At 73.5% G+C, this 57,671-nt stretch carries 46 protein-coding genes, 1 tRNA gene and 1 riboswitch (2 of these 48 only partly in view); of the genes, 20 read left to right on the forward strand and 27 right to left on the reverse strand.

Going from position 1 to position 57,671, the window contains the following annotated elements; all coding sequences use genetic code 11:
• The 4 genes from eno to ACF1ED_RS22435 form a co-directional block, all read right to left on the reverse strand.
• Positions 1-1,190, reverse strand: partial view of a phosphopyruvate hydratase gene (eno, locus tag ACF1ED_RS22420; RefSeq protein ID WP_351103588.1) — the 5' portion only. 97 nt of this gene lie to the left of the window's left edge; only the first 1,190 of its 1,287 coding nucleotides appear in the window; it begins with the start codon at positions 1,188-1,190; its stop codon lies off the left edge, out of view.
• 288 nt (positions 1,191-1,478) lie between these two features.
• Positions 1,479-2,219 carry a transglycosylase family protein gene (locus ACF1ED_RS22425; protein ID WP_391763069.1) on the reverse strand — a complete coding sequence of 247 codons (741 nt, stop codon included), beginning with the start codon at positions 2,217-2,219 and terminating at the stop codon, positions 1,479-1,481.
• A 4-nt stretch (positions 2,220-2,223) separates the two neighbouring features.
• A riboswitch (cyclic di-AMP (ydaO/yuaA leader) is annotated at positions 2,224-2,400 on the reverse strand.
• Between the two features lie 264 nt (positions 2,401-2,664).
• Positions 2,665-3,735, reverse strand: a complete 1,071-nt coding sequence (locus tag ACF1ED_RS22430) for a transglycosylase family protein (protein WP_391763071.1) — start codon at positions 3,733-3,735, stop codon at positions 2,665-2,667.
• A 208-nt stretch (positions 3,736-3,943) separates the two neighbouring features.
• The gene (locus ACF1ED_RS22435) at positions 3,944-5,185 is read right to left on the reverse strand and encodes a cytochrome P450 (RefSeq protein ID WP_391763073.1); all 1,242 of its coding nucleotides are present in this window, start codon (positions 5,183-5,185) and stop codon (positions 3,944-3,946) included.
• Between the two features lie 476 nt (positions 5,186-5,661).
• On the opposite strand from ACF1ED_RS22435, the gene ACF1ED_RS22440 reads away from it, so the two are divergent.
• Positions 5,662-6,873: a globin domain-containing protein gene (locus tag ACF1ED_RS22440; RefSeq protein WP_391763075.1), complete on the forward strand. Its 1,212-nt coding sequence runs from the start codon at positions 5,662-5,664 to the stop codon at positions 6,871-6,873.
• Here the strand turns inward: ACF1ED_RS22440 and ACF1ED_RS22445 are convergent.
• The 3 genes from ACF1ED_RS22445 to ACF1ED_RS22455 form a co-directional block, all read right to left on the reverse strand.
• Entirely contained in the window at positions 6,870-7,829 is a 960-nt protein-coding gene (locus ACF1ED_RS22445; RefSeq protein WP_391763077.1) for a nucleoside triphosphate pyrophosphohydrolase, read from the reverse strand. The genes ACF1ED_RS22440 and ACF1ED_RS22445 overlap by 4 nt on opposite strands.
• Positions 7,830-7,855: 26 nt before the next feature.
• Complete coding sequence (locus tag ACF1ED_RS22450) at positions 7,856-8,548, reverse strand: SurA N-terminal domain-containing protein (RefSeq protein WP_391763079.1); 693 nt, start codon at positions 8,546-8,548, stop codon at positions 7,856-7,858.
• Positions 8,549-8,670: 122 nt separating this feature from the next.
• Positions 8,671-9,666 carry a glycosyltransferase family 2 protein gene (locus ACF1ED_RS22455; RefSeq protein WP_391763081.1) on the reverse strand — a complete coding sequence of 332 codons (996 nt, stop codon included), beginning with the start codon at positions 9,664-9,666 and terminating at the stop codon, positions 8,671-8,673.
• Between the two features lie 127 nt (positions 9,667-9,793).
• Between ACF1ED_RS22455 and ACF1ED_RS22460 the strand changes: the two genes are divergently transcribed.
• A complete protein-coding gene (locus tag ACF1ED_RS22460; protein ID WP_391763083.1) occupies positions 9,794-12,259 on the forward strand; it encodes a YfhO family protein in 2,466 nt (821 codons plus the stop codon).
• On the opposite strand, the gene ACF1ED_RS22465 is transcribed toward ACF1ED_RS22460, so the two are convergent.
• From ACF1ED_RS22465 to ACF1ED_RS22485, 5 genes are all read right to left on the reverse strand, one after another.
• Positions 12,249-12,629, reverse strand: a complete 381-nt coding sequence (locus tag ACF1ED_RS22465; RefSeq protein WP_391763085.1) for a hypothetical protein — start codon at positions 12,627-12,629, stop codon at positions 12,249-12,251. The genes ACF1ED_RS22460 and ACF1ED_RS22465 overlap by 11 nt on opposite strands.
• 145 nt (positions 12,630-12,774) lie before the next feature.
• Complete coding sequence (locus tag ACF1ED_RS22470) at positions 12,775-13,170, reverse strand: VOC family protein (protein WP_391763087.1); 396 nt, start codon at positions 13,168-13,170, stop codon at positions 12,775-12,777.
• 57 nt (positions 13,171-13,227) lie between these two features.
• Positions 13,228-14,811 carry a protein kinase gene (locus ACF1ED_RS22475; protein ID WP_391763089.1) on the reverse strand — a complete coding sequence of 528 codons (1,584 nt, stop codon included), beginning with the start codon at positions 14,809-14,811 and terminating at the stop codon, positions 13,228-13,230.
• Positions 14,808-15,476 (reverse strand): hypothetical protein, encoded by a 669-nt coding sequence (locus tag ACF1ED_RS22480; RefSeq protein WP_391763091.1) that lies wholly within the window; start codon positions 15,474-15,476, stop codon positions 14,808-14,810. Before ACF1ED_RS22480 ends, ACF1ED_RS22475 begins: the two co-directional genes overlap by 4 nt.
• Before the next feature lie 59 nt (positions 15,477-15,535).
• Positions 15,536-17,596, reverse strand: a complete 2,061-nt coding sequence (locus ACF1ED_RS22485) for an N-6 DNA methylase (protein ID WP_391763093.1) — start codon at positions 17,594-17,596, stop codon at positions 15,536-15,538.
• 187 nt (positions 17,597-17,783) lie between these two features.
• Between ACF1ED_RS22485 and ACF1ED_RS22490 the strand changes: the two genes are divergently transcribed.
• Complete coding sequence (locus ACF1ED_RS22490) at positions 17,784-18,506, forward strand: hypothetical protein (protein WP_391763095.1); 723 nt, start codon at positions 17,784-17,786, stop codon at positions 18,504-18,506.
• A gap of 47 nt (positions 18,507-18,553) precedes the next feature.
• On the opposite strand, the gene ACF1ED_RS22495 is transcribed toward ACF1ED_RS22490, so the two are convergent.
• The 3 genes from ACF1ED_RS22495 to ACF1ED_RS22505 form a co-directional block, all read right to left on the reverse strand.
• Positions 18,554-19,315, reverse strand: coding sequence for an N-acetyltransferase (locus tag ACF1ED_RS22495; RefSeq protein WP_391763097.1), 762 nt, complete (start codon positions 19,313-19,315; stop codon positions 18,554-18,556).
• A gap of 68 nt (positions 19,316-19,383) precedes the next feature.
• Positions 19,384-20,115, reverse strand: coding sequence for an HNH endonuclease family protein (locus ACF1ED_RS22500; RefSeq protein WP_391763099.1), 732 nt, complete (start codon positions 20,113-20,115; stop codon positions 19,384-19,386).
• Positions 20,116-20,179: 64 nt separating this feature from the next.
• Positions 20,180-21,013 carry a hypothetical protein gene (locus tag ACF1ED_RS22505; RefSeq protein WP_391763512.1) on the reverse strand — a complete coding sequence of 278 codons (834 nt, stop codon included), beginning with the start codon at positions 21,011-21,013 and terminating at the stop codon, positions 20,180-20,182.
• Positions 21,014-21,139: 126 nt separating this feature from the next.
• On the opposite strand from ACF1ED_RS22505, the gene ACF1ED_RS22510 reads away from it, so the two are divergent.
• Positions 21,140-21,706, forward strand: coding sequence for a TetR/AcrR family transcriptional regulator (locus ACF1ED_RS22510; protein WP_391763101.1), 567 nt, complete (start codon positions 21,140-21,142; stop codon positions 21,704-21,706).
• Between the two features lie 20 nt (positions 21,707-21,726).
• On the opposite strand, the gene mfd is transcribed toward ACF1ED_RS22510, so the two are convergent.
• From mfd to ACF1ED_RS22525, 3 genes are all read right to left on the reverse strand, one after another.
• A complete protein-coding gene (gene mfd, locus ACF1ED_RS22515) occupies positions 21,727-25,260 on the reverse strand; it encodes a transcription-repair coupling factor (protein WP_391763103.1) in 3,534 nt (1,177 codons plus the stop codon).
• Positions 25,261-25,510: 250 nt separating this feature from the next.
• Complete coding sequence (locus ACF1ED_RS22520) at positions 25,511-28,084, reverse strand: ABC transporter permease (RefSeq protein ID WP_391763105.1); 2,574 nt, start codon at positions 28,082-28,084, stop codon at positions 25,511-25,513.
• Entirely contained in the window at positions 28,081-28,899 is an 819-nt protein-coding gene (locus tag ACF1ED_RS22525) for an ABC transporter ATP-binding protein (protein ID WP_391763107.1), read from the reverse strand. The genes ACF1ED_RS22520 and ACF1ED_RS22525 overlap by 4 nt, the downstream gene beginning before the upstream one ends.
• Positions 28,900-29,092: 193 nt before the next feature.
• On the opposite strand from ACF1ED_RS22525, the gene ACF1ED_RS22530 reads away from it, so the two are divergent.
• Complete coding sequence (locus tag ACF1ED_RS22530) at positions 29,093-30,628, forward strand: MFS transporter (protein ID WP_391763109.1); 1,536 nt, start codon at positions 29,093-29,095, stop codon at positions 30,626-30,628.
• A gap of 40 nt (positions 30,629-30,668) precedes the next feature.
• Here the strand turns inward: ACF1ED_RS22530 and ACF1ED_RS22535 are convergent, their stop codons facing one another.
• The 5 genes from ACF1ED_RS22535 to ACF1ED_RS22555 form a co-directional block, all read right to left on the reverse strand.
• Positions 30,669-32,933, reverse strand: a complete 2,265-nt coding sequence (locus tag ACF1ED_RS22535; protein ID WP_391763111.1) for an FG-GAP-like repeat-containing protein — start codon at positions 32,931-32,933, stop codon at positions 30,669-30,671.
• Between the two features lie 49 nt (positions 32,934-32,982).
• Positions 32,983-33,360 (reverse strand): VOC family protein, encoded by a 378-nt coding sequence (locus ACF1ED_RS22540; RefSeq protein ID WP_391763113.1) that lies wholly within the window; start codon positions 33,358-33,360, stop codon positions 32,983-32,985.
• 9 nt (positions 33,361-33,369) lie between these two features.
• Positions 33,370-34,332 carry a cellulose-binding protein gene (locus ACF1ED_RS22545; RefSeq protein WP_391763115.1) on the reverse strand — a complete coding sequence of 321 codons (963 nt, stop codon included), beginning with the start codon at positions 34,330-34,332 and terminating at the stop codon, positions 33,370-33,372.
• Positions 34,333-34,487: 155 nt separating this feature from the next.
• Entirely contained in the window at positions 34,488-37,001 is a 2,514-nt protein-coding gene (locus tag ACF1ED_RS22550; RefSeq protein ID WP_391763117.1) for an SUKH-4 family immunity protein, read from the reverse strand.
• Between the two features lie 7 nt (positions 37,002-37,008).
• Positions 37,009-38,007: an SMI1/KNR4 family protein gene (locus ACF1ED_RS22555; protein ID WP_391763119.1), complete on the reverse strand. Its 999-nt coding sequence runs from the start codon at positions 38,005-38,007 to the stop codon at positions 37,009-37,011.
• Positions 38,008-38,314: 307 nt separating this feature from the next.
• On the opposite strand from ACF1ED_RS22555, the gene ACF1ED_RS22560 reads away from it, so the two are divergent.
• Positions 38,315-38,818 carry a YwqJ-related putative deaminase gene (locus ACF1ED_RS22560; protein ID WP_391763121.1) on the forward strand — a complete coding sequence of 168 codons (504 nt, stop codon included), beginning with the start codon at positions 38,315-38,317 and terminating at the stop codon, positions 38,816-38,818.
• An 8-nt stretch (positions 38,819-38,826) separates the two neighbouring features.
• Positions 38,827-39,309 (forward strand): SUKH-3 domain-containing protein, encoded by a 483-nt coding sequence (locus ACF1ED_RS22565; protein ID WP_391763123.1) that lies wholly within the window; start codon positions 38,827-38,829, stop codon positions 39,307-39,309.
• Positions 39,310-39,312: 3 nt separating this feature from the next.
• Here the strand turns inward: ACF1ED_RS22565 and ACF1ED_RS22570 are convergent, their stop codons facing one another.
• On the reverse strand, positions 39,313-40,620 hold the full coding sequence (locus ACF1ED_RS22570) for a sensor histidine kinase (RefSeq protein WP_391763125.1): 1,308 nt from the start codon (positions 40,618-40,620) through the stop codon (positions 39,313-39,315).
• A gap of 128 nt (positions 40,621-40,748) precedes the next feature.
• On the opposite strand from ACF1ED_RS22570, the gene ACF1ED_RS22575 reads away from it, so the two are divergent.
• From ACF1ED_RS22575 to ACF1ED_RS22610, 8 genes are all read left to right on the forward strand, one after another.
• On the forward strand, positions 40,749-41,606 hold the full coding sequence (locus ACF1ED_RS22575; protein ID WP_391763127.1) for a hypothetical protein: 858 nt from the start codon (positions 40,749-40,751) through the stop codon (positions 41,604-41,606).
• 29 nt (positions 41,607-41,635) lie between these two features.
• Positions 41,636-41,707: transfer RNA gene (locus tag ACF1ED_RS22580), tRNA-Gln, on the forward strand.
• A gap of 121 nt (positions 41,708-41,828) precedes the next feature.
• Entirely contained in the window at positions 41,829-43,316 is a 1,488-nt protein-coding gene (glmU, locus tag ACF1ED_RS22585) for a bifunctional UDP-N-acetylglucosamine diphosphorylase/glucosamine-1-phosphate N-acetyltransferase GlmU (RefSeq protein ID WP_391763129.1), read from the forward strand.
• Positions 43,317-43,446: 130 nt separating this feature from the next.
• The gene (locus ACF1ED_RS22590; RefSeq protein ID WP_043227344.1) at positions 43,447-44,421 is read left to right on the forward strand and encodes a ribose-phosphate diphosphokinase; all 975 of its coding nucleotides are present in this window, start codon (positions 43,447-43,449) and stop codon (positions 44,419-44,421) included.
• A gap of 248 nt (positions 44,422-44,669) precedes the next feature.
• Positions 44,670-45,260: a 50S ribosomal protein L25/general stress protein Ctc gene (locus tag ACF1ED_RS22595; protein ID WP_391763132.1), complete on the forward strand. Its 591-nt coding sequence runs from the start codon at positions 44,670-44,672 to the stop codon at positions 45,258-45,260.
• Positions 45,261-45,340: 80 nt separating this feature from the next.
• A complete protein-coding gene (gene pth, locus ACF1ED_RS22600; protein WP_391763134.1) occupies positions 45,341-45,943 on the forward strand; it encodes an aminoacyl-tRNA hydrolase in 603 nt (200 codons plus the stop codon).
• Positions 45,944-45,982: 39 nt separating this feature from the next.
• Positions 45,983-46,426 carry a hypothetical protein gene (locus ACF1ED_RS22605; protein ID WP_391763136.1) on the forward strand — a complete coding sequence of 148 codons (444 nt, stop codon included), beginning with the start codon at positions 45,983-45,985 and terminating at the stop codon, positions 46,424-46,426.
• Between the two features lie 142 nt (positions 46,427-46,568).
• Positions 46,569-47,462, forward strand: coding sequence for an LPXTG cell wall anchor domain-containing protein (locus tag ACF1ED_RS22610; protein ID WP_391763138.1), 894 nt, complete (start codon positions 46,569-46,571; stop codon positions 47,460-47,462).
• 72 nt (positions 47,463-47,534) lie between these two features.
• Here ACF1ED_RS22610 and ppc read toward each other — a convergent pair whose 3' ends face one another.
• Positions 47,535-50,264, reverse strand: a complete 2,730-nt coding sequence (ppc, locus tag ACF1ED_RS22615) for a phosphoenolpyruvate carboxylase (RefSeq protein ID WP_391763140.1) — start codon at positions 50,262-50,264, stop codon at positions 47,535-47,537.
• A gap of 235 nt (positions 50,265-50,499) precedes the next feature.
• Here ppc and ACF1ED_RS22620 point away from each other — a divergent pair, with 235 nt between their 5' ends.
• The 4 genes from ACF1ED_RS22620 to ACF1ED_RS22635 all read left to right on the forward strand — a co-directional run bounded on the left by ACF1ED_RS22620 (position 50,500) and on the right by ACF1ED_RS22635 (position 56,014).
• Positions 50,500-51,492, forward strand: a complete 993-nt coding sequence (locus tag ACF1ED_RS22620) for an acyl-CoA desaturase (RefSeq protein WP_391763142.1) — start codon at positions 50,500-50,502, stop codon at positions 51,490-51,492.
• The gene (locus ACF1ED_RS22625; protein WP_391763144.1) at positions 51,489-52,184 is read left to right on the forward strand and encodes a TetR family transcriptional regulator; all 696 of its coding nucleotides are present in this window, start codon (positions 51,489-51,491) and stop codon (positions 52,182-52,184) included. Before ACF1ED_RS22620 ends, ACF1ED_RS22625 begins: the two co-directional genes overlap by 4 nt.
• A 204-nt stretch (positions 52,185-52,388) precedes the next feature.
• A complete protein-coding gene (locus tag ACF1ED_RS22630; RefSeq protein ID WP_391763146.1) occupies positions 52,389-54,098 on the forward strand; it encodes an FG-GAP-like repeat-containing protein in 1,710 nt (569 codons plus the stop codon).
• A 209-nt stretch (positions 54,099-54,307) separates the two neighbouring features.
• Entirely contained in the window at positions 54,308-56,014 is a 1,707-nt protein-coding gene (locus ACF1ED_RS22635) for an FG-GAP repeat domain-containing protein (protein ID WP_391763148.1), read from the forward strand.
• A gap of 60 nt (positions 56,015-56,074) precedes the next feature.
• On the opposite strand, the gene ACF1ED_RS22640 is transcribed toward ACF1ED_RS22635, so the two are convergent.
• Entirely contained in the window at positions 56,075-56,911 is an 837-nt protein-coding gene (locus ACF1ED_RS22640) for a trans-aconitate 2-methyltransferase (RefSeq protein ID WP_391763150.1), read from the reverse strand.
• Between the two features lie 162 nt (positions 56,912-57,073).
• Here ACF1ED_RS22640 and ACF1ED_RS22645 point away from each other — a divergent pair, with 162 nt between their 5' ends.
• Entirely contained in the window at positions 57,074-57,571 is a 498-nt protein-coding gene (locus ACF1ED_RS22645; protein ID WP_362108445.1) for a MarR family transcriptional regulator, read from the forward strand.
• Here the strand turns inward: ACF1ED_RS22645 and ACF1ED_RS22650 are convergent.
• Positions 57,530-57,671 carry the 3' portion of a LuxR C-terminal-related transcriptional regulator gene (locus ACF1ED_RS22650; protein ID WP_391763152.1) on the reverse strand. 638 nt of this gene lie beyond the right edge of the window, so the window shows 142 of its 780 coding nt (coding positions 639-780); its start codon lies beyond the right edge, outside the window; its stop codon occupies positions 57,530-57,532. The genes ACF1ED_RS22645 and ACF1ED_RS22650 overlap by 42 nt on opposite strands.

The following is a 57,671-nucleotide window of genomic DNA, read 5'->3' on the forward strand; positions in this document are numbered from 1 at the left end:
CGCTCGGAGCGGGCCGGGGCGCCGGTCTTGATCTGGCCGCAGTTGGTGGCGACGGCGAGGTCGGCGATGGTGACGTCCTCGGTCTCGCCGGAGCGGTGGGACATCATGCACTTGAAGCCGCTGCGCTGGGCGAGCTCGACGGCGTCGAGGGTCTCGGTCAGCGAGCCGATCTGGTTGACCTTCACCAGGAGGGCGTTGGCGGACTTCTCCTCGATGCCGCGGGCGAGGCGCTCGGGGTTGGTGACGAAGAGGTCGTCGCCGACGAGCTGGACCTTGTCGCCCAGCTTCTCGGTGATGACGTTCCAGCCGGCCCAGTCGTCCTCGAACAGCGGGTCCTCGATGGAGACGAGCGGGTACGCGGAGACGAGCTCCTCGTAGTACTCCGTCATCTCGGCGGCGGAGCGCTCCTTGCCCTCGAAGAGGTACTTGCCGTCCTTGTAGAACTCGGAGGCGGCGACGTCCAGGGCGAGGGCGACGTCCTTGCCGGGCACGTAGCCGGCCTGCTTGATGGCCTCCAGGATGAGGTCGAGCGCCTCACGGTTGGAGCCGAGGTTCGGGGCGAAGCCGCCCTCGTCGCCGAGGCCGGTGGAGAGGCCCTTGGTCTTCAGGACGGACTTGAGGGTGTGGTAGACCTCGGTGCCCCAGCGCAGCGCCTCGGAGAAGGACTCCGCGCCGATCGGGGCGATCATGAACTCCTGGATGTCGACGTTGGAGTCGGCGTGCGACCCACCGTTGAGGATGTTCATCATCGGAACGGGCAGCAGGTGCGCGTTCGGGCCGCCCAGGTAGCGGAAGAGGGGGAGGTCGCTGGCCTCGGAGGCGGCGTGCGCGACGGCGAGGGAGACGCCGAGGATGGCGTTGGCGCCGAGCGACGACTTGTCCGGGGTGGCGTCCAGGTCGAACATGGCCTGGTCGATCAGGCGCTGCTCGGTGGCGTCGTAGCCGACGAGCTCCGGGCCGATCTGCTCGATGACGGCGAGGACGGCCTTCTCGACACCCTTGCCGAGGTAGCGGTTCTGGTCACCGTCGCGGAGCTCCAGGGCCTCGAACGCACCGGTGGAGGCACCGGACGGCACGGCAGCACGGCCGGTGCTGCCGTCGTCGAGGCCGACCTCGACCTCGACCGTGGGGTTGCCTCGGGAGTCCAGGATTTCCCGGGCTACGACGACGTCGATGGACGGCACGAGCATCTCCTTCTGGGATGTGACGCTAGGTGTGACGCATGGGTCGCAAGGTCTCGTTCGCCTTGCGACAAGAGCCTAACCGGCTCCGGCGCTCCGGCCAGCCGACCGCCCGTCCCCTGGGACGAAAAAGGGCCCAAGAGCATGCAGCAGGGGACGAAAGACCCGGTATCTACTGGACAGTAACGGCAGAACCCCGGTCCGGAGCCACGGGGGAAGGGGCTCGGGACCGGGGTGGTCACCGCGGGAGGGTCGCCGGGCACCGGTGAGCCGCCGGACTCACGGGTGCCGCGGGGCTCACTTCAGGTGGAGCTGCTGGCCCGGGTAGATCAGGTCGGCGTTCTCGACGACGTCCTTGTTGAGCTCGAACAGCTTCGCCCAGCCGCCCTCGACGCCCTGCGCCGTGGCGATCTTGCTGAGGGTGTCGCCGGCCGTGACCTTGTACTCGCCGTCGCCCTTCTTGACCGTCTTGCCGGTGGGGGTGGTGACGGTCTTCTTGGCGGCGGCCTTCGGGGCGGCCTGGGTGCTCCGCTGCGGGGCCTGGCGCTGCTCGCTGCGGTTGGCGGGCTGCTCGGCGGAGCGCTTCGGGGTGCTCTGCTGCGGGGCACTCTGCTGCGGAGCGCTCTGCTGCGGAGCGGCCGCCTCGGCGGAGCCGCCGTCGTAGGAGGCGCCGGAGAGGCCCACGCCGCAGCTCGGCCACGCGCCCTTGCCCTGGCCCGCGAGGACCTTCTCGGCGACGGCGATCTGCTGCGACTTGCTGGCCTGGTTGGCGGTGGGGGCGTAGGCGGTGCCGCCGTACGCGGCCCAGGTGGAGGCCGAGAACTGGAGGCCGCCGTAGTAACCGTTGCCGGTGTTGATCGACCAGTTGCCGCCGGACTCGCACTGGGCGACGCGGTCCCACTCGGAGGCGGTGGCGGCCGAGGCGGTGCCGGCGGCCATCAGCGGGGCGGCGACGGCCGCACCGGTGACGCCGACGAGGGCGACGACCCGAGTGGCCTTGGAGGGACGGCGGCGCTTGCCCGTGCCGGAGAACAGCATGGAGTTTCCTCTTCACCGACGCCTGTGAGGTGAGCTGTCGGGTTCGGGCTTGAAGAGTTCGCCCGGCCGCGTGTCCTTGCACGCGGCTTCACCCCTAGCCGGACGTCCGGCCGTCTGTCTCAACGGCCGGGACCGGCGCAAACCTTGGGTCCCCCACTCCTGCCTGCGGCGCTTTCGCGACGACAGTTCCCGACGGCCGACGGCAGGACTCGGCGTTTCGGTCGACGGGGCCCGCGGTGGCGAGCGGTGACGACCGTAGACACACAGGTGCTCGAAGTTCAAAGAGGCTCACGACGGACAAAACGCCCTTACTTGCACTCCATCAGGCCCCGTTTGCGCAGGTGGGGCCTGACGGAAGCAAAGTTTGCGGACGTGACACGCCAGTTGGGACGAAGAGACCCATGTCTCACTTTCCCAAAATCGGACATACGCCCCTGAAACGGCCTCACTTCTCCAGCGGAGGGGCCGTCAGCTCAAGGCTCTGACCAGGGAGGATGAGATCCGGGTCGGCCCCGACCGTCCGACGGTTGGCGTCATAGAGGGCGTCCCAGCCGCCGGCGAGGTCGTTCTCCCGCGCAATCTCCGACAGGCTGTCACCCGGCCGCACGGTGTAGGCGTCACTTGCGTCCGTGTTGACGGCGGTTGAGGAGACCTTGTCCGCTGCTGCGGCATGACGACCGGATTCCACGTGCGTGTCCGTTACGTCGGTTTCCTCCGGGGCGGCCTCGCCCCGGTGCTTGCCCGAGCCGGGCGTGGCCGACGACACGTCAGTCCCGTCCGCGGCCCCGTCCGTACCGGGGGCCACGGGGGTGGTGGGCGCCAGGGGGGTCTCCGAGGCGTCCGGGGGCGTGACGGGGGTACCGGGGGCGCCGGGCGTGCCCGTGGAGGCGTCCGGAGCGTCCGGCGCGGTGCTGCCGGGGGCGGTCGGGGCGGTGTCCGCCGGCGGCGGCGTGGCCGTGCCGGTGCCCGTGGGGGCCGGGGTCGTGGCGGAGCCGGTGGGCGCGGTGGGCGTGGCCGGCGCGGCGGGCTTCGCCGGGGTGGTGACGGCCTCCGCCTCCTCCGTGGCCCCCGCCGTCTCCTCGCGCGCCTCGGGCGTCCGCTCCGGCGCCGTGGAGGCGGCCGTGCCGCCGGTCCGGTTCGACTCGGGCGCCACTCCGCCCTCGTCCTCCTGCTGGACGGCGGGGCCCGGCTGGACGCCGGTGGCCCTGCCGTCGTTCTCCAGGCCCGCGATGGGGGCGCAGGTGGCCCAGTCGGTGCTGCCGGAGGCGAGCGCCTTGTCGGCGATCGCGATCTGCTGGGCGCGGCTGGCGAGGTCCGGGCTGGGGGCGTACGCGAGTCCGCCGTGCCGCTCCCACGCCTCCTGGGTCATCTGGAGGCCGCCGTACGCGCCGTTGCCGAAGTTGGCGCTCCACTGGCCGCCGGACTCGCAGGCGGCGACCCGGTCCCAGGTGGCCGCGTCGGCGGCGGAGGCGGAGCCGGTGGCGAGCAGCGGCAGCGCCAGGGCGGATCCGGTCACTCCGGCGGTGACGACGAGCGCGGGAGCCTGGCGGGGTCGACGGTGTCGTCCGTTTCCGGAAAGCATGTCGGGGCCTTTCGCGTGACGGCGGGGACTGCGGGGACGGCCGGGGTGGGGCCGAACGTTGGCGCGAACGTAGCCGCATTCGAACGTCCGTCACAAGTCGATGGCTTCGCGATCACGCGAAGATCACATTTCTGACGCGACGTCACCCGTCCCGCAGGGGTGCGGAAGGGGTGAACTCCACCGGAAGCGTGCGCAATCCCCTCATGATGAGACCGCCGCGCCACCGGAGTTCGTCCGGATCGGCGCCAAGTCGCAGGTCCGGCAGGCGGGTCAGCAGGGTGGCGAGGGCGGTCTGCCCCTCCAGGCGGGCGAGCGGCGCGCCCAGGCAGTAGTGGATGCCGTGCCCGTACCCGAGGTGCTGGTTGTCGCCGCGGGCGAGGTCGAGGGCGTCCGGGTCGCCGAAGCGGTCCGGGTCGCGGTCGGCCGCCGCGAGGACGACGAGGACCGGGTCGCCGGCCGGGATCGCCTGCCCGCCGACGGTCAGGCCGGTCGTCGCGTACCGCCAGGTCGCCAGCTCGACCGGACCGTCGTAGCGGAGCAGTTCCTCGACGCCGGTCTCCAGGAGGCCCCTCTCCCCGGCGGCGAGCGAAGCCTGCAGGAGGGCGCGCTGCTCCGGGTGGCGCAGCAGGGCGTAGGTGCCGTTGCCGATCAGGTTGATGGTCGTCTCGAAGCCGGCGAAGAGCAGCACGAAGCACATGGCGACGGCCTCGGCCTCGGTGAGGTGGTCGCCGTGGTCGGAGGCCCGGATGAGTCCGGAGATGAGGTCGTCCTCCGTCCCGTCCTCGCCCAGGTGCTCGCGCTTCCGGTGGATCAGCTCCGCCAGGTACCCGCGGATCTTCTTCACCGACCGCGCGACCCCGCCGCGCGGCCCGCCGCCGTGCCGGATCATCATCCCGGCCCAGTCGCGGAAGTCGTCCTGGTCCTCGGCGGGCACCCCGAGCATGTCGCAGATGGCGTAGATGGGCAGCGGGAAGGCGAACTCGTGGATGAGGTCGGCGCTCCCCCGTGCCGCGAAGTCGTCGATGAGCCGGTCGGCGAGCTCCTGCACACGGGGCGCGAAGGCGGCGACCCGGCGCGGGGTGAAGGCCTTCGAGACCAGCCGCCGCAGCCGGGTGTGGTCCGGCGGGTCGATGTTGAGGAGGTGGGTCATCAGCCCGGCGCTGCGCTCGCCGGGGATGCCGGTCTTGCCCGGCTCGGCGTGGTGGACCGGGTTCTTGGAGAGCCGCTGGTCGGCGAGGGCCTGCCGGGCGTCCGCGTACCGCGTGACGAGCCAGGCCTCGACGCCGCTGGGCAGCGTGGTCCGGCGCACGGGCGCGTGCTCCCGCAGCCAGGCGTACGCCGGGTAGGGATCGCTCGCGAACTCCCAGCTGAACAACTCGGGCACGGGCCCGCCACCGGACTCACCACCGGAACCGCCCTCGGACCCGCCGCCGGGCCCGCCAAGGCCGCCACCGGGTCCGCCCTCGGGCCCGCCATGGCCGCCACCGGGTCCGCCCTCGGGCCCGCCACCGTGGCCGCCACCGGAACCGCCCTCGGGCCCGTCGTCGGGTCCGCCGCCGTGGCCGTCGCCGGGTCCGGCCTTGGCCTCTCCGCCGGATCCGCCGCCTCGACTGCCGCCGGGCCCTCCCTCGGGCCCTCCGGCGGGTCCGGTCGCGTCGCCGGAGGCGGGGCAGGAGGCCGGGGCGGAGCCCGTGCCGGGCATGCCGGGCGTATCGGATGTGTCGGGTTCGGCGGGCATCGGGGCGGGTCCTTCACTCACTCCCCGACCGTACCGTCCGCCCTCCCGCGCCCCGCCGGCCGACCTGACGTGATCACCGCCCGGTGATCACGCCGTGACGGCCCGTGCCCTACATTTCCGGCGTGGACCTCCCCTTGCTCAGAAGCACGTTCGCGGTCGTCGAGAGACGGGCCGAACACGCCGTCACGTACTTCTACTCGCACCTCTTCTGGCGCAACCCCGGCGTGCGTGAGCTCTTCCCCGAGGACATGGTCCCGCAGCGCGACCGGCTGTTCGCCGCCCTCACCCACGTGGTGACCGGCCTCGACGACCCGGGGCTGCCCGCCTATCTGGGGCGGCTCGGCCGCGACCACCGCAAGTTCCTCGCCACCCCCGCCCTCTACGCGGCGGTCGGCGAGAGCCTGCTCGCCGCCTTCGCGCACACCGCCGGGTCGACGTGGACGGTCGAGGCGGAGAAGGCGTGGTCGGAGGCGTACGGCCTGGTCGCCGACCTGATGCTGCGGGGCGCGGACGAGTCCGCCGCCGCCGGGGACCCGGCCTGGTGGGACGCGGACGTCGTCGGCCACCGGCGGCACGGCGACGACCTGGCCGTGCTGACCCTCCGCCCCCGGCGGCCGTACCCCTATCTCCCCGGCCAGTACGCCGGCGTCAGCTCGCTCCGGGTCCCGCGGGTGTGGCGCACGTACTCGATCGGCAACGCCCCGCGCGAGGACGGCACGCTCGACCTGCACGTGAGCCGGATCCGCGGCGGGGCCGTCTCCACGGCCCTGGTGGACGGCGTCCGGCCGGGCGAGACGCTGCGGCTGAGCGCGGCGGGCGGGGCGGCGGTCTCGGGGACGGCCCCGGGCGGGCTCCGCACCTATATATGCGCCGGTACGGGCTGGGCGCCGGTCAAGGCGCTCCTGGAGGAGGCGGCCGCGTCCGACCCGCGGGCCGAGGGCCGGATCTTCGCGGTGGCCCGCTCGCGGGAGTACCTGTACGGGCGCGAGGAGCTGGACGCGCTGGCCGCGCGGCTCCCCGGCCTGAGCGTCACCTACATCACCTCGGCCCCCCGCCACCCGCGCGACCAGGCGACCGAACGCCTCCTCACCGCGCTGCGGACCTGCGGCCGCTGGCCGGACCACGACGTCCACCTGGCCGGGCCGCCCGGCTTCCTCGCCGAGGTCTCCGAGGTCCTGGCCGAGCTGGGCGCCGACCCGGCCCGCACCCGTCACGACGCCCTCCCCCCGGTGGGCCGCTTCACCGCCCGCCCCGCTTCCCGCGCCGAATGGCTCCTGGAGCCCCCCGCGATCCGCTGGCACGACCCGGCGGCCCGCGCCCCGCGCGACCTCTAGAGGCCCTCCGCCGCCCTGATCGCGTCCCGGTAGGCCCGGGCCGCCGCGCGCAGCGCCGCCTCCGGGTCCACGCCCTCGGCCTCCGCGCGGGCCGCGAGGGCCAGCAGTTCGTAGCCGACGCCCTCGCCCTTTGGCAGCGGGGCGTCGAGGCCGGCGGTGCGGACGCGGCTCGCCAGCTTGGCGGCGAGGGCGAGGCCGGGCTGGCCGACGGGCACGCCGTCCGTGAGGGACTCCCGGCGCTTCTCGGCGGCCTTGGTGCGCAGCCAGTGGGCCCGGACGTCCTCGGGGGTCTCGGCGGTCTCGTCGCCGAAGATGTGCGGGTGGCGCTGGATCAGCTTCTCGATGAGGGCGGCGGCCACGTCGTCGACGGAGAACGGCTCCTCGGCGTCCTCCTCGGCGATCCGCGCGTGGAAGACGACCTGGAGGAGGACGTCCCCCAGCTCCTCGCGCAGCTCGTGCCGGTCGCCGGCCTCGATCGCCTCGACGAGTTCGTACGACTCCTCGATGGCGTACTTCGCGAGGCCCTGGTGGGTCTGGAGCGAGGACCAGGGGCACCGGCGGCGGATGACGTCCATGACCTGGACGAGGTCGAGGAGCCGGGCGCCCGGGAGGTCGTACGAGCCGGGCAGCAGCTCCAGGTCGGGCATGGCGGTCCGGCCGGAGCTGGCGAGCCGGGCGAGCCCGTCGGTGAGGGCCCGGTCCCCCTCGCCGGAGGGCAGGACCAGGACGGTACGGCCTCCGGCGCAGGCGGCGACCAGCTCCTCGGCGGTGGGGCGGACGTGCTCGACGGCGACGCCCGCCTCCCGCAGGTACGGCAGCTGGGGGTGGTCCTCGTCGGGGCAGAGGACCCGGTCGGCGGCCCGCAGCGCCTGCCAGGCGGGCCAGGACAGCAGTCCGGGCGCCACCCGGTGGCTGGCGGTGAGCAGGACGACGCGGCCGGGGTTCTCGGAAGTCACCCTCCGAACCTACCCCGGGCGCGGGATCAGCCCGGAAGCTGCTCCGGGCCGGCGGCGGCCGGGTCCTTGGTGACCTCGACGAGCCAGGGGGCCGTGTCGGCTCCGGTGTCCAGCTGGACCTTGGTGTCGTCCCAGGCGCCGTAGCGGGGGTTCACGTCGATGTCGAGGGACTTCGACGCGGTGGCGAACAGATCCTGGAGCTTCTGCTGGCCCTCGGGGGTCTCGGCGATCCCCTGCTTCTCGATGATCTTCGTCATGAGGACGTTGCGCCGGACGACGTCGTCGATCTGGCCGGGGGCGACGCCCTGCTGCTGGAGCAGGACGGCCTCCAGGCCCTCCTCGCCGCCGTTCTCGCGGACGAACGCCTCGCGGGTCCGCTGGAGTTCGGCGCGGCTGGCGGTGACGCCCTGGTCGGCGGCGACCTCGTCGAGGATCCGGTCGAAGATCATGCCGTTGAGCTTCTGCCGGCCGAGGTCGCCGGTGGCGGCGATCAGCTGGGCGGACTGCGGGGACGCGGACTGCGCGTCCCTGGCCGCCTTCACCTGGGCCTGGAGGGCGGAGACGTCGATCCGCTCGCCGCCGACGACGGCCGCCGCCCCTGGATGGGCCTCGCCGCCGCACGCGGTGAGCAGCGGGGCCGCGGCGAGGAACGCGGCGGAGAGGGCAAGCGCGGTGCGGCGGCGTGCGGGGCTGTCGTGGCGGCGGTCGCGGCGGTGCAAAGGAGCCTCCCGGGCTGGTCGTGCGTCAGTTGGACGACCTTGCGGTGATCGATGTTAGGGAGTCGCCGGGACCGTAGCCACTACTTCGCGGAGACAACTTGGGCGTCACCGCGTCACGGAGGTCACTTCCGGACGACCGTCTCCCACAACGAGGCACCCGCCGCCCGGGTGTCGGCCCGGACGCCCTCCTTCTCGCGGCCCGCGTGCGTCTCCGCGACCAGGTAGTGCGGCCGGCGCTTCACCTCGTAGTAGATGCGGCCGACGTACTCGCCGATCAGGCCGACCATGACCATCTGGACGCCGGCGAGGGCGGTGACGGCGACGAGGAGGGTGACGTAGCCGGGCGTGTCCACTCCGTGGGCGAGGGCGTCGACGACGATCCAGCCGGCGTAGGCGAAGGCGAGGGAGACGAGCAGCAGGCCGAGGTAGACGGCGGCGCGCAGCGGTTTGTTGTTGAAGGAGAGCAGGCCGTCGAGGCCGTAGTTGAGGAGCTTGCCGAAGGTCCACTTGGACCGGCCCTCCTCGCGCACCGCGTTCTCGTAGGCGAAGGTCGTCGTCCGGAAACCGACCCAGGAGAACAGCCCCTTGGAGAAGCGGTTGTACTCGCCGAGCCCGAGGACCGCGTCGACGGTGCGCCGGGACAGCAGCCGGAAGTCGCCGACCCCGTCGACGAGTTCGACGTCGACGAGCCGGTTGATCGCCCGGTAGTAGAGGCGGGCGGTGAGGGTGCGGGTGACCCGGTCGCCCTCGCGGGTGCGGCGGGCGACGACCTGGTCGTACCCCTCGGCGTGCAGCGCGACCATGCGGTGCACCAGCTCGGGCGGGTGCTGGAGGTCCGCGTCCATGATGACGACGGCGTCGCCGGCCGCGTGCCGGAGCCCGGCGAGCATGGCGGCCTCCTTGCCGAAGTTGCGGCTGAAGGAGACGAAGCGGACCCGCGCGGGATCGGCGGCGGCGAGGTCCCGCAGGATCGGGAGGGTCCGGTCGCGGCTTCCGTCGTCCACGTAGACGAGCTCGAAGTCGCCCTCCAGGGCGTCGAGTTCCTTCGTCACGTGGGCGTGGAAGCGGGCGAGGACGTCCTCCTCGTTGAAGCAGGGGACGACGAGAGAGAGCAGCACACGGGACACCCAAAGGCAGACCGGTGACCCGCCCGGTCCACCGGGGTGACGACGGGGCGACCATTGCGTGAACTGCCCCGCGCCCGCCGCCGCCCGCCCCTCCGGCGCTGCGATATTCGAACTCGCCATGCGAACAGCCCTGCGAACCAAGCCCCCCGGCACCACCGCGCCCGCCGCGTCCGCCGCTCCCCCGCGCCGTGCCACCGCCGCCGCCACCGCCCTGGCCGGACTCCTCGCCGTCGCGGCCGTCTGCGCCGGGGACGCGGCGGCCCGGATCTTCCCCTTCGGCCCGCGCCACCGCTCCGTGAACGACCTGGCCAACCAGTTCGTCCCCTTCCACGCCCACCTGTGGGACCTGCTGCGCGGCCGCGCCGACGGCGGCCTCCTGCTGGACTGGCGGGCGGGCTGGGGCACCAGCTTCCTCCCCGACTACGGCACCTACCTGTCGAGCCCGCTGGCCCCCCTGGTGGCGCTGGTCCCGCGCGCCGACATCGAGTACGCCGTCTACGCCCTGACCGTCCTGAAGACGGCCCTGGCGGCGGCCGCGACCGACTTCCTGCTGCGCCGCCTGTCGGCCGCCCCCGCCTGGTGGTGGCCCGGCCTGCTGGGCGCCGCCTACGCCCTGTGCGGCTGGTCCGTGACCGAGGGCGCCTACAACCCGATGTGGCTGGACGGCCTGATCGCCTTCCCGCTGCTCTGCCTGGTCGCGGAGTGGACCCGCGAGGGCCGCCGCCCGCTCCTGGCCGTCCTGACGGTGACGGTCTGCTGGACGGCGAACTTCTACACCGCCCACATGGCGACCCTCGGCGCGGCCCTCTTCCTCCTCGCCCGCCTGACGGCCACGGGCGGCCTCCGCACCCGGGTCCCGCTCCGGGCCGCCGTCACGACGGTCCTCGGGGTGGGGCTCGCCGCGCCGGTCCTCGCGCCCGTGTTCCTGTCGACGCGGCAGGCGCACCCGGGGGTCGTACGGGACTTCGACGCGGCGGGCGCCACGGACGTGCTGGCGCGGCTGCTGCCGGGGACGTACGGCTTCTCCACGCCCGCCGCCTTCGTCGCCACGCCGGTGCTGCTGCTGGTGGCCTCGCTCGCCTTCCGGCGGGACGTGCCGGGACGGGAGCGGTGGGTGTGGACCGGGCTCGTCCTGGGCGTGGCGCTCTCCCTCCAGTGGGGCCCGACGCACCTGGTGTGGCACCTCTTCGCCACGCCGAACGGCAGCCCGTACCGCCAGAGCTTCGTCCTCGCCGGGCTGCTGGTCCTCGCCGCGCACGCCGCCCTCGTCCACGGACCGCCCGGCCGCCGGCCGCTCGCCGCCGGCGGCGCGGTCGTCCTCGCCCTCACCGCCGCCGCCCTCCCGAGCCCCCTCGCCACCCGGCCGGCCCTCCTCCTCGCCCTCGCCGGCCTGGCCGCGACGGCGGGCGCCCTGGCCCTCCCCCGGCGCCGCCGGTACGCCGTCCTCGCCGCGCTGCTGGTCACCGGCACGCTCCTCGGCCAGGCCGCCGCGACGACGGCGTACGCGGACCGCAGGCGGCTCGCCCACCTCGACGACTACCCGCCGCACGGCCCGGAGCAGGAGCGCCGGGCGGCGGCCCTCGCGGCGGCCGACGGCTGGCCGGCGTACCGCACCGACTCCGGCCTCCCCCGGGTCGCCGGGAACGACCCGCTGCTCCTCGGCGGCCAGGGCGCCGCCTACTACAGCAGCCACACCCCCGCCGTCCTCACCGGCCTGCTGACCGGCCTCGGCGGCGGCTGGACCTCCCGGGGCCGCAGCCTCCAGAGCCTCGACAACCCCGTCGTGGACGCCCTGTCGGGGGTCGGCGCCCGCTGGCGGGACGGCCGGGTGGTGCGTACGGCGGATCCGCTGCCGCTCGTGACGGTCCGGCAGGGCCCGCCCCCGGTCCTCGGCCCGTCCCCCTTCCGCAACCAGGAACTCCTCCTGGGCGCCCGGGTGTACGCCGCCCCGGCCGCCGGCGCCTGCCCGGTCGGCACGGAGGTCTTCCTCTGGGCCCCCGAGCGCACGGGCCCGGCCCGCCTCGGCACCCGGCCCCCCGTCCGGCTTCTCGGCGGCGGCCCCAAGCGGCGGGCCGCGATGACCTCCCTGGGCGACCAGCCCGCCCCCGGCGTCCGCCCGCACGTCCCGCCGGGCCGGGGCCCGGTGGAACTCGGCTGCCTGGACCGGGCGCGCCTGCGCGCGGCCGTGGCCGCGCTGCGCTCCTCTGCGGCGGTCGCCGTGACCCCCACGACGACGGGCCTCACGGCCCGCTTCCCGCACCCCGTGACGGGCACGGCGGTGGTCGCCGCCCCCGCGATCCCCGGCTGGACCTGCCAGGGCCGGCGGCCGGAGCCGTACGCGGGCCTGCTCGCCGTGCCGCTCACCGGCACCGACAGCCTCTCCTGCGCCTTCCGCCCGCCGGGCCTCCTCCCCGGCCTGGCCGTCGCGGGCGTCTCGGCCCTGGCCCTCGCGGGTCTGGCGGCCGTTCAGCGGCGCCGGGGCCGGCGGGCGGCGGCGCGGCGGGTGGCGGGAACGACGGACGGCCGGGAGCTCGTGCTCCCGGCCGTCCGTCCCGTCTCTTCCGAGAGGGGGGCTACTTCTTGACCTCGGAGAGGCACAGGACGAACTTGTCCGAGTCCAGCTGCTGCGCCAGCGCCGAGAGGTCCTCGCCGCACTTCTCCAGGTCGAAGGTGTCCTCGAAGACCTTCTCGACCTTGTACAGGTCGGCCTTGCCGGAGGAGCAGTCCGCCGTGTCGACCTTCGGGTCGTTCTCCGCGCCGGTCACGACCACGCACTCGCCGACCTTGGCGTGCACCGGCGCGTCGCCGGTGAGGTACGGCAGGCCGAGCTTCAGGCCCACGGCGACGACGATCGCCACGACGATGCCGCCGACCTTCTTCAGGGCCTTCTTGCTCTTCGGGGCCTCGGGCGCGGAGACGGGCTCGGGCAGGGAGGGGGTGGGCGGCGTCGTCATGAAGGGTCCTTGATTGGCGTGGACGTGATCAGACGCGAACATTACAACCCGCAAATCAGACAAAAGTGATGAGGGGGTTTCCCTTTCCCCTCACGTTGTGGAGTCGTGATGCTGACGGGTCGTCCGCCCGGCTACCGGCCCGCGGTCAGGGGCGCGCGTACGGCACCGTCATGATCTCCATGTTGTGGCCGTCCGGGTCGTCGAAGTACGCGCCCCGGCCGCCGAAGAGGGTGTTGACCTCGCGCGGCTGCCGGTGGGCCGGATCCGCGTAGTAGGTGACCCCGGCCGCCTCCAGGCGGTCGATCATCGCGTCGAAGTCCTCGTCCCGGACGAGGAAGGCGTAGTGCTGGCCCTGGATGGGGCCCTCGGGCGCCTGGTAGAAGTCGAGCGTCACGCCGTTGGCGAGGTCGACGGGGAGGAAGGGGCCGAAGGGGGCGCCCACCTGGAGGCCGAGGATCCCGGCGAGGAAGCGGGCGGAGGCGGAGCGGTCGGAGGAGTGGACGACGGTGTGGTTCAGCTGGACGGAAGAAGGAAGTGTCACGCTTCCGACCGTACGGGACGGCCTCCTCCTCCGGCCACCGGGAAACGGCTGGAACGATCAGGCCCGGCGGCCGAGTTGGCGCTGGTGCTCCAGTGCCCGGCGCAGCTCGGCCGCCAGCGGGTGGTACGGCCCGTAGAGCCGCTCCGCGTCGAGCAGGAGCCGGTTCAGCTCCGCCTGGCCCTCCGCGTGCCGCCCGGTCGCGAGGAGCAGCAGGCCGGTGCGGCGCCGGATGTCGAAGGCCCGGCCCGGGTCCTGCGCGGGGCCCCGCTCGAAGGCGGGGAGGACCGCGCGGAAGGCGGCGAGCGCCTCGGCGGTCTCGCCGAGCTGTTCCAGGCAGAGCGCGATGTCGTGGCCGAACTGGGCGTTGCCCGGGTCGTCGGCGGCGAGCCGGCGCAGCTCGGGCAGGGCGCGCCGGTACTGCCCGTCGTCCATCAGGGTGGACGCGTACTGCTTGCGCAGGATGCGGACCACCGGCGAGCCCTCGCCGTGCTCGGCGGCGGCGGCCGGGAGGATCCCGCCGAGCACGTCGACGGCCTGGGTGAGGGCGCCCTCGCCGAGGAGCCGCTTCACCTGCTCGACGGCGCCCGCGACGTCGGCGCTCCGGGGCGCCTGCTCCGGCAGCGGCGGCAGCGGCGGCGCGGGGGGCCGGGCGGGGACGGCGACCCTGGGGTCGGCGGCGGCGGGAGGGGCGGGGGGCGCGGCGGCCGGCCGGGGCACTGCGGCCGGCCGGGGCGCGGCGGGCCAGGGCGCGTGCGGGCGCAGGAACGGGCGGGTGGGGTCCATGGGGCCCGAGGGGGCGCCGCGCGCGGGGAGCAGGGGCAGCAGCGCCTCGTACACCTCGTGGGCGCCGGCGGGGCGGGCGGCGGGGTCCTTGGCGAGGAGGCGCAGGACGAGGGCCTCCAGGGCCTCGGGGACCTCGGGGCGCACCTGGCGGAGCGGGAGGGGCGGCTCGTAGAGGTGGCGGTGGAGGACGCCGAGGGCGGTGGAGCCGGCGAACGGCACGTTCCCGGAGAGGAGTTCGTGGAGCAGGATGCCGAGGGCGTAGAGGTCGGTCTGGGGGCCGACGGCACCGCCCATGGCCTGCTCGGGCGCCATGTAGGCGGGGCTGCCGATGGGTTCGCCGGTGTGGGTGAGGCGGGTGGTGTCGGAGTCGAGGACGGAGGCGATGCCGAGGTCGAGGACGGTGACGGTGCCGTCGGGGCGGATCATCACGTTCCGCGGCTTGAGGTCGCGGTGGACGATCGGCACCGCGTGGACGGCGGCGAGCACCGCGCACAGCTGGGCGGCGACGCAGACCGCCCACTCCCAGGGGTACGGGTCGTGCTCGGCGAGGTGGTCGGCGAGGTCGGCGCCGTCGACGTACTGCATGACCAGGTAGAGGTCGTCGCCGTCGCTGCCGGCGTCGTGGACGGTGACCAGGCCGGGGTGGTCGACGTGGGCGGTGACCCGGCACTCGCGGACGAAGCGGCGGCGCAGTTCGTCGGCGGCGGTGCGCGGGCCGGTGAGGGCGGCGGGGCTGAGGAGCTTCACGGCGACCCTGCGGTCGAGGCGGGTGTCGTAGGCGGTCCACACCTGGCCCATGCCGCCCTGGCCGACGACGGTGGCGATCTCGTACCGCCCACCGACGACCCGTCCGTTCACTTCTCGCCCTCCTTGCGGAGGAGGTCGCTGAGCTCGTCCAGCTCGGCGCGGACCTGGTCGATGCGGGGGGAGCCGGCGGGGGTGGCCGGGGTCGGGTGCGGGCCCGGGTGCGGTTGTGGGGTCGGCGTCGCGTGCGGGTGGGCGTGCGGGGGCGGCGTCGGGGTCGCGTGCGGGGTCGGGTGCGCGTGCGGGGCCGGGGCCGGGGTCGCGTACGGGTTGGGGGCCTGGCCCTGCGGGGGGTAGCCGCCGGGGAGGGTGGCGGCCGTGCCCGGGTCGACCTGCGGGTAGCCGTAGCCGGGCGCCTGCGGGTGCGCGTACGGCCCCGGGGCCGAAGGCACCGCCGGACGGTGGTGCCTGATGTCGGCCGCCAGGTAGTGCGCGGTCACGGCGGTGGCCATGGCGACGACCAGGCCGGCGCCGACGTTGATCTGCCAGGAGTTCTCGTCCTCCTCCTGGAGCAGCACGAAGCAGCCGATGGTGACGGCCAGCTGGAGCCAGAAGAGGACCCAGTCGCGGACGGTCCGGCGCATGATCGCGAGCCGGAGCATCGCCACCCAGGCGAGCAGCCCGAGGGAGAGCACCACGGCGGCCGTCACGAGCACGCGGACGGCGACGGTCCCGGCGGACGGGCCGCCGCCGGGTCTCGGCGCGGGAGCGGCAGGCATCTGTCCGTACATGCGAATTCCCCCCGGGGACGGCTGTTCAGGCTACGAGATTAGCCCCGTCATCGCCCCGGCCGGACGCTTCCGTCCGCGAGGCCGTCGTAGAGGCCCTGGAGCAGTTGCTCGCCCAGCCGGGCGGTGAGCCGGAGGGCCTCCTCGAACTCGGCGAGGGTGCGGTAGCGCTCGCCGTGCCGGCGCTGGTCGGCCAGGGGCAGCCGGGGCAGCTGGAGGCGGCGGACGTCGAGCCGGGTGGCGGTGGAGGCGAAGCTGCTGGCCTGCCGGTTGTTGGCGGTGCCGCGCAGGAAGCCGGCGAGGAACCAGGGGTCGAGCGCCTCCGGGTCGGGGCGCAGCAGCTGGAGGCTGCGGCCGAGGGCGGCGCCGGCGGTGGCGGCGTCGACGACGCGGGCGGCGGGGCCGCCGCCGAGGACCGGCACGATCACGTCGCCCTCGCGGACCAGGACCGGTTCCTCGGCCTGGTCCTGGGCCGCTTCGGGGAGGGTCCCGGAGGGGGCGGCGCCGGTGAGCACGTCGTGCTCGGTGAGGACGGGGACCTCGCGGCCGGCGGGGGCGGTGCCGGCGCCGCCGGTGCGGAGCTGGAGGGCGCCGGTGCGGGCCAGTTCGCCGACGGTGGTGAGGGGGCGGGGCGCGGGGCGGGCGGGCTCGGGGTCCGGGGCGAGGGTGAGGGTGCGGCGCAGGGTGGCGTCCAGGCGCTCGCGGACGGCGGAGAGTTCGGCGGCGGAGCCGCCCGCGTCGGGGGCGGTGAGGTAGCGGGCGGGGGCGAGGTCGACCTCGTCGTCGAGGAGCTCGATGACGGGGACGGCGCGGGCCAGGGTGTCGTCGCCGGAGCGGCCGGCCCAGGCGTCGAGCACCGCGTTCTGCAGGGTGGTCCAGGGGAGCTTGTCGCGGCCCGCGTCGGGCGCGAGCCCGGCGGTGTCGACGAAGAGGGTCTCGGCCGGGGCGCGGCGGCCGGCGGCGGGGCGGACCAGGACCCAGAGGTGGAGCGGGATGCCGTACGGCGGGGCGGCGCCGGCCGGGAGGGCGATGACGGCCCGCAGGGCGCCCCGGCGCAGGAGGTCGGCGCGGATGCGGCGGCCGGAGCGGCGGGAGGCGACGGCGGGGGGCATGAGGAGGACGGCGGTGCCGCCGTCGCGGAGCCGGGCCAGGGCGTGCTGGACCCAGGCCAGCTCGGACTCGGTGCGGGCGGGGAAGCCGTACTCCCAGCGGGGGTCGTAGGCCAGCTCGTCGTGGCCCCAGGCGCGCTCGTTGAACGGCGGGTGGGCGAGGACGGTGTCGGCGCGCAGCTCGGGGAAGGCGTCGGCGCGCAGGGTGTCGCCGGCGGCGGAGCGGATGTCGGCGTCGCCGTGGAGGGCGAGGCGGAGCGCGGAGAGCGCGGCCAGCTCGGGTTCGGCGTCCTGGACGGCGAGGGTGGCCGGGCGGGCGGCGGCGCGCAGGAGTCCGCCGGTGCCGGAGGCCGGGTCGAGGAGGACGGCCGCGGGCGGGTCCCCGGCGCTCGCGGTCGCGGCGGCGGCGAGGGCGGCCATGAGTTCGGCGAGCGGCGGCGGGGTGAGGGTGTACTGGCGGGGGTTGGCGTCCAGGTGGCGGCCGAGGAGGAACTCGAACGCCTGCCGGGGGCCGCCCAGTTCGGCCGCGAGTTCGACGGCGGCGCGGAGCAGCGGGGCGGCGGGGCCGAGTTCTCCCGCGGTGGGGGTGGGGACGGCCCTGGGGATGCCGAAGCGGAGGGTGAGGACCTCTTCGAGGGCGCCGGGCAGGGCTTCGGCGAAGCGGGGGTCGGGGAGGGCGGCGAGCGCGGCGAGGGCGGGGGGCCGCTCGCGCAGGAGCAGGAGGACGGCGCCGGTGTGGACGAGGCCGGCGAGGGTGCCGGCGGGGTGGCCGGCGAGCTGCTGCCAGACGCGCTCGCGGAGCGGGACCTCGGCGAGCTTGCCCTGTCCGCGGAGCCACCGCTCGACCTCGGGGAGGGCGAAGGAGGGGCTGGTCTCGGTGCCGCCCACGGGTTTGGGGAAGTCCGCGTGGCGGCGGCGCCAGTTGCTGACGGCGGCCCTGCCGACGCCGGCGAGCCGGGCGATTCCGGCGGCGGTGACCTCTGTGGCGCTGTCCTCGGGCACCTGGACCCTCCGTCCTCCCGCTCGTACGACCTGTGCACGACGAGCATACCGACCGGAGGGGTTCACGGCGTGAGCGGAGAAGAACTTCGTGAACGTGGTTGACTCGGTTCACAGAAGCTGTTGTGATTACGTCATCGAAACAAGCGGTTCGCAGGAAACCCCCGCCACCCGAAAGGTGTTCACAGCCATGTCGAACTCTCCGTCGCAGCGCAGCTGGTTCGCCCGCCACAAGGTCCTCACCGCCGCCGGCGCGGTCGTGGTCGTCGTCGCCATCGGCGCGGCGATGAGCGGGGGCGGAGACGAGGGCGCCACCCCCGAGGCGAAGGCCTCGGCCCCGGCGGCCTCGGGCGGCAAGGGGTCGGACGCCGGCTCGAAGGCGCCGGAGTCGAAGGCCCCGGAGAAGAAGAAGGCCGTCACGGTCGACGGGGACGGCGACTTCGAGGTCGGCTCCGACGTCAAGCCGGGCCTCTACCGCACGACGGGCAACGAGGACGCCATGTGCTACTGGGAGCGTTCGAAGGACGCCACCGGCGAGCTCGACTCGATCCTCGCGAACGACAACGTGACGGGCACGGCCTACGTCGAGATCAAGAAGAGCGACAAGTTCTTCAAGTCCACGGGCTGCGAGACCTGGGAGGCCGTGGACGCCAAGGCGGCCGGCACCCCCAAGGACACGCTCAAGGGCGACGGCGGCATGTTCAAGGTCGGCGTCGACGTGGCGCCCGGCACCTACAAGTCCACGGGCAACAAGGACGCGGCCTGCTACTGGGAGCGCTCGAAGGACGCGGGCCACGGCGTGGACGCGATCCTCGCGAACGACAACGTGACGGGCACCGCGATCGTCAAGATCACCGCCAAGGACGGCTACTTCAAGTCGGTCGGCTGCGGCGACTGGACCAAGACGTCCTGACGCCGCCGCGGCGCACCGCACGGCACCCGGCGCGGCCCGGCCGGGGGTCAGCCGGCCGACAGGGAGTGGCGCACCCACACGTTGGGCTCGACGTAGACCGCGTAGCCGCGCGCGGCCTCGCAGTGGACGGGCACGAGCGCGCCCGGCACCTCGACCGGTCCGTCCTCGTCGAAGGCGAGCCCCGTCCACGCCCGCCACTGCTCCAGGGAGCCGGAGACCGTCATCGACGCGGGCGCGACCGCCTCGATCCGGCCGCCCGCGCGGACGTGCACCCGCAGCCACGCGTCGTGCGGCAGCCCGTCGGACTCCCGGACGCGGAAGGCGTACTCGTGGATGGAGGCGCCGGCCTCCAGGTGCTTGCCGTTGGGCCGGACCGGCGCGACGAGTTCGGCGAAGCCGAGCCGGCGCGCGTTCTCCCGCATCGCGGCGAGCATCACGTGCGAGACCCCGCGCCCGAGGGCGCTGGTGTCCACGGTGATCTCGATGGCGCTGACCGTGTCGGGCGTCCTGCCGTGCCGCCGGTCCGAGAAGGCCCACAGCAGCACCTCGTCCCAGCCCCGGTCGGGAAGCGTCCGCCGCCCGTCCGCGTCGAGCCGGAAGGGCACACTGAAACCGCGGGCGACGACCGCGCCCGAGGGTTCGGTGGCCACGAGCACGTACTCGGGGAAGTCCCGCACGATCCGGCCCATGTGCGACCAGCCGACCGGGTCGTACATCATGAACTCGGGCCAGAGGTCCTTCATGGACCACATCGGCCCTTCGAGCTCGGGCCGCTCGGCGAGCGTGGTGATCGTCAGTTCCTGGTCCATGTGGGCAGGTTAGGCGCGGCCTCGAACGGCGCCAACCGAATATCGAACACCCCTCGGGCGGGCGCTCCTCAGCCGCCGCACTGCCTGAGCATCGCCTTCTTGTCCGCGGGGGTGACCGGCAGCGCGTACTTCCGCGCCACCTGGGCGAAGCGGACCGCGTAGGCGCAGCGGATGTCCCGCGACGGCGGCAGCCAGGTCGCCGGACCGGAGTCGCCCTTGGCCGAGTTGGCCCGGCCCTGCACCGGCAGCAGGTTCAGCGGGTCGTTGGCGAGCTGCTGCCGCTTGCTCCTCGACCAGCGCGACGAACCCATCTGCCAGCTGTACGACAGCGGGACGACGTGGTCGATCTGGACCTCGGCGGCCTTCTGCTTGGTCCAGTCGATGGTGGTGCCGGTGTACGGGTCGGGCAGCTTCATCGAGACCACCACGCAGGTGGAGCCCGACCGGTAGCGCAGGTCGTGGCCGTCGCGGCGCAGCATGTCGTTGCGGGTGTCGCAGCCGTTGCGGGCGAGCGGCACGCCGTCGGCCTTGTCCATCCAGGCGTAGCCGAACTCGTCCCGGTCGTACCCGGTCTTCGTCCCGCGCCCCTTGGTGGCGAGGCCGTCGATCAGCTCCCGCGCCGCCCGCTCGGTCTCCGCCGTCACCGGCGCGAGGCCCGCGCGCAGGCCGTTCGGATTGTCGAAGGGGTCCGTGCCCGTGACGGCGGAGGACCCCCCGGGCAGGGAGCATCCGGCGAGGAGGACGAGCCCGGCGAGTCCGGCGGGTCCCGCGGCGGAAAAAAGCTTTCGGCGTATCAGCACGGGAGAATCGTAGGCACAAAACCCCTGATAGTGATCGTTTCGCCACCGGTGGGCCGGTCCGGTGTCAGACCTTCCCGATGCCGAGCGTGTTGTCGGCGGGCAGCAGTCCCGAGCCGATCGCGGCGAGCCAGGGCCCGCCGAGGAGTTCCGAGAGCCGCGCGGTGGCGTCCGGGCCGAGCGCGGCCCAGGGCGCGGCGGCCAGTTCGTCCGTGCGCCGCTCCACCTCGGCCCGCAGCTCCCGCCCGGCCGGCGTGGCGCCCCCGCCGGCGTCCACGAGCCCCCGCCCGGCCAGCCGCTCCCGCGCGGCCGACCACTCCCCGGCGCTCCACCCCCGGCTCGCGAAGACGGCCTCGGGCGCGGCCCCGACGGCGGCGAACGACACCAGCGCCTCGACGGGGTCGAGCCCGGCGCCGAGCAGCGCCGCGACGTGTCCGTCGCCCCGGTGCTCGCGCAGCAGGGTCGCGGCCTGCCAGAGCACCAGGTGCGGCTCGTCGGCCCAGGGCAGCTCGGCGTGGGCGGCGGCGAGCGGCCGGCCGGCCGGGTCCGCGGCCTCGGCGGCCCGCCGCGCGAGCCCGGCGGCCTCGTCCAGCGCGCCGGCGCCCTCGTCCCCCAGCACGTCCCGCAGGGTCCGGTCGACGGCCCGCAGCCGCGCCGCGAGGACGTCGCCGGGCGCGGCGACCTCCCAGGCGGCGGGCACGTACCGCCCGACCGCGGCCGGGCTGAAGCTGTAGAACGCGGACGCCACCCGTCCCGCCCCCACGGCCCCCAGCGGCGCGGCGCGCCAGGCGAAGTAGGAGGGCCAGCGCTCCCCGGTGTCGTAGCCGAGCGCGGCGGCCTCCTCGAAGGCCCCGGGGGCGTAGTAGTGCAGGGCGTGCAGCGGTTCGAGCAGGTGCCACATCTGTCGTGCGCGAGCGGTGTCCACGGGGACCTCCCTGGCAGCGGCCGGACCGGAATCTAGTCACTGACTAGACTGTGCCCGCGCCCGGCAACTTGTCAATGACTAGATGAGGGCTAGGCTGCTGCCATGACGAGCCGGAAGCGGACCACCTACCACCACGGCGACCTGCGGCAGGCCGTCCTGACGGCGGCCCTGGAGGTGATCGCGGCCGACGGCCCCGGCGCCCTGAGCCTGCGCGACCTCGCCCGCCGGGCCGGCGTCTCCCACGCCGCCCCCGCCCACCACTTCGGCGACCGGACCGGCCTCCTGACCGCCATCGCCGCCCAGGGCTTCGACCTGCTCGCCGACGCGCTGGCCGGCGGCACCTCGCTCGCGGACCGGGGCCGCCGCTACGTCCGCTTCGCGGCCGGCCACCCCGCGCACTTCCAGGTCATGTTCACCCCCGCCCTGCTGCGCGCGGACGACCCCGCGCTCACGGCGGCCCGGGAGCGCGCCGCCGCCGGGCTCCGCGCGGGCGTCGCCGGCCTGCCCGGCACGGCGGACCCCCGCGCCACCGGCATCGCCGCCTGGTCCCTCGCCCACGGCTTCGCCACGCTGTACCTCACGCACAACGTCGACGGGGCCGTGGGCGACCTGCCCCCGGAGGAGTACTTCACCGCCCTGACGGGCTTCCTCGCCGACCGCGAGGACTGAACCCCTGCGGGCCGCGCCCCTCAGTCGAGGATCGTCGTCAGGAACTCCCCGGTCCACGCCAGCAGTTCGCGGCCGACGAGCGGCTTGCCGCCGATCGGTCGGGTGGCCGGGCGGGGCACCAGGATCTGGTGGACGGCCGGCTTGATCACCGACTTCGGGTGCAGGCGCTTGAGGCGCAGCTCCTGCGACTCCCGCAGCTCCACCGGGGCGAAGCGGATGTTGGGGCCCTGGAGGACGATCTCGCCGACGCCGCAGGCGCGGGCCAGCATCCGCAGGCCGGCGACGAGGAGGAGGTTCTCGACCGGCTCCGGGAGCTTGCCGTAGCGGTCGGTGAGCTCCTCCCGCACCGCCTTGACGTCCTCCTCCGAGTTCGCCGAGGCGATCGCCCGGTAGGCCTGGAGGCGCAGCCGCTCGCCGGGCGCGTAGTCGTGGGGGACGTGGGCGTCGACCGGCAGCTCGATCTTGACCTCCAGCGGCGCCTCCTCCTGCGCGCCGCCCTCCAGGGAGGCCCGGTAGTCCGCCACCGCCTCGCCGACCATGCGGACGTACAGGTCGAAGCCGACGCCCGCGATGTGGCCGGACTGCTCGCCGCCCAGGAGGTTGCCCGCGCCGCGGATCTCCAGGTCCTTCATCGCGACGTACATGCCGGCGCCCATCTCGGTGTGCTGGGCGATGGTCGCCAGCCGCTCGTGGGCGGTCTCCGTGAGGGGCTTCTCCGGCGGGTAGAGGAAGTAGGCGTAGCCGCGCTCGCGGCCCCGGCCGACCCGGCCGCGCAGCTGGTGCAGCTGGGAGAGGCCGAAGTTGTCGCCGCGCTCCACGATCAGCGTGTTGGCGTTGGAGATGTCGATGCCGGACTCGACGATCGTCGTCGAGACGAGCACGTCGAACTTCTTCTCCCAGAAGTCCACGACGACCTGCTCCAGGGCCGATTCCGACATCTGGCCGTGGGCCGTCGCGATCCGCGCCTCCGGGACGATCTCGCGCAGCCGGGCGGCCGCCCGGTCGATGGAGTCGACCCGGTTGTGGATGTAGAAGACCTGGCCCTCGCGGAGGAGTTCGCGGCGGATCGCCGCGCCGATCTGCTTCTCCTCGTACGGGCCGACGAAGGTGAGGACCGGGTGCCGCTCCTCCGGCGGGGTGGTGATGGTGGACATCTCGCGGATGCCCGTCACCGCCATCTCCAGCGTCCGGGGGATCGGGGTCGCGGACATCGTCAGGACGTCGACGTTGGCCCGGAGCTTCTTCAGCTGCTCCTTGTGCTCGACGCCGAAGCGCTGCTCCTCGTCGACGATGACCAGGCCGAGGTCCTTGAACTTCGTCTCGGAGGAGAAGAGGCGGTGGGTGCCGATGACGACGTCGACGGAGCCCTCCCGCAGGCCCTCCAGGGTCGCCTTCGACTCGGTGTCCGTCTGGAAGCGGGACAGCGCGCGGACGTTGACCGGGAACTGCCCGTACCGCTCGCTGAAGGTGCCGAAGTGCTGCTGCACGAGCAGCGTCGTCGGCACCAGGACCGCGACCTGCTTGCCGTCCTGGACCGCCTTGAAGGCGGCCCGCACCGCGATCTCCGTCTTGCCGTAGCCGACGTCGCCGCAGATCAGCCGGTCCATCGGGACCGTCTTCTCCATGTCCTCCTTCACCTCGGCGATCGTGGAGAGCTGGTCGGGCGTCTCCGCGTACGGGAAGGCGTCCTCCAGCTCGCGCTGCCACGGGGTGTCGGGGCCGAAGGCGTGGCCGGGGGCCGCCATCCGGGCGCTGTACAGCTTGATCAGGTCGGCGGCGATCTCCTTGACCGCCTTCTTCGCCCGCTGCTTCGTCTTCGTCCAGTCCGCGCCGCCGAGCCGGTGCAGGGTGGGCGCCTCGCCGCCGACGTACTTGGTGACCTGCTCCAGCTGGTCCGTCGGGATGTAGAGGCGGTCGCCGGGCTGGCCGCGCTTGGCGGGGGCGTACTCGACGAGCAGGTACTCGCGGGTCGCGCCCTGCACCGTGCGCTGCACCATCTCCAGGTAGCGGCCGACGCCGTGCTGCTCGTGCACGATGTAGTCGCCGACCTCCAGGGTCAGCGGGTCGATGGTCTTGCGCCGCTTGGCGGGCATCCGCTGCCCGTCCTTGCCGGCCGCCTTCTGGCCGGACAGGTCGGTCTCGGTCAGCACGGCGAGCCTGAGCGCCGGATCGACGAAGCCGAAGTCGATCGATCCGCAGGCCACGTGCACGACGGCCGGGCCGACGTCCGCCAGGTCGGCCGTCAGCCGGGCCGCGATGCCCTCGCCGCCCAGCACCTCCACGGTCCGCGAGGCGGGGCCGTGGGCCTCCGTCACGTACACCGTGCGCCAGCCGTCGGCCAGCCAGCCCTTGGTGTCGGCGAGCGCGCGGGCCGTGTCGCCGCGGTACGACTCCGGGGCGCGCATCCCCAGCGTGAGGGCGTCGGCCTCCCGGGCGGCGTCGGCGTCGGCCGCGAACGGCGACACCGACCACCACATCATCCCCAGCTCCCGCGCCCGGTCCCGGACGTCCGCGATCCCCCACAGGGAGGCCGCGCCGACGTCGATCGGCGCCTCGCCGCCGCCTGCCGTCGCCGCCCACGACGCCTGGAGGAACTCCTGGCTGGTGGCGACGAGGTCGGCGGACCGGGTGCGGACCCGCTCGGGGTCGCAGACGACGGTCATCGCCCCGGCCGGCAGGACGTCGAGCAGCAGCTCCATGTCGTCCACGAGGACCGGGGCCAGCGACTCCATGCCCTCGACCGCGATCCCCTCGGCGATCCTGTTCAGCATCTCGCCGAGCTCCGGGTGCTCCTCGGCGAGGGCCGCGGCCCTGCGCCGCACCTCGTCCGTCAGCAGCAGCTCGCGGCACGGCGGCGCCCACAGCCCGTGCTCGGCGACTTCGAGGGAGCGCTGGTCGGCGACCTTGAAGTAACGGATCTCCTCGACCTCGTCGCCCCAGAACTCGATCCGGAGCGGGTGCTCCTCGGTCGGCGGGAAGACGTCCAGGATGCCGCCGCGCACGGCGAACTCGCCGCGCTTCTCGACCAGCTCGACCCGGGCGTACGCGGCGGCCGCGAGCCCCTCGACGACCTCGTTCAGATCGGCGGTCCCGCCGCTCCTCAGCGCCACCGGCTCCAGGTCCCCGAGCCCCTTCACCTGCGGCTGGAGCACGGAGCGGATCGGCGCGACGACGACGCCGACCGGGCCCGTGGCCGGGTCGTCCGGATTCGGGTGGGCGAGGCGGCGCAGCACGGCGAGCCGGCGGCCGACGGTGTCGGAGCGGGGCGAGAGCCGCTCGTGCGGCAGGGTCTCCCAGGAGGGGTACTCGACGACGGTGTCCGGGTCCAGGAGGGACCGCAGCGCCGCCGCCAGGTCCTCGGCCTCCCGGCCGGTGGCCGTCACGGCGAGCACCGTGCGCCCCGAGTCCCGGGCCAGCGCGGCCACGGCGAAGGGGCGGGCGGCGGCGGGACCGACCAGGTCCACGTGCGGGCGGTTCCCGTCCGAGGCGGCCGTCACCGCCTCCGCGAGGGCCGCGTCCTTGACGACGAGGTCGAGCAGACCGTGCAGGCTCATGGAGCTTCCATCCCGGTACGTACGGGGGTGAACGGACAGGCGGACACCCGGGCGAGCGGACAACGCGAACGGCCCGACACGTGAACGGGCCGGGGGCCTCCACCCTACGACGCCCGGCCGCCCCCGGCGCGAGGGATCGCGCCACCTCCGCGAGGAGCGCGGCCCGCGCACGGCGAAGGCCCCGGCCCGCACGGCGAAGGCCCCGGCGCGCGGGGCGCGCGCCGGGGCCGTGGCGGTTCACCGGACCGGGCTACTCGCTGGCGATCGCGTTCAGGACGTTCATGCGGCCCGCCCGGAAGGCCGGGACCAGCGCGGCGAAGAGGCCGACGAAGGCGGAGCCGACGAAGACCGTGAGGATCGTCGTCCAGGGGATCTCCAGGACGCCGAGGCCCTCCAGCGCGAGGAGCTGCTGGGCGGCCGTGCCCCAGCCCATGCCGAGGCCGAGGCCGAGCAGCGCGCCGAAGAGGGCGATGACGACCGACTCCAGCCGGATCATCCTCCGCAGCTGGCGGCGGGAGAGGCCGATGGCCCGCATGAGGCCGATCTCTCGGGTGCGCTCCACCACCGACAGGGCCAGCGTGTTGACCACGCCGAGGATCGCGACGACGATCGCCAGCGCCAGCAGGCCGTAGACGATGTTGAGGAGCTGGCCGACCTGGTCCTTCAGGTCCTCCTTGTAGTCGGCCTGGTCGGAGACCTTGTACTGGGGGTACGGGGCCAGCGCCTCCTTCAGGGACGCGTACGCCGCCTCCTCCTGCCCGTCCTCCGCGCTCGCCAGCAGCAGCGCGCTGGCCGGCATCCGCTCGGCCGGCAGGTGCGCGGCGGCGGTGGTGACGTTCGTGTACATGGCGCCGTTGTCGACGTTGCCGGTGTCCGCCGTGATCGCGGCGACCTTCAGCTTCGCCGTCGAGCCGTGGGCGAAGGCGACGGTGAGGGTGTCGCCGACCTCCACGCCGTGCCCGGCGGCGTAGTCGCTGCCGACGGACATCGCGCCCGGGGCGTACGCGGCGGCCAGGTCACCGGAGACGACCTCGCGCCGGAGGTCCCGGGGGTACGTCGGCTCGGTCGCGGCCAGCCACTCCTTCGATGTGGTGCCGCGCGGGTCGGTGATCCGGACGTCGACGGGCCGGTACTCGGTGACGTGGTCGAGGCCGGCGACCTTCTCCACGGCGGCCTGCGCCTGCGGCACGATCGGCGCGCCCATCTGGCTCTGCACGATGTAGTCGGCGCCGACGGACCGGTCGAGCTCGTCGGTGGCCGAGGCGACCATGGAGGAGCCGACGACGGAGAGGCAGGCGACGAGCGCGAGGCCGATCATCAGGGCGGCGCCGGTCGCGCCGGTGCGGCGCGGGTTGCGGAGCGCGTTCCGCTCGGCCATCCGGCCGACGGGGCCGAAGACCCGCAGGACGACGACGCCGAGGACCCGGACGACCCCGCCCGCGAGGACCGGGCCGATGACGACGAAGCCGAGCAGCGACAGGACGACGCCGGCGCCGAGCCACAGCGAGCCCGGGCCCGCCTCGTCGGCCCGGGTCGCGGCCCACAGCGCGCCGCCGCCGGCGAGCGTGAGGAGCAGGCCGGTCCCGGCGCGGACCCGGCCGGCGCGGCCGTCGGCGGGGGTGCCGGCGTCGCGGAGGGCGGCCATCGGGGAGACCTTGCCGGCCCGGCGGGCCGGGACGTAGGCGGCGAGGACGGTGACGAGGACGCCGAGGGCGAGGCCGACGACGGGCGTGGTCCAGGCGACGGTGAGGTCGCGGGTGGACAGCTCCATGCCCATGGACGACATGAGCTCCATCAGGCCGACGGCGAGGCCGACACCGGCGGCGACGCCGGCGACCGAGCCGATCAGTCCGAGCAGGACGGCCTCGACGAGGACGGAGCGGTTGATCTGCCGGCGACTGGAGCCGATGGCCCGCAGCAGGCCGATCTCCCGGGTGCGCTGGGCGACCAGCATGGAGAAGGTGTTGACGATGAGGAAGATGCCGACGAGGAAGGCGATCCCGGCGAAGCCGAGCATCGCGTACTTCATGACGTCGAGGAAGCCGGCCAGGTCCTCGCTGCTCTCGTCGGCGACCTCGGCGGCGGTCTGCACCTTGAATCCGTCGCCGAGGGCGGCGGCGACGTCCGCCTTCAGCGCGGTGTCGGCGACGCCGGGCTCGGCGTCCACCATGACCTGCGTGAACAGGCCCTCCTTGCCGAGGAGTCGGCGCTGCGCGGTGGCGGTGTCGAAGTAGACGAGGGTGGCGCCCGGGTTGGTGACCTTGAACTCGACGATGCCGGAGACGGCGGCGGTGAAGTCGCCGGCGGCGGAGATCGTGCGGAGCGGGGTGCCGAGCTTCAGGCCGTGCTTGTCCGCGGTGCCGCGGTCCACGACGACGTCGGTGGGGCCGCGCGGCTCGTGGCCCTCGACCAGTTCCACCGAACGCAGCTCGTACGGGCTCCAGTTGACGGCGATCGTCGGGGCGCCGCTGGTCGGCCCGACGTTCTCGTTCTCCTCGTCGACGACGGTGACGCCCATCGAGGTGACGGAGCCCTGGGCGTCGGCGACGCCCTTCGTGCCCCGCACCTCGGCGACGACGGAGGCGGGGAAGGACTCGGGGCGGCCGGTGTCCGGGCTCTCGTCCGTCGCGTCGGCCTCCCGCGGGGAGACGGTGACGTCGGAGGCGGTGACCGCGAAGAGCTTGTCGAAGGTGGTGTTCATCGTGTCGGTGAAGACCAGGGTCCCGGACACGAACGCGACGGACAGGAGCACGGCGACGGCGGAGAGCGCCATCCGCCCCTTGTGCGCGAGGAGGTTCCGCAGCGAGGTTCTGAGGACGGTCATGACGTCCGCCCGCGCGCGTCGGAGTCGGGGGCCTGGGGGTTTCCCCCGGAGAAGAGGAGCATGCGGTCGAGGACGGCCTCGGCGGTCGGCCGCTCCATCTCGTCCACGATCCGTCCGTCCGCCAGGTACAGCACCCGGTCCGCGTAGGAGGCGGCGACCGGGTCGTGGGTGACCATGACGATCGTCTGGCCCAGTTCGTCCACGGAGCGGCGCAGGAAGCCGAGGACCTCGGCGCCGGCCCGCGAGTCGAGGTTTCCGGTCGGCTCGTCGCCGAAGATGATCTCCGGCCGGGCGGCGAGCGCCCGCGCGACGGCGACGCGCTGCTGCTGGCCTCCGGACAGCTCCGTCGGCCGGTGCTTGAGGCGCCCGGCGAGCCCGACGGTCTCGACGACCCGGTCCAGCCACTCCCGGTCGGGCCTGCGGCCCGCGATGTCCATCGGCAGCGTGATGTTCTCCAGCGCGCTCAGCGTCGGCAGCAGGTTGAACGCCTGGAAGATGAAGCCGATCCGGTCCCGGCGCAGCCGGGTGAGCTTCTTGTCCTTGAGCCCGGTGATCTCGGTCTCGTCGAGGAAGATCTGCCCGCCGGTCACGGTGTCGAGGCCCGCGAGGCAGTGCATCAGGGTCGACTTGCCGGACCCCGAGGGCCCCATGATCGCGGTGAACCGCCCGCGCTCGATGTCCACGTCGACGTGGTCCAGTGCGACGACCCGGGTCTCCCCCGCGCCGTACGCCTTGACGACCTGACGCGCCCGCGCGGCGACGGCCGTCTGCCCTCCCGAACCCCCGTGCCTGGGGATGGTCACAGCCGAAGTCACGGTCTTCTCCTCGCAGAGGTGGTGGTTTGTAAGTTCAAGTTAAGAAGCGGGGAAGCCGCTTCTCGTCCTCCGCCGGGACGACCGTCCCCTGGCTCGCATGGGGGAGCTCCCCCTAGGGGTTCCTCACCCCGTGGTCGGAGTGAGACCCTGTCCCCGCACATTTAGGTGTACGAAGAAAGAGAAAGGCGGCAGAGTGACCGACGGCAGAACCGCCTCGCCGCGGGCCCCCCGGGAGGCCCAGCCCGCCGAGCGCCGCCGGGGCGCCGTCGTCGCCGCCCTCATGCTCTGCATGGCGCTCGCCGCCCTCGACGGCACGATCGTCGCCACCGCCGTCCCCCAGATCGTCGGCGACCTCGGCGGCCTCTCGGTCTTCTCCTGGCTCTTCTCCGGCTACCTCCTCGCCGTCACCGTCACCCTCCCCGTCTACGGCAAGCTCAGCGACACCTTCGGCCGCAAGCCCGTCCTCGTCGCCGGCACGGTCCTCTTCCTCCTCGGCTCGCTGCTCTGCGCCGCCGCGTGGAACATGGCCGCGCTCATCGCCTTCCGCGTCGTCCAGGGCCTGGGCGGCGGCGCCCTCCAGGGCACCGTCCAGACGATCGCCGCCGACCTGTACCCGCTCAAGGAGCGGCCCAGGATCCAGGCGAAGCTCTCCTCCGTGTGGGCCACGGCGTCCATCGCGGGACCGGTGGTCGGCGGACTGCTCGCCGGGTACGCGGACTGGCGCTGGATCTTCCTCATCAACCTGCCGGTCGGCGGCCTCGCCCTCTGGATGATCCTCCGCCACCTCACCGAACCCGCCGCGCCCGCCCGTACGGCCCCGGTCCGCATCGACTGGGCGGGCGCGCTCGGCGTCTTCGCGACCGGAGCGCTGCTGCTGACCGCGCTCGTGCAGGGCGGCGTGGCCTGGCCGTGGCTCTCGGCCCCGTCCCTGGGCCTGCTGGGCGGCGCGGCGCTCCTCGCGGCCGGCACCGTCGTCGTGGAACGCCGGGCGGCGGAGCCGATGATCCCCGGCTGGGTCTGGCGCCGGCGCACGATCGCCGCCGTCAACCTCGCGCTCGGGGCCCTGGGCCTCCTCATGGTCGCCCCGACCGTCTTCCTCCCCACCTACGCGCAGTCGGTCCTCGGCCTCGGCCCGATCGCCGCCGGCCTCGTCCTCTCCGCCTGGACGCTGAGCTGGCCGATCAGCGCCGCGCTCTCCAACCGCGTCTACAGCCGCATCGGCTTCCGCCTGACGGCCGTCCTCGGCATCACCGGCGCCCTCGTCCTGCTCCTCGCCTTCCCCTTCCTCCCCTACCCCGGCGAACCCTGGCAGCCGGCCCTCCTGATGCTCCTCCTCGGCGCCTGCCTGGGCCTCTTCCAGCTCCCCCTCATGGTCGGCGTCCAGTCGACCGTCCCCTACGAGGAGCGCGGCACCACCACCGCCTCCGTCCTCTTCTGCCGCCAGGTCGGCCAGAGCACCGGCGCGGCCCTCTTCGGCGCCGTGGCGAACGCCGTCCTCGCCGCCCGCCTCGGCGGCGGCGACCTCGACGCGGTGGCCCGCGCCCTGGAAGCCCCCGCCGCCCTCACGGCCGACGCGGCCGACCACCTCCGCCGGGCGGTGGACGCGGCCGTCGACCACGTCTACCTCGGCGCCGCCGCCGCGGCCGCCCTCGCCCTCCTGGCCCTCCTCACCCTGGCCCCCCGCCGCTTCCCGGTCCTCAAGGAGGTGTCGGGGGAGGACCCGGACTAGCCCCGGGCCGCCCGGCCGACACCCCGCCGGCGGGACCGGGTCAGAGGATCTCGTCGGCGCCGATGCCGAGGTCCTGCTTGCGGGCCGCCTCGAAGGGGGCCCGCCAGGCGCCCGTGCCGGCGTAGAACGTGACCGCCGAACCGGTGGAACGGGCCAGCAGGTCCCGGCGGCCGTCGCCGTCCACGTCACCGGTCCCGACGAGCTGACGGAAGCCGCCCCAGCCACCGCCGATCCTGGTCCGGGCCGCGAAGGTGCCGTCGCCCCGGCCGAGGTAGAGCCACAGCACACCGGCCTTGTCGCGGGCGACGAGGTCACCGGGGGCGGCACCGCCGATGTTCCCGGTGGCGGTCAGCTCGTCGTAGACCTGCCAGCCGCCGCCGATCCTCACGCGGGCGGCGAAGGGGGCCCCGGCGTCGCCGGTGCTCCGGTACAGCCACAGCCCGCCCGCCCGGTCGGCCGCGACCAGGTCGGCGCGGCCGTCGCCGGTGAGGTCGGAGCCGCCGGTGAGCCGGTCGTACGCGTTCCACCCGCCGCCGACCCGGACCCGGCCGAGGAACGGCGCCTTCCAGTGGCCCGCGCCCTGGTGGAGCCAGAGCACGCCGGAGCGGTCGCGGGCCACGAGGTCGGCGAGGGGCGTCCCGGCGACGTCGCCGGTGGCCTCGACCCGGTCGTAGACGTCCCAGCCGGTGCCGACCCGGGCCCTGCCCAGGATCGCGGGGCCGTCCCCGGCCGCCTTCGGGACGAGGTCGTACGAGGTGAACGCGCCGTTCGTCTCCCGCCCGAACAGCTCGGGGGCGCCGTTGCCGTCGAAGTCGTGCCCCCCGGGCGCGCGGCGGACCGTGAACGAGCCGGAGGCGGTGACGGGGGCGCCGAGGCCGTCGAGCGGCTCGGCCTCGAACCGCCAGGTGTACGTGCCGGCTTCGGCGCCCCGGCCCGGGGTGTCGAAGTCCTCGCCGCGCCAGGTGAAGCCGACCGCGTCGGACCCCATGTCCTGGGGGACGTAGGGCTCCATCGGGGAGGACGCGCCCCACAGCGGGCGCCGGACCACCTCGTCCTCCAGGCCGCCGCCGCGCACGCGCGTGAAGGTCACCCACGCCCGCACGTCCTTCCGCGACAGGCGCCACCGGAGGTCGAAGCCTCCGGCGGCCCGGTCGAGGTCGAACGTCCCGGGCAGGTCGGCTCCCCGGTACTCCAGGGCGGTCGGCTCCCCGGTGGCGGCGACGAGTTCGGCGACGGGCGCCGCCCCCTCCCCTCCGGACGCGATCCGGTACAGGCCCTCGCCCCGCGCGACCGTCCCGCCCCGGGCCAGCAGCGAGCCGTCCGGCCCCTGGGCGAGCGACCGCACCCGGTCGAGGACCCTCACGGAGCCGCCGGTGCCGTCCGCGCGCTCCGCGAGCAGCGGCTGCCCGGCGGAGCCGTGCACGAACCAGTCGCCGACCAGGCCGTGTTCGGAGTTCTCCAGGGCCGCGGTCCGCCGCATGGCCGCCGTGCCGCGGGCCCCGACGGCCAGGGCCGGGTCACCGGCGCCCGCCCAGACGACGTGCGTCGCCGAGGCCGTGCCCGGCCGGCGCTGGTCGAGGGAGGAGGGGACGGGCACGGAGTCGAGGACCCGCCCGGACGCGACGTCCAGGACGGCCCGGGAGTAACGGCGGGCGTCCACCGGACCCGAGACCTCGAAGACCACGGCGAGACCGGACGTCGTCCCCTCCCGCACGACGGAGAAGCCGGCCAGGTCCTCGGAAAAGCCGCTGATCACCCGCTCCCGCACGCCGTCCGGCCCGGGGGTGAGCAGCAGTTGCCGCCCGCCCCCGTCCGCCTCCCGCACGCCGACGAGGAGCGTGCTCCCCACCGCCCCCCGGTAGTGGTACGTCTCCCCGTCCTTCTCCCGCGCGGCGAGGTCCACGACGTACGGCTCCGCCCCCGAGGCCAGGTCGTGGACGGTGAGCACCCGGGACCGGAGGACGTCGGTCGCGTGGTCCCCCTCCACGAGGACGTCCGAGCCGCCGAGGCCGTACCGCCCCGTGTCCTCGTAGGGCAGGACCTTCGTGGTGCCGTCCGCGTACCGGGTCCAGCGCAGCTCCCGCCGGCCGTCGGTGACGACGGACACGAAGAAGCCGGCGGTGCCGCCGCCGACGACCGGCGCGTCCCCCTTCGGGTACGGCACCGGTGCCTGCGCCCCGTCCTGTGCGGTGAGCGCCGCGGCCGTCGCCGGGGGCGCCGAGACGGCGCCTCCCGTGGCGGCCAGGGCGACGACGACGGCGGCTGCCGCGATCCTTCTGCCGGTGTACGCGCGCGCGTGGAGCATGTGCGGGTTCCCCTCCCCTTGATCGCCGGAGACTACCGCTCGCGGGCTTTCACGCGCCGCCCCGTTTCCGGGGCGAGACGCAGAAGGGGTGGCCGGCCGGGTCCAGGAGGACGCGCCAGCGGGCGGGGTCGGGCTGGGCCGGCGGGAGGGTGGCGCCGAGGGCGGTCAGGGCGGCGACCGCCTCGTCGAGGTCGTCCACCTCGAAGTCCAGGTGGAGCTGGGAGGGGACCCCGCCCGACGGCCAGGTCGGCGGGCGGTGGTCCTCGACCCGCTGGAAGCCCAGGACCGGGCCGTCGTCGTCGACGAGGCCCGCGAAGTCGGCGCCGGAGCGCTCGTGCAGGGGCAGCCCCGTGGCCTTCGCGTAGAAACCGGCGAGGGCCAGGGGGTCGGCGCAGTCGAGGTTCACCGCCGTCAGGTTCATCCGCATGCGCGGAGACTACGGGCGGGGCTCGTCCCCGGACCCGGGGTTTTCGGCCGGGGCCCCCTCCGGGGCTTCCTCCGAAGCGTCCACCGGGTCATCCGGGGCCTCGGCCGGTTCCGCCGTCGCCGGGCGGCCCGTCAGGGCGGCCAGGGAGTTGCGGATGTGATCCATGTGGGAGTGGATCTCGTCGCGCGCCTCGTCGTGCTCGCGCAGCACCCGCTCCGTCCCGCGCTCCGTCCGCTCGGCCTTCATCCGGGCCTCCGCCAGGATCTCCGCGGCCTTCGCGTCGGCGTCCTCCTGGCCGTGCCTGGCCTCCTCCTCGGTGCGGGCGAGGACCCGGCGCGCCTCCTCCAGGCGGGCCTCGGCCTCCGCGATCCGCTCGGCGTGGCGGGCGTCCTGCGCGGCGGCGGCCGCCTCCGCGGCGCGGTCGGCCTCGGCGAGGCCGGTGCGGTGCTCCTCGGCCTGCCGGGCCAGGAGTCCGGCCGCGCGGTGCTCCGTCTCCCCGTACGCCTCCGCCGCCGCCGTCCTGGCGCCCTCGGCGTCCCTGCGGGCGATGGTGCCGAGCTCCTCGGCCCGCTCCCGCGCGGCCTCCAGGGTGGCGCGGGCCTTCGCCTCGGCCGCGGCCCGTACCCCTTCCGCGTAGGCGTCGGCGGCGTCCCGGGCCTCCTTCGCCGCCGCGTCGGCCGCCTCGGCGACGGCCTGCGCCTCGGCCTCGGCGGCGCGGACGAGCCGCTCGTCCTCCTGCTCCGCGAGCCCGAGGATCTGCTCGGCGGCCTCGCCCAGGGACTCGTACCGCTGCGGCTTCAGCGCCGCGACGGCCTCCCGCAGCGCGACCAGCTCCGCTTCCATCCGCTCGGCGAGGGCGGTGAGCCCCGCGGCCCGCTCCCCCGCCTCGTCGCGGTCCTCGGAGAGCGCGGCGAGGTAGCGGTCCACCTGCTCCGGGCGGTACCCCCGCCCCCGTCCGACGGCGAAACCCATCCTGGTGCCCCTTCCCTAGGTCCTACCAGGATGCGCCATAAGAACGGACAAAAGGCGCTCGATGTGATCACACATCGAGCGCCCTTCGTCACATTCCGTTCTCACGCAGCGTCAGATCGCACCCGGAAAGGCATCCGATCACACCCCGCACGGCGTCAGAGCAGCCCGTCCCACATCTGCTCCAGCAGCACCGACCACCAGTTCTCCGGCGACGACAGCGCCGCCGGGTCCAGCATCGCCAGCTGCGCCTGGAAGTCGACCGTCCACCGGCCCGCCTGCTCCGGCGTCAACCCGAACCGCAGCCGCCACATCCGCCCCAGCAGCGCCATCGACCGCGTGAACTCCGGCAGCCCCGTGTTCACGAACTGCGGCGGCACCGACGCCCCGCCCGGACCGGCCTCCACCGGCACCGCCACGATGTGCGCGGTCCCGTACTGGACGCAGATCGCCCGCCCGAAGTCCGAACCGAGCACCAGGTACGAGCTCGCGTCCGGCGCCGCCGGCACCTGACGCTGCTGCGCCAGCTCCGCCAGCGTCGGCACCACCGGCAGCGCCGGCTGCGCCCAGAAGAACGGCCCGAAGTCCGCCGGCAGCCCCGCCCACATGAGCGTCACCGCCACCAGCTCCGGCACGCCCTGCCGCGACACCGCCCGCTGGTCGAACCGGAGGATCCCCGGCCCGAACGCCCCCGCCAGCTCCTGCGCCACGGCCTCCGGCGGAACCGGCGGCGCCGGCTGCACCTGCGGCAGCGGAGCCCGGACCGGCGCGGGACGCGCCGGACCGTCCGCCACCTGGTGCAACTCGCCCTGATGCGTGAGGAGCTGCCGCATGCCCTGCTGCCGGCCCGCGTGGTCACGGCCGTACGGAGCGATGCTGGTGATCCGCGCCTGCGGCCACGTCTCGCGGATCATCCGCGCGCAGTAACCGCCGGGCAGCTCACAGGACTCCAGCTCCGTGTGCAGTTCGAGCACCTGCTGCGGCGGCACGCCGAGCCCGCGCAGCTCGTGCAGGATCTGCCACTCCGGATGCGGGGTGCCCGGCGCCGAACGCCGGATGATCTGCTGCTCCGAACCGTCCGGCGCCCGGTACCGCAGCACCGCCTGGTACCCGGGACCGACCGTCGGCACCCCGGCCGGCGGCTGCTGCGGATACCCGTAGGCAGGGCCGGGCCCCTGCGGAGCAGGAACCGGACCGGGAGTCCGCGGAGCCGCCGGAGCGGGCCCCGGCGGAGGCGGCGGCGCGCCCGGACCCGCGCCCGGACCGCCCGGACCCGGCTGGGCCAGCATCGTCGGCGCGTGCTCGATGCCGTGCGCCGGCGTCCCCGGCCCACCGGGAGCACCCGGCGGCGGAGGCGGAGGCGGCGGCACCGCCGCACCCGGACCACCCGGCCCCGGGTGCGCCAGCATCGTCGCCGCGTGGTGCACCGGCTGCGGCGGCGTCGCCGGACCCGGAGGCGCGGGCGGCGGAGGCGTCCCCGGCTGCCCCGGAACGGACGCGGGCCCGGGAGGCGGCACGGGACCCGGCGCGGGCGGCGGCGTCTGCGCCATCAGCTGCGTCGGCACGTACCCGGCCGCCGGCGCGGGCCCGCCCGAACCCGCACCCGGCACCCCCGGCGGAGGCGGCGGCGCGACCGGACCGGAAGCCGTCTTCTTCGGCGGCAGCGTCGCCTTGCTCGTCGCCGCGTCCGCGATGTCCCCGGCGCCCGGAAGAACCGGCGGAGCGGCCGGAGCCACCGGCGCACCCGGCGCACCCGGCCCACCGGGAACACCCGGCGACGGCGCGGCGGCCGGATCCAGCCGCGGCGCCACGGCCGTCTTCGGCAACGCGCTCCCGCCCTGCATCAGCGCCGTCGGCGCGTCCGCGCCCACCGACAGCGGCGGCGCGTCCTCGTCGTCGGCCCCCGACAGCGGCGGCGCGAACACCGTCGCCGGCAACGGCACGCCCTCCACCCCGCCGGAACTCGCGTTCGCGTCCGCCCACGGGCTCGCCGGAACGGCCGGAGCCGCCGGACCCGCCGGAACCCCGTCCATCGCCGTCGGCTCGTACGCCTCGTCCGACGCACCGGACGACACCGACGCCGACGCCGACGCATCCAGGGAAGCCAGCGGAATGGCCGCCGCGGGCGTCTCCGACCCGTCCGCGGAATCCGCCCCGGCCGACGACACCGACGCCGAACCCGAACCCGAACCCGGCACCGAAGCCGAACCCGACACGGACACCGGAGCAGAACCCGTCTCCGCGTCCGGCTCCGCCTCCCCCCGCTCCTCCTGCGAGGCGTTCGGCCGCTGCGGCAGACCGATCTTGTCCGCCGCGTCCTGCAACCACTCCGGCGGACTCAGCAGGAACGACGTCTGGTTCAGGTCGATCCGCGCCGCCGGCGCGGCCGGAGCCGGCACCGCCGCCTCCTCGGCGACCCCGTACTCCTCCTCGTACCGCCGGATCACCTCACCCACCGGCAGCCCCGGCCACAGCGTGGCCTCACCCGAATCCCGCGCGACCACCAGCCGCTGCCGGCCCGCGTCGGCCGTCGGACCGCCCTCGCGGCCCTCCGCCCACGCCACGAAACCCAGCGCGAACTCCCGCACCCGCACCTCCTGGTGCTGATACGGAGGCAGATCGCCGTTGATCCACTCCTCGGCGCGCTCCTGCGCCTGCGCGAACGTCACCACAGCCGGCTCACCCTCCCACCGGGACCACGGGCACGGCGCGCGCGAACCCGCCGTCCACCATCAGATTCGCCACCGTCTCCAGCTCCGGCGGATTGCCGGCCAGCCGCAGCAGGAACGCGTCGAAATCCTCACCACAGGGAAGCAGCAACCGCTCCACCCGCTCGTTCACCGACCAGCCCGCGGCCTCCTCGCCGGAATCCCGCACGTCGTCGTACGCGCAGAACCACATCGAACCGACACCGGCGCCCCGCACCTTCACCGCGACCAGACCACCCTGCACGAAGGCCACGCCCAGGTAGTCCTTCGTCAGGTGATCCCGCAGACACTTGTTGACGTAGACGAGGTCATTGACCCCCGCCTCCTCGCGCACCGTGAAGAACGGCTGGTCCACCAGCAGCCCCAGCTCCGCGTCGAGCGCCGCACCCACCGGCGCGCACCCGCCCGCCACCTTCAGGAACGAGCGGTACGCCCCCGGCAGCCGGTAACCGAGGTCCTCCTCGACACCCTGCAGCTGCTGCTCCGACACCGACATCCCGCTCTTCGGCAGCCCGAAGTGCACCGGACGGGTCTCCTGCAACGGCCGCGTACCCCGCTTCGCGTGGTCCACCAGCGCCGTCGCCACCCCACCGTGGTGCCGCAACAGCGCCTTCACCTCGACCGGCACCAGCTCCAGACGCCGCGAACCCGCCACGTGGTGCCACGTCCAGCCGTGCGGCGTCGCCACCGCCGGAATCGTGTCCCACAGCTCGTGACCGGTCGCCGCCATCGCCGCGTTCGCCGACACGTAGTCCGTCAGCCGCAGCTCGTCCACACCGAAACCCTCCGGCGGCTCCGCGATCTCCGCCGCCGCACGCGCGTACGGCGAGAAGTCCGGGAACCCCCGCTCGTCCACCCGCACCCCTCGCGGATGCCGGGAAGCGCGCACCGGATCCGGGAAACGCACGACCTGCCCGGCATAGGCCGCGTTCGGTGGCGCGGTGGACTGCCCGAGCCGACCTGTCGTCATGGCGGTTGCCCCCTGCATGGCGTCACTGGCTGCTACTGCTTGCTCCTGCTGCCGGACACCACTGCGCACAGCGCGCCCGACCGATCCCGCACAGCCTATGCGCTGCCACAAGCCCACGAACCGGCCGCGCCCCCACCGCCCCGCCCCGCACACCCACCGTCACCAACCGTCACGAACCCATGACGGGCCGACCACGGCTCCGACACACCGGCATGTCGAAACCCCCACCCAGCTTCCCCATATGGCTCCCTATTTGGCAGGCTGTGCACCGCAACTCGGGGGATTGCAGGAGGGGAAGACCAGCACCATGTACGCCAGCACGACGCCCACGCAGGGTGACCCACGCCTCAACTGGAGCAGCGACACCGACAACGGTCGCGCCCCCTTACTGCTCCACCGCCGCGACGGCATCCTCCCCGCCGTCGGGGCCGCCCTCTCCGTCCGCGGCGAGACCCTCACCTGCACGGCGGGCCGCGGCGAGACACCGCCCGTCCTCCACGCCCTCGTGCAGGACTTCCTCGACACGCTCACCAGCGGCCAGCGGGAACGCTTCACCGGACGATGTCCCGAGGCCATCCTGCTCTCCCGGCACCTCACCGCCGCCGAGAACAACCGCTCCAAGCGCGCCCAGCGCAAGCCCCTCACCCCCGGCGAGGCCCGCCGCAGCCTCAAGCACGCCAAGCTCACCGCACGGCGCATCCGCGAGGACGGCGACCCCCTGCACGGCAGCTACGCCGCACCCTGCCGCTCCTGCGCCGCCCTCCTCGACCACTTCGGCGTCCGCACCGTCAACCCCACCGAGAACGGCTGACCCGGCCCATGTCCGACACCACTCGCTTCCCCGTCAACGTCGACGCCGCCCTCCGCGACGCCGGCTGGCAGCCCGGACGCTGGGACATCAAGCTCGCCGAGGAATGGGCCGACACCCTCCGCGCCCACGTCTCCCCCGCCGGCCACCGCCACAGCGTCTTCCCCGCCGTCGTCGAGGCCTGGGCCGAATTCGGCGGACTCCACCTCACCGCCCCCGGCCACGGACGCCAGATAGCGCCCGCCGCCGTCCGCTTCGACCCCCTCGCCGGCCTCCACCTCGCCCGCACCCTCGCCGACCTCGGCCGCGCCCTCGGCACCGAACTCGCCCCCCTCGGCGAGGAGGGCGACCACCAGGCCGTCCTCGCCATGGACGCCGAAGGCCGCGTCTACAGCCTCGACCACGCCGGCGACTGGTACCTCGGCCGCGACATCGACGCCGCCCTCGCCACCCTCGTCACCGGCACCCGCCCCGCCCGCCTCACCACCGGCTGACCCTCACGCCTCCCGCACCGGAATCACCGCCGACACCTTGAAACCGCCGGCCTCCGTCGGCCCCGACACGAACACCCCGCCCAGCCGCGCGACCCGCTCCTTCATCCCCACCAGCCCGTTCCCACCGCTCGGCAGACCCGCGTCCGCCGCCCCCGCGTCCGACGGACCGTTCTCCACCTGCATCGCCACCTCGGCCCCCCGGTGCGCCAGCCGCACCACGACCTCCGCACCCGGCGCGTGCTTGTGCACGTTCGTCAGCGCCTCCTGCACCACCCGGTACGCCGTCCGCCCCACCTCCGGCGGATACGGACCCGGCTCCCCCAGCACCACCAGCTCCACCACCGCCCCCGCCAGCCTCGACTGCCGGCACAGGTCCTCTACGGCATCCAGCCCCGGCCCCTCCGTCGAAGCCGCCGCCTGTGCCGCCGCGGCCGCCGCCCGCCCCACCGCGGCCAGCGGCACCGCCGCCGGCGCCCCCGCGGGCACCTCCTCCCGCAGCACCCCCAGCATCTCCCGCAGCTCCGTCAACGCCTGCCGCCCCATGTCACCCACCAGCGCCGCGTTCCTCACCGCCTTCTGCGGATCCTTCAACGCCACCGCCTGCAACGCCGCCGCGTGCACCACCATCAACGACACCCGGTGCGCCACCACGTCGTGCATCTCCCGCGCGATCCGCCGCCGCTCCTCCTGCCGCGCCCACTGCGCCCGCTGCTCCGCCCGGTCCGCCAGCAGCGACAGCTCCTGCTCCAGCGAGTCCGCCCGCTCCCGCAGACTCTCCATCAGCCGCCGGCGCGCCCCTATGTAGAGCCCGAACAGCACCGGCGGCGCGTTCAGCCCCACCGTCATGAACAAGGCCATCACCGGCACGTACCAGGTGCTGGGATCGAAGTCGTCCGCCTGCGCGGCGATGTCCCGCCGCATCTCCACGGCCGTCACCACGAACACCGCGACCGTCGCCATCGCCGCCAGCACGGCCGTGTACCGCCGGGGCACCTCGGAGGCGGCCAGCGTGTACAGGCCGACGACCCCCATCAGGAAACCCATCTCGGCCGGCGCCACCGCGATCGACACCAGCACCACGGTGATCGGCCACCGCCGCCGCACCAGCAGCACGGACCCCACCAGGAACCCGAACACCGCCCCGGCCGCGTCCGGCACCCCCGCCCTCCCCGCGAACGCCACCCCCTCGGCGGCGCACTCCACCGCCGAAACCAGCGCCAGCCCCCCGTCGAGCACGACCCCCCGCCGCCGCGCCCACCACCACCACGTCCGCGCGCCCGGCGCGTCCCGATCTGCCCCCGTTGCGGTCATGCCCCCACCCTACGGGCGGCCCCCCGCGAAATCCGCAGGACGTCAACACCCCGCACACCAGTCCTTCGAACTGCTGAACCGCAGGAGTTTTCGACCCACCCGTCCGCATTCCGGACGACGCTCCTCCCATGACCGCAGAAATGAACCGCTACGCGGACTTCGAGGGCCTGCGCGCCCAGGCGGTGACCTTCCGCCGCGAGGGCCTCAGCCTCCGCCAGATCCGCGACCGCCTGAAGATCTTCAACAACGACCTCCTCCAGCGCCTCGTCAAGGGCGAACCCCCACCGGAGTGGACCAAGCGCCCCCGCGCCAAGGACGACCTCCGCGCCCGCGCCCGCGAACTCCGCCTCCAGGGCATGACCTACGACCAGATCCAGGTCGAACTGGGCTGCTCGAAGAGCTCGATCTCCCTGTGGGTACGGGACCTGCCGAAGCCGGAGCCGCGCTATACGGACGAGGAACGCCGGGCCCGGATGAACGCCGGGCTGGCCCGCCTCCGCTCCGCACAGGACGAGGCACGAGAGGAGACCAAGCGCCTCGCCCGAGAGTCGGTCGGCACCCTGTCGGACCGAGAACTGTTCCTCACCGGGGTCGCGCTCTACTGGGCCGAGGGCGCGAAGGACAAGCCGTACAGCCGGCGCGAGTCCCTCCACTTCATCAACAGCGACCCGAACGTCATCTCCCTCTACCTGCGGTGGCTGGACCTCCTGGGCGTCACCCGTGACCGCCTGCGCTTCCGCGTCAGCATCCACGAGACCGCCGATGTCACAGAGGCGGAGAAGTTCTGGGCGGAACTGGCCGGGGTCGACCGTTCGACATTCCAGAGGGCCACCCTCAAGCACCACAACCCACGGACCGTCCGGAAGAACACGTCCGGGGCGTACCGGGGGTGCCTGATCGTCTACGCGACGGGCAGCGCGGAGCTGTACCGTCGCATGGAAGGGGCCTGGTACGGCATAGTGGAGGCCGCCAGGGCACAAGACTGACGGACTGTCCGTTTTGACCCTATAAATTATCCCCTGTGGTGTAATCGGCAGCACTGGGACCTTTGGAGTCCTATGTCCAGGTTCGAGTCCTGGCGGGGGAGCCGCGGTACACAGCATCCAGCTCGGGCCCTGACCTCCCAGGTCAGGGCCCTTCCTCATGGCCGCCCCCTGACGCCCCGGTATCCTTCGTGCGTCCACCACCCAAAGCCGAAGGGCATATCCGTGAGCGCCAACCGCCCCCAAGTTCTCGGCTCCGCTCGAACAGGGGGGACCCCCTTGGCAGCCGTCATCGTCCTCGCAGCGGGTGAGGGCACCCGCATGAAGTCCAAGACCCCCAAGGTCCTGCACGAGATCGCCGGGCGTTCGCTCGTCGGGCACGTCGTGTCCGCCGCGCGCGAGCTGGAGCCCGAGCACCTCGTCGTGGTCGTGGGGCACGCGCGTGAGCAGGTGCGGGGGCACCTGGAGGAGGTGTACCCGGGGACCCGTACCGCCGTGCAGGAGGAGCAGAACGGCACCGGGCACGCGGTGCGGATGGCGCTGGAGGAGCTGGGCGCGGCGCCCGAGGGGACCGTGGTCGTGGTGTGCGGCGACACGCCGCTGCTGTCCGGGGCGACGCTGAAGGCGCTGGCCGAGACGCACGCCGGCGACGGGAACGCCGTGACCGTGCTGACCGCCGAGGTGCCGGACGCCACCGGCTACGGGCGGATCGTGCGGGACCTGGCGACCGGTGCCGTGACGGCGATCGTCGAGCACAAGGACGCCTCCCCCGGCCAGCTGGACATCCGCGAGATCAACTCCGGCGTGTTCGCCTTCGACGGCGCGCTGCTCGCCGAGGCGATCAAGCAGCTGCGCACGGACAACAGCCAGGGCGAGGAGTACCTCACCGACGTGCTGTCGATCCTGCGCGAGGCCGGGCACCGGGTCGGCGCCTCCGTGGCCGCCGACCACCGCGAGATCCTCGGCATCAACAACCGGGTGCAGCTCGCCGAGGCGCGCGCGCTGCTGAACCAGCGCCTGCTGGAGGCCGCGATGACGGCCGGCGTGACCGTGGTCGACCCGTCGTCCGTCCTCGTGGACGTGACCGTGACGTTCGAGCCGGACGCCGTGATCCACCCGGGTACGCAGCTGCTGGGCGCGACGCACGTCGGCGAGGACGCCGAGGTCGGGCCGAACACGCGGCTGACGGACACCGTCGTGGGCCGGGGCGCGCGGGTGGACAACGCGGTGGCCGTCTCCGCCGAGATCGGCGACGGCGCCTCCGTGGGGCCGTACGCCTACCTGCGTCCGGGCTCGAAGCTCGGGGCGAAGTCGAAGGTCGGCACCTACGTCGAGACGAAGAACGCGACGCTGGGCGAGGGCACCAAGGTCCCCCACCTGTCGTACGTGGGCGACGCGACGATCGGCGAGTACTCGAACATCGGTGCCGCGAGCGTGTTCGTGAACTACGACGGCGTGGCGAAGCACCACACGACGATCGGGTCCCACTGCCGGACCGGGTCGGACAACATGTTTGTGGCTCCCGTCACGATCGGGGACGGGGTCTACACCGCCGCCGGGTCCGTGATCACGAAGGACGTGCCGTCGGGCGCGCTGGCCGTCGCCCGGGGCCAGCAGCGGAATATCGAGGGCTGGGTCGCCCGGAAGCGGCCCGGCAGCGCCGCCGCGAACGCGGCCGAGGCGGCTTCGGAAGGGTCCGCCGGCGAAAGCTGACCGGAAACAGGTACGTCGAACGAGGCGTACCGTGATACGTGCACACAAATTCGGCTGGTTCGCACACGCGTCCGGGGGTACCGGGAGCGCGGGTCTTGCGGCCAGAGAACACGTCTGAGGAGACAGTGCTGTGACCGGGATCAAGACGACCGGCGAGAAGAAGCTGATGCTCTTCTCCGGCCGCGCCCACCCCGAGCTGGCCGAGGAGGTCGCGCACCAGCTGGGCGTCGGTCTCGTTCCCACCAAGGCGTTCGACTTCGCCAACGGTGAGATCTACGTCCGCTTCCAGGAGTCGGCCCGCGGTGCGGACTGCTTCCTGATCCAGAGCCACACGGCTCCGATCAACAAGTGGATCATGGAGCAGCTGATCATGATCGATGCTCTGAAGCGGGCCTCGGCCCGGAGCATCACCGTGATCGTCCCGTCGTACGGCTACGCCCGTCAGGACAAGAAGCACCGCGGTCGCGAGCCGATCTCGGCCCGTCTGGTGGCGGACCTGATGAAGACGGCCGGCGCGGACCGGATCCTGACCGTGGACCTGCACACGGACCAGATCCAGGGCTTCTTCGACGGCCCCGTCGACCACCTGTCGGCGCTGCCGGTCCTCGCGGACTACGTGGGCACCAAGGTCGACCGCGAGAAGCTGACGATCGTCTCCCCGGACGCGGGCCGCGTGCGGGTCGCCGACCGCTGGTGCGACCGTCTGGACGCGCCGCTGGCGATCGTGCACAAGCGCCGTGACAAGGACGTCGCCAACCAGGTGACCGTCCACGAGGTCGTCGGTGACGTGAAGGGCCGCGTCTGCGTCCTGGTGGACGACATGGTCGACACCGGCGGCACGATCTGCGCGGCGGCCGAGGCGCTCTTCGCGCACGGCGCCGAGGACGTCATCGTGACGGCCACGCACGGCATCCTGTCGGGTCCGGCGGCGGACCGCCTGAAGAACTCCAAGGTGAGCGAGTTCGTCTTCACGGACACGCTGCCGGTGCCGGGTGCCCTGGAGCTGGACAAGATCACGGTGCTGTCGATCGCGCCGACGATCGCGCGCGCGGTGCGCGAGGTGTTCGAGGACGGTTCGGTGACGAGCCTCTTCGAGGAGCACTGAGCCGCCCCGTTCCCGTGCCGGAGGGCCGTCTTCCCCGTTCGGGGGAGGCGGCCCTCCGCCGTCGCCGGGTCCGTGATCCATTTGGGGGGCCGGGGGCGGGCGGGTAGACTGCACAGGTTGCTCGGCGAGGGAGGCCGGTACCCGTTCAGGGTCGGCGCTCCGTTATCGACGCGCTCTTCGTAGCAGGCCATCGCCAGTCGGCGGCCGGGTGACAGTCACGACCGTCACCACCCCTACGAGGAGTGCACATGTCCGAGGTCAAGCTCGCCGCCGCCGTCCGTACCGAGTTCGGCAAGGGTGCCGCCCGCAAGATCCGCCGCGCCGCCGCCGTTCCGGCCGTCCTCTACGGTCACGGCACGGACCCGGTCCACCTGACGCTGCCGGCCCACGAGACCGCGATGGCGCTTCGTACCCCGAACGTCCTGCTGTCCCTGGAGATCGAGGGCAAGGGTTCCGAGCTGGCCATCCCGAAGGCCGCCCAGCGCGACCCGCTGAAGGGCAGCCTGGAGCACGTCGACCTCATCCTCGTGAACCGCGGCGAGAAGGTCACCGTCGAGATCGTCGTCGAGACCGAGGGCGACCTGGCCCCGGGCGCCTTCCTGGTCGAGAACGTGCTGAACACGCTCTCCGTCGAGGCCGAGGCCACCCACATCCCGGAGTCCGTCACGGTCTCCATCGAGGGTCTGTCCGCCGGTGACTCGGTCCACGCCAAGGACATCGCGCTGCCGAAGGGCACCACCCTGGTGACCGACCCCGAGGCCGTCGTCATCCAGATCCTGGCCGCCCAGGCCGAGGAGCCGGCCGCGGAGTCCGCCGAGGGCGAGTCCGCCGAGGCCTGAGCCGTAGGCTCTTGTCCGACGTGACGGGGTGACGGGCCGTGCGGCCCGTCACCCCGTTTCTCTTTTTCGCTGACGAGGAGATGGCGATGACCGACGACGCGAACGCGCCCTGGCTGATCGTCGGCCTGGGCAATCCGGGGCCGGAGTACGCGGGCAACCGCCACAACATCGGCTTCATGGTGGTGGACCTGCTGGCGGAGCGGATCGGCGGGAAGTTCAAGCGGGCGCAGAAGGCGCAGGCACAGGTCGTGGAGGGCCGGCTGGGGCCGGTGGGTCCGGCCAACCGGCGGGTGGTGCTGGCGAAGCCGATGTCGTACATGAACCTGTCCGGCGGGCCGGTGACGGCGCTGCGGGACTTCTACAAGGTGCCGACCGCGCACGTGCTGGCGGTCCACGACGAGCTGGACATCGACTACGCGACGCTGCGGCTGAAGCTCGGCGGCGGGGACAACGGGCACAACGGCCTGAAGTCGATGACGAAGTCGATGGGGCCCGACTACCACCGGGTGCGGTGCGGGATCGGGCGTCCGCCGGGCCGGATGCAGGTGGCGGACTTCGTGCTGAAGGACTTCTCCTCGACGGAGCGCAAGGAGCTGGACTGGTTCGTGGACCGGTCGGCGGACGCGGTGGAGTGTCTGGTGACCGAGGGTCTGGAGCGGGCGCAGTCGGCGTACAACTCCTGAGCCCGGCCTTCCGGCCGTACGACTGTACGATCGCGGGTCATGACGCACGTCCGTAACGCCGCCATGGTCCTCGTCGCCGTCCTGCTCGTGGTCGCGGGGGTGTGGGCGTCGTGGGGTGCGGCGCAGCACGTCCTGCTGGCGAAGGGGCGCGAGCACGGGACGCTGACGGTGACGGGGTGCACGGACGAGCGGTGCGGCGGGACGTACGCGCCGGAGGATCCGGGGTCGTCGCGGCGGACGCTGACGATCGGGCGGTCGGTGGCGGCGGGGCCGGGGTCGGTGATCCCGGTGGTGGTGAAGCCGGGGACGGACGAGGGGGTACGGACCGGCTGGGGCGGCGGGCTGCACGCGTGGCTGCCGCTGGGCGGGGCGCTGGTGCTGGCCGCGCCGCTGGTGGCGGGGGGTCTGCGGTTGCGGCGGACGGCCTGGTCGCTGGCGGGGGCGGGGGCGGCGCTGTGGGTGGCGGCCTTCCTGGCGCTGTGAGGGGCGCCCGGCCGGGGTCGGATACCGCCGGTTTCCGGCGGGATCGTTATGGGCCTCTGGGTTAAGGGCGGCTTAAAGGGGCGGATAGGCTGCGAGCGCCACCTCCCACGGCATCCCTCATCCCACAGATGGACGACTGCACATGCGACGCTCCTTCATACCCGCCGCCACGCTCGTCGCGGCCATGGCGGGCTCTCTTGCCCTGGCGCCGACGGCCTTCGCCACCGGCGGTGAATACGAGCTCAAGCTGCACCAGGAGACGCCGATCAAGGCGGCCGGCTTCGAGCAGGGCGAGTGCCCCGACACCATCCCCGCCGACAAGGACGGGTGGCACTTCGTGATCCCCGGCGGTGGCACGGACTTCGTCAAGCTGACGGTCACCTTCGACAACGGCGCGCCGATCGAGATCACCTCCTTCGGTCCGCCGAAGGACGACCACGCGTACGTGGCTTCGGAGGCCGGCGCCGAGCTGACCTCCGCCGTCGCGACCGTGAAGGGCGAGCCGGTGAAGTTCTTCAACCTCTCCCACACCTGTGCGGCGGAGGGCGAGGAGACCACCGGTGGCAACTCCACTGGTGAGACGACGACCGGCGAGACCACGACCGGCGAGACCACGACCGGTGAGACCACGACCGGTGAGACGACGACCGGTGAGACCACCACGGGTGAGACCACCACGGGTGAGACGACGACCGGTGAGACCACCACCGGTGAGACCGCCGCCACGGGTGAGACCACCGCGACCGGCGGTTCCTCCGCGACCGGTGAGACCTCCGCCACCGGCGGTTCCTCCGCCACGGGTGAGACCTCCGCGACCGGCGGCTCCTCCGCGACCGGCGAGACGACCGCCACGGGCGGCGACGCCGCCACCGGTGACGTCAAGGGCGAGACCGACACCAAGGGCGGCTCCGAGGAGGGCAACCTCGCGGAGACCGGTTCGAGCGCGCCGGTCGGCGTGATGGCCGGCGTCGCCGCCGCGCTCGCCGCGGCCGGCGCGTTCCTGGTGATGCGCCGTCGCAAGGCCGCGCAGAACTGACGCACCCCGTCGTGAACGGGAAGTGCCCCCGCGGGAAGGCCCGCGGGGGCACTTCTTCGTGCGCGGAGGGCGTCAGCCCGTGTTGCGGAGGCCCGCCGCCACGCCGTTGACCGTCAGGAGCAGGGCCCGCGCGAGCAGCGGGTCCGGGTCCTGGCCGGCCTCGGCGGCGGCCCGCTGCCGGGCGAGGAGGGCGACCTGGAGGTAGGAGATCGGGTCCAGGTAGGCGTCGCGGATGGCGAAGGTCTGCTGGAGGACCGGGTGGGAGTCGAGGAGCTTCTCGCCGCCGGTGACCTTGAGGACCTCCTCGACGGTGAGCGCGTGCTCCGCCTCGATGGCGTCGAAGACGTGCTTGAGCTCGTCGGGGACGAGGGTGTCGACGTAGTGGCGGGCGATCCGCAGGTCCGTCTTCGCGAGCGTCATCTCCACGTTGGAGAGGAAGTTGCGGAAGAAGTGCCACTGCTCGTGCATCTCGCCGAGGACGGCTTCGAGGCCGGCCTCGCGCAGGGCCTTGAGGCCGGAGCCGACGCCGTACCAGCCGGGAACGATCTGGCGGGACTGGGTCCATCCGAACACCCAGGGGATGGCACGGAGTCCGTCGAGGGAGACGCCGGAGCCGGGGCGGCGGGAGGGCCGTGAGCCCAGGTGCAGGTCGGCGAGCTGGTCGACGGGGGTGGAGGCGAGGAAGTACGCCGGCAGGCCGGGGTCCTCGACGAGCTTGCGGTACGCGGTGTGGGCGGCCTCGGAGACGGTGTCCATGGCGGCGTCCCAGCGGGCCAGGGCGTCGTCGGACTGGCGGGGCGCGGTGTGCAGGGCGGAGGCCTGGAGCGTGGCCGCGACGGTCAGTTCGAGGTTCTCGCGGGCCAGCGACGGGATGAGGTACTTGTCGGAGATGACCTCGCCCTGCTCGGTGACCTTGATCTCGCCCTCCAGGGTGCCCCAGGGCTGGGCGAGGATGGCGTCGTGCGAGGGGCCGCCGCCGCGGCCGACGGTGCCGCCGCGGCCGTGGAACAGCCTCAGCCGGACCCCGTAGCGGTGGGCGACGTCGCGCAGGCGCCGCTGGGCGCGGTGGATCTCCCACTGGCTGGTGGTGATGCCGCCGAACTTGGAGGAGTCCGAGTAGCCGAGCATGACCTCCTGGACGTCGCCGCGCAGGGCGACGAGGCGCCGGTAGGAGGGGTCGGCGAGCATGTCGTTGAGGATGACGTCGGCGGCGCGGAGCTCGTCGGTGGTCTCCAGGAGCGGCACGATGCCGATCTTGGCCCAGCCGGCGTGCAGGTCGATCAGGCCGGCCTCGCGGGCGAGGACGGTGGCGGCGAAGACGTCGTCGGCGCCCTGGCACATCGAGATGATGTAGGACTCGATGACCTCGGGGCCGAAGCGCTCGAAGGCTTCCTTGACGGTGTGGAAGACGCCGAGGGTCTTCTGGCCGTCGGCGTCGAGCGGGGCCGGGGTGGGGGCCAGCGGGCGGCGGGAGCGGAGCTCCTTGGCGAGGAGCTTCTGCCGGTAGTCGCGGGGCATGTCGGCGTACCGCCAGGACTCCTCGCCGAGGCGGTCGAAGAGCTGGCCGAGGGCGTGGTGGTGGGCGTCGGCGTGCTCGCGGACGTCCATGGTGGCGAGCTGGAGGCCGAAGGCGGCGAGGGTGCGGATGGTGCGGTCCATGCGCCCGTCGGCGAAGAGGCCGCCTCGGTGCTCGCGCAGGGAGGTCTGGATGAGGGTGAGGTCGCGGATGAGCTCGGCGGTGCCGAGGTAGTCGCGGCCTTCCTGGTGCGCGGTGCCGGCGGCGAGGCGCTCGCGGGTGTTGAGGAGCTTCTGGCGGACGCAGGTGGCCTTGAGGCGGTACGGCTCCTCGGCGTTGAGCCGCTTGTAGCGCGGGCTGATCTCGGGGAGGAGGTCGAGGTCGCGCTGGAGGGAGTCCAGGAGTTCCTGGGTGGCGCCGGTGTAGCGGATGGAGTTGGAGAGCAGGCCGCGGAGGAAGTCGATGAGCTCCAGGGCGTCGGTGATGCCGTGCTCGTGCTGGAGGATCAGGACGTCCCAGGTGACCTGGGGGGTGACGTTGGGGTTGCCGTCGCGGTCGCCGCCGATCCAGGTGCCGAAGGTGAGCGGGCGGGTGCCGGCGGGGAGCTCGTAGCCGACGCGCTCCAGTTCGGCGGCGAGGTCCTCCAGGACGTCGCCGACGGCGCCCGCGTGCAGCTCGTCGAGGTAGTAGATGGCGTTGCGGGCCTCGTCGGCGGGCTCCGGGCGGACGACGCGGAGTTCGTCGGTCTGCCAGATGAGGTCGATGTTCTCGGCGAGCCTCAGGTCGTGGCGGCGCCGGTCGGACTCGATGACCGGGTTCTCCAGGAGGGCTCCGATGCGGCGGAGCTTGTTGAGGACGGAGCGGCGGGCGGCCTCGGTGGGGTGCGCGGTGAAGACGGGGCGCACGTTGAGGTTCTTGACCGTCTCGCGCACGTGGGCGGGGTCGCCGTCCTTGAGCATGTCGGCGGTGCGGGCGAGGAGGCCGCCCTCGGCGGCGCGCTTCTCGCGGAGCTCGCGGCCGCGGTGGACCTGCTCGGTGACGTTGGCGAGGTGGAAGTAGGTGGAGAAGGCGCGGACGAGCTTGGCGGCCGTCTCCAGTTCGACGCCGCGCAGCAGCTCGGCGGCGGCGTCGCCGTCCTCGCGGGTGAGGCGTCGGACCTTCTCGACGAGGTCGAGGAGTTCGTGGCCCTCCTGGCGTACGAGGGTCTCGCCGAGGAGGTCGCCCAGTCGGCGGATGTCGGCGCGCAGCTCGGCGTTGGTGGTGGGAGTCTGGTCGGCACTGCTCACAGGTGTGGCTCCTTGCAGTGTTCAAGCACGTCTGGAGGGTTCTGGAGGCTTGCGGACCGCGCTGTCCGACGCCCCCAGGATAGGTGTCCATTCCCTGGACGTGGGGGAGCCCCCCGCTTGTGCCCTCTTGCCGCGTGCCGCCGCGCTGCCATACTTACGTCGCCGTAGGTTACGCATCCGTAGCCTCGGCCCGTCTTTTCCGTCCCCCCACCCTCACCCCCCCCAGAGGACACGTATGACCATCACCCCCGAGGTGACCCCGGCGCCCGAGGCGTCCGAGACGTCCGGCCCGGTCCAGGCCCTGCCCTCCGCCACGCTCAGCGGCGACAGCAAGGGTTCCGTCGAGCAGCTCGCGCTGGGGCTGTTCATCGTGGTGCCGTTCGTGGCACTGCTGGCGGCGGTGCCGCTGGCCTGGGGCTGGGGGGTGAGCTGGCTGGATCTGGGGCTGATGGTCGCGATGTACTTCATCGGCTGCCACGGCATCACGATCGGTTTCCACCGGTACTTCACGCACGGGTCGTTCAAGGCGAAGCGGCCGCTGCGGATCGCGCTGGCGATCATGGGGTCGCTGGCGGTGGAGGGGCCGCTGGTGCGCTGGGTGGCGGATCACCGCAAGCACCACAAGTTCTCGGACGCGGAGGGCGACCCGCACTCCCCGTGGCGGTTCGGCGAGACGGTGCCGGCGCTGCTGAAGGGGCTGTGGTGGGCGCACATCGGCTGGATGTTCGACGAGGAGCGGACGCCGCAGCACAAGTACGCGCCCGATCTGATCAAGGACTCGGCGATCCGCCGGATCTCGCGGCAGTTCGTGCTGTGGACGGTCGTGTCGCTGGCGATCCCGCCGGTGATCGGCGGTCTGGTGACGTGGTCGTGGTGGGGTGCCTTCACGGCGTTCTTCTGGGGCTCGCTGGTCCGGGTCTGTCTGCTGCACCACGTGACGTGGTCGATCAACTCGATCTGTCACGCGATGGGCAAGCGTCCGTTCAAGTCGCGTGACCGCTCGGGGAACGTGTGGTGGCTGGCGGTGCTGTCCTGCGGCGAGTCGTGGCACAACCTGCACCACGCGGACCCGACCTCGGCGCGCCACGGCGTGCTGAAGGGGCAGATCGACTCCAGTGCCCGGCTGATCCGCTGGTTCGAGCTGGCGGGCTGGGCGACCGACGTCCGCTGGCCGGCCCCGTCCCGTATCGACGCCCGCCGCCAGACCGCGCCCTCCGACGCGGCATGATGGAAGACGTGGCGATCGACGGCAGTTCCAGCAGCACCAGTGGTACGGGCGGTACCGGAGCGAAGCCCCGGCGCGGCCGCCGGGTGCGGATGACCGGCGCGGAGCGCCGGGAGCAGCTTCTGGACATCGGCCGGACGCTCTTCGCCGAGAAGGGTTTCGAGGGCACGTCGGTGGAGGAGATCGCGGCGAAGGCCGGGGTCTCGAAGCCGGTGGTGTACGAGCACTTCGGCGGCAAGGAGGGGCTGTACGCGGTCGTGGTCGACCGGGAGATGCGGCAGCTGCTGGACGGGGTGACGGGGGCGCTGACCGCCGGTCATCCGCGGGAGCTGCTGGAGCAGGCGGCCTTCGCGCTGCTGGACTACATCGAGAACTACACGGACGGGTTCCGGATCCTGGTCCGGGACTCGCCGGTGGCGCAGTCCACGGGGACGTTCGCGTCGCTGATCAGCGACATCGCCACGCAGGTCGAGGACATCCTGGGTCTGGAGTTCAAGACCCGCGGCTTCGACCCGAAGCTGGCGCCGCTGTACGCGCAGGCGCTGGTGGGCATGGTGGCGCTGACCGGCCAGTGGTGGCTGGACGTCCGCAAGCCGAGGAAGGCCGAGGTGGCGGCGCATCTGGTGAACCTGGCGTGGCACGGTCTGGACGGCATGGAGCAGAAGCCGCGGCTGATAGGTCACCGGAAGAACTGACCGTCCGGCCGGGGTCCGTGCCCCTTCCCCGGCCGTCGGACCTGACGGATCCCGAAAAGATTCGTTGCCGACTCAACGATCAAGGCTATGATCCCCCCACATCCGGGGGGGTGTCCGCCCTCCGTACGCGCCCTTCTGCCGTGCGGAGCCGGAGCGGAACCCTGCCCTGGATCCTGTTCTCACGTTCCCCAGGGGGGGATCACTTTGCGTACCGCTTTCTCCCTGCGCGGCCACCGTGTCGCCGCGTGCACCGCGCTCGCCCTCTCCGCCGGCATGCTGCTGGCGTCCCCCGCCGTGGCCGAGCCCGCGCCCCGGCCCTCCGCCGCCGAGCAGCCGCGCCGCGCGGCGGCCCCGCTGCCCTCGCCCGACCTGTCGAAGCTGCGGGGCGGCGCGACGGCCCGGACCGCGCAGGCGGCGGAGGCGCTGCCGTCCCGTTTCGACGTGGACGGCGACGGTGCCACCGACGTCCTCTACCGCGACTGGTCCGGCGAGCTCGGCGTCGTCATGAGCGGTCCGTCCGAGGGGGGCGCGTGGAGCGCCTCCGGTTCCGGCGAGGTCCCGATGGACCTGGTGCCGCTCGGCGACCAGAACGGCGACGGCCAGCCCGAGGTGCTGGTGCTGACCCAGTACGGCAAGGCGGAGCTGCACGCCGGCGCCACCATGAGCGGCGCCTCCTGGTACTGGACCGGCGGCGGCTGGGGGACCTACAACAAGGTCTTCTCGCCCGGCGACGTGAACGGCGACGGCCGCTTCGACCTGCTGGCCCGCAAGCACAACGGCGAGCTGTACTACTACCGCGCGACGGGCAACCTCATGGCGCCGTTCGCGGCGCCGGTGCGGGCGGGCACCGGCTGGGGCGCCTTCGACCAGCTCGTCGGCATCGGCGACAACGACGGCGACGGCAAGGGCGACGCGGTGGCGCGCACGCCCAACGGCAACCTGTACTTCTACAGCGGCACCGGGACCGGGGCGAGCCCGTTCAAACCGAAGAAGCTGATCGGCGGCGGCTGGAACACGTACAACCAGCTCTTCGCGGCCGACGACGTGAACGGCGACGGGCGGGCCGACCTCTACGGCCGTTCCGTCGACGGCACGCTGTGGGGCTACGAGGGCCGGGGCAACGGCACGTACACGCCGCGCGCGCGGCTCTCGGCGGTCGGCGCGTACCAGTCGGGCGACCAGTTCGGCGCGTCCGGCGCCATCCCGTTCGCGGGCAAGAACGCGCTGCTGGCGCGGACCCCGGGGGGCACCCTGTACTGGTACGGGGGCCTGAACAACGGCAAGCTGACGCCGCGCGACCCGTTCGAGGGCAACTGGTCCGGCGCGCCGCTGGGCTTCGCCTCCTCGCTCGACGCGAACGTCTTCGGCGAGCTCTTCTTCACCCTCGACGGCGTCCTCTACACGGGCGACTGGAGCGGCGGCGGCTGGGGCTCGTACAACCACGTCTTCGGCCCCGGCGACCTGAACGGCGACGGCAAGGGCGACCTGCTGGCCCGCGACCGCTCCGGCGTGCTGTACCTGATGCGGGGCAACGGCCAGGGCACCGGCTTCGCCTCCCGGCTGGAGGTCGGCCGCGGCTGGGGCTCGTACAACCGTCTGATCGGCGCCGGTGACATCTCCGGCGACGGGCGCGCGGACATCCTCGCCCGGGACGGCTCGGGCGTCCTGTGGCTGTACAAGGGCACGGGCGTCTCGACCCACCCCTTCCTCACCCGGGTGAAGGTCGGCACCGGCTGGGGCTCGTACCGGCAGATCGCCGCGCCGGGCGACCTGGACGGCGACGGCCGCGCGGACCTGGTCGCGACCACGTCGGGCGGCACGCTGTACCGCTACCACTCGACGGCCACGAGCGCCGTCTTCGCGCCGCGGGTCAAGGTCGGCGACGGCTGGCAGGTCTACTCGAACCTGTACTAGGCCGGGTTCCGGGGGCCTCTGTCACCGTCCGGTGACAGAGGCCCCCTCGTTCGATAACCGTTCGCCTGAATGTCGTTGGCGGACGTTACACTCACGCACATATCCGGAAGGGCGTTCGCCCTTCGCGCGCAGGTGCGCGCGAAGGCGGTGCGGAGCCCGTCCCGGTACCCACATCTTCACGTTCCCCAGGGGGGGATCCTTTGCGTTCCATGTTCTCCGGGCGTGGCCGCCGCGTCGCCGCGTGCACCGCTCTCGCCCTCTCCGCCGGCATGCTGCTGGCGACCCCCGCCTCGGCCGACGTCGCCGACCCGGCCTCGCGCGCCTTCGCGGAGCAGAAGCAGGCCCCGAAGGCCACGCCGAAGTCCCTGTCGCTGCCGCAGGCCGGCACGGCCCGCGCGGGCGCGCAGGCCGCCGCGGACTCCTCGTCGCTCCTGTCCGACCTGGACGGCGACGGCCAGGAAGACCTGATCTACCGCGACACGTTCGGCTACCTGAACTCGGTCACCGTCGACGGCGTCTCGCCGTTCGGCAAATTCGACGCGCCCTTCGCGAAGGACGTCATCCCGGTCGGCGACCAGGGCGAGGGCTCCCTGCCCGAGGTGTTCACGGTCTCGCTGACCGGCACGCTCACCCTGTACAAGGACGCCTCCGAGTACGGCAGCGTCGACTCGGAGTTCAACCAGCGCGCCGGCGTCTTCGTCGGCAACGGCTGGCAGACCTACAACAAGGTCTTCTCGCCCGGCGACGTGAACGGCGACGGCCGCGCCGACGTCATCGGCCGCACCCCGGCCGGCCAGCTGTACCTGTACCTCGGTACCGGCGACCTGTCCAAGCCGCTCAGCGGCCGCACCCTCGTCGGCACCGGCTGGGGCAAGTTCGACCAGCTCGTGGGCCTCGGAGACGGCAACGGCGACGGCTTCGGCGACGTGTACGCCCGTGACACCGCCGGCCAGCTGTACTTCTACGCCGGCACCGGCGACACCAGCAGGCTCTTCGCGCCCGCCAAGGCGATCGGCGGCGGCTGGAACACCTTCACCCAGCTCGTGGCCGGCGGCCACGGCGGCCTGCTCGCCCGCGACCTCGGCGGCACGCTGTACTACTACGCGCCCAAGGGCGACGGCACCCTCGTCGCCAGGGTCCCGGCGAGCGAGAAGGCCGCCTGGGCGGACGCCGCCCAGATCGGCAACTCCGGCACCAACCCGTACTCGGGCCGCGACGGCGTCCACGCGTTCACCTCGGGCGGCAGCTGGTACTGGTACAAGAACACCACCACGGGCCTCCTGGAGCCCCGTGATCCGGTCGGCTCGGCGAACGAGTGGGCGGGCTACAACCTCTTCGGCCTCTCGTCGATGAACGACGACGGCGCGTCCGACCTCGGCCACATCTCCTACGGCTACTTCTTCGTCGACGGTGAGGAGATCGGCGGCGGCTGGGGCGCCTACACCGCCATCGTCGGTCCCGGCGACCTGACCGGCGACGGCAAGGGCGACCTGGTGGCCCGGGACAAGAACGGCACCCTGTGGCTGTACAAGGGCAACGGCGCCGGCACCGGCTTCGCGACCCGCGTGAGCCTCGGCGGCGGCTGGAACGCCTTCAACAAGATCATCGGCGCCGGCGACTACACCGGTGACGGCCTCACCGACCTGCTGGCCCGCACCACCGACGGCAGCCTGTACGTCTACCCGGGCACCGGCAACGCCAGCGCGCCGTTCCGCGCCCGCTCCCTGGTCGGCACCGGCTGGAACACGTACAAGCAGCTGGCCTCCCCCGGCGACCTGAACGCGGACGGCAAGGCCGACATCATCGGTGTGAACAGCGCGGGCGAGCTGTACCGCTACTTCAACACCTCCCCGGCGCGCTTCGCGCCGAAGGCCAAGATCGGCACGGGCTACCAGGCCTACAACAAGATCAACTGACCCTCCCGGGCCACACGGACGCCCCGCACCGGATTCCTCCGGTGCGGGGCGTCCGCCGTTTCAGGACGGGGTGCGGGCGACCGCGAAGACGCGGCGGAAGGGGAAGACGGTGCCGTCGGGGCCCGGGGGGTACGCCTCGCGGAGGAGGTCGCGGTACGCGGCGAGGAATGCCTCGGCGGCGGGGCGGTCGTCGGCGAGGGTGGTGAGGACGGGGCGCAGCGCGGTGCCCTTGACCCAGTCGAGGACGGCGTCCTCGCCCTGGAGGAGCTGGCAGTAGACGGTCTCCCAGACGTCGGTCTCGCAGCCGAGGGCGGTGAGGCGGGCGAGGTAGTCGGCGGGTTCGAGGATGTGGACGAAGCGCCGGCCCTGGTCGCCGAGGCGGGCGCGCCACTCGGGGCGGGCGCAGAGTTCGCCGAGGAGGGCGTGGCTGGGGGAGGTGAAGTTGCCGGGGACCTGGAAGGCGAGGACGCCGCCGGGGCGCAGGCCGCCGGTCCAGGCGGCGAAGGACTCCGGGTGGTTGGGGACCCACTGGAGGGCGGCGTTGGAGACGATCAGGTCGTAGGGCTCGGCGGGGGTCCAGTGGGCGGCGTCGGCGGGGCGGAAGTCGAGCCAGCCGCCGCCGGAGGTGGTGCCGGACCAGTCCTTCTCGGCCTGTTCGAGCATCTCGGGCGAGAGGTCGAAGCCGGTGATGTGGGCGTCGGGCCAGCGGTCGGCGAGGAGGGCCGTGACGTTGCCGGGGCCGCAGCCGAGGTCGGCGATGCGGGCGGGGCGGTCGCCGTTGGGGAGGCGGGGTATTCGCTGGAGGAGGTCGAGGAAGGGACGGGTGCGGTGGGTGGCGTGGCGGAGGTACTGCCGTGGGTCCCAGACGGGTGCGGCGGCGGTTTCCACGGAATGCATGTTCGATGCCCCCTTGCAGGCGTGAGTCGGCCAAGCGGAACCGGGTTTCGGCCGGGTCCCTTCCCCTCTCCCGCCGATATTATATCTCGACATCAAGATTCATGAGATCGAGAAACTCGAAGGCAAGAGACTTTATGTCAACAGACCCACTACACTGATCACATGGAGGACGAGGTCGACCGGCTGGTCGCTGCATGGCGCCGTGAGCGCCCGGACCTCGACGTGGAACCGTTGGAGGTCCTCAGCCGCGTCTCCCGGCTGGCCCGGCACCTCGACCGCGCCCGGCGGCTCGCCTTCTCCGAGCACCAGCTGGAGCCCTGGGAGTTCGACGTCCTCACCTCGCTGCGCCGCGCCGGAGCCCCGTACCAGCTCTCCCCCGGCCAGCTCCTCACCCAGACCCTGGTCACCTCGGGCACCATGACCAACCGCATCGACCGGCTCACCAAGAAGGGCCTGGTCGAGCGGCTGCCCGACCCCAGCGACCGGCGCGGCGTGCTGGTCCGGCTCACCCCCGAGGGACGGGACCGCGCCGACGAGGCGCTCGCCGGGCTGCTCGCCCAGGAGCGGGCCATCCTCGCCCAGCTCTCCCGCCCCCAGCGCGCCGAACTCGCCGCCCTGCTACGCCGGCTGACCGCCCCGTTCGACAACCTCCCCGGCTAGCACCACCCGCTCCGGGAGCGGTGCGGGGCCCACGCCCGCCCGCCGGGCCAGCGCCACCGCCGCCAGCGTCGAGTGGACGCCCAGCTTCCCCAGCACGTTC

Origin of the sequence: Streptomyces sp. NPDC014656, assembly GCF_043084305.1 — a bacterium.
Classification (GTDB): Bacteria; Actinomycetota; Actinomycetes; order Streptomycetales; family Streptomycetaceae; genus Streptomyces.

What these genes read in the sequence shown, in the direction of transcription:
- ACF1ED_RS22425 (WP_391763069.1), bottom strand. Translation starts at nt 2,219, where the DNA reads ATGCTGTTCTCCGGCACGGGCAAGCGCCGCCGTCCCTCCAAGGCCACT.
- ACF1ED_RS22460 (WP_391763083.1), top strand. Translation starts at nt 9,794, where the DNA reads ATGCGAACAGCCCTGCGAACCAAGCCCCCCGGCACCACCGCGCCCGCC.
- ACF1ED_RS22465 (WP_391763085.1), bottom strand. Translation starts at nt 12,629, where the DNA reads ATGACGACGCCGCCCACCCCCTCCCTGCCCGAGCCCGTCTCCGCGCCC.
- ACF1ED_RS22480 (WP_391763091.1), bottom strand. Translation starts at nt 15,476, where the DNA reads ATGCCTGCCGCTCCCGCGCCGAGACCCGGCGGCGGCCCGTCCGCCGGG.
- ACF1ED_RS22490 (WP_391763095.1), top strand. Translation starts at nt 17,784, where the DNA reads ATGTCGAACTCTCCGTCGCAGCGCAGCTGGTTCGCCCGCCACAAGGTC.
- ACF1ED_RS22495 (WP_391763097.1), bottom strand. Translation starts at nt 19,315, where the DNA reads ATGGACCAGGAACTGACGATCACCACGCTCGCCGAGCGGCCCGAGCTC.
- ACF1ED_RS22505 (WP_391763512.1), bottom strand. Translation starts at nt 21,013, where the DNA reads ATGTGGCACCTGCTCGAACCGCTGCACGCCCTGCACTACTACGCCCCC.
- ACF1ED_RS22510 (WP_391763101.1), top strand. Translation starts at nt 21,140, where the DNA reads ATGACGAGCCGGAAGCGGACCACCTACCACCACGGCGACCTGCGGCAG.
- mfd (WP_391763103.1), bottom strand. Translation starts at nt 25,260, where the DNA reads ATGAGCCTGCACGGTCTGCTCGACCTCGTCGTCAAGGACGCGGCCCTC.
- ACF1ED_RS22520 (WP_391763105.1), bottom strand. Translation starts at nt 28,084, where the DNA reads ATGACCGTCCTCAGAACCTCGCTGCGGAACCTCCTCGCGCACAAGGGG.
- ACF1ED_RS22535 (WP_391763111.1), bottom strand. Translation starts at nt 32,933, where the DNA reads ATGCTCCACGCGCGCGCGTACACCGGCAGAAGGATCGCGGCAGCCGCC.
- ACF1ED_RS22540 (WP_391763113.1), bottom strand. Translation starts at nt 33,360, where the DNA reads ATGCGGATGAACCTGACGGCGGTGAACCTCGACTGCGCCGACCCCCTG.
- ACF1ED_RS22545 (WP_391763115.1), bottom strand. Translation starts at nt 34,332, where the DNA reads ATGGGTTTCGCCGTCGGACGGGGGCGGGGGTACCGCCCGGAGCAGGTG.
- ACF1ED_RS22555 (WP_391763119.1), bottom strand. Translation starts at nt 38,007, where the DNA reads ATGACGACAGGTCGGCTCGGGCAGTCCACCGCGCCACCGAACGCGGCC.
- ACF1ED_RS22560 (WP_391763121.1), top strand. Translation starts at nt 38,315, where the DNA reads ATGTACGCCAGCACGACGCCCACGCAGGGTGACCCACGCCTCAACTGG.
- ACF1ED_RS22565 (WP_391763123.1), top strand. Translation starts at nt 38,827, where the DNA reads ATGTCCGACACCACTCGCTTCCCCGTCAACGTCGACGCCGCCCTCCGC.
- ACF1ED_RS22570 (WP_391763125.1), bottom strand. Translation starts at nt 40,620, where the DNA reads ATGACCGCAACGGGGGCAGATCGGGACGCGCCGGGCGCGCGGACGTGG.
- ACF1ED_RS22575 (WP_391763127.1), top strand. Translation starts at nt 40,749, where the DNA reads ATGACCGCAGAAATGAACCGCTACGCGGACTTCGAGGGCCTGCGCGCC.
- ACF1ED_RS22595 (WP_391763132.1), top strand. Translation starts at nt 44,670, where the DNA reads ATGTCCGAGGTCAAGCTCGCCGCCGCCGTCCGTACCGAGTTCGGCAAG.
- pth (WP_391763134.1), top strand. Translation starts at nt 45,341, where the DNA reads ATGGCGATGACCGACGACGCGAACGCGCCCTGGCTGATCGTCGGCCTG.
- ACF1ED_RS22605 (WP_391763136.1), top strand. Translation starts at nt 45,983, where the DNA reads ATGACGCACGTCCGTAACGCCGCCATGGTCCTCGTCGCCGTCCTGCTC.
- ACF1ED_RS22610 (WP_391763138.1), top strand. Translation starts at nt 46,569, where the DNA reads ATGCGACGCTCCTTCATACCCGCCGCCACGCTCGTCGCGGCCATGGCG.
- ACF1ED_RS22620 (WP_391763142.1), top strand. Translation starts at nt 50,500, where the DNA reads ATGACCATCACCCCCGAGGTGACCCCGGCGCCCGAGGCGTCCGAGACG.
- ACF1ED_RS22625 (WP_391763144.1), top strand. Translation starts at nt 51,489, where the DNA reads ATGATGGAAGACGTGGCGATCGACGGCAGTTCCAGCAGCACCAGTGGT.
- ACF1ED_RS22635 (WP_391763148.1), top strand. Translation starts at nt 54,308, where the DNA reads ATGTTCTCCGGGCGTGGCCGCCGCGTCGCCGCGTGCACCGCTCTCGCC.
- ACF1ED_RS22640 (WP_391763150.1), bottom strand. Translation starts at nt 56,911, where the DNA reads ATGCATTCCGTGGAAACCGCCGCCGCACCCGTCTGGGACCCACGGCAG.
- ACF1ED_RS22645 (WP_362108445.1), top strand. Translation starts at nt 57,074, where the DNA reads ATGGAGGACGAGGTCGACCGGCTGGTCGCTGCATGGCGCCGTGAGCGC.